General features: G+C 69.0%; 51 protein-coding genes and 1 tRNA gene (1 of these 52 running past the window's edge). 25 read left to right on the forward strand and 27 right to left on the reverse strand.

Going from position 1 to position 57,671, the window contains the following annotated elements:
• The 5 genes from SK854_RS47185 to SK854_RS47205 form a co-directional block, all read right to left on the reverse strand.
• Window positions 1–715: the 5' portion of a hypothetical protein gene (locus SK854_RS47185; protein ID WP_319981741.1), read on the reverse strand. Its footprint begins 23 nt before the window's first position; the window shows 715 of its 738 coding nt (coding positions 1–715); it begins with the start codon at window positions 713–715; the stop codon falls past the left edge of the window.
• A 57-nt stretch (window positions 716–772) separates the two neighbouring features.
• Window positions 773–1,975 carry a GNAT family N-acetyltransferase gene (locus SK854_RS47190; RefSeq protein WP_319981742.1) on the reverse strand — a complete coding sequence of 401 codons (1,203 nt, stop codon included), beginning with the start codon at window positions 1,973–1,975 and terminating at the stop codon, window positions 773–775.
• A gap of 41 nt (window positions 1,976–2,016) precedes the next feature.
• Window positions 2,017–3,369, reverse strand: coding sequence for an aldehyde dehydrogenase family protein (locus SK854_RS47195; protein ID WP_319981743.1), 1,353 nt, complete (start codon window positions 3,367–3,369; stop codon window positions 2,017–2,019).
• Between the two features lie 824 nt (window positions 3,370–4,193).
• The gene (locus tag SK854_RS47200) at window positions 4,194–5,033 is read right to left on the reverse strand and encodes a DNA-3-methyladenine glycosylase family protein (protein WP_319981744.1); all 840 of its coding nucleotides are present in this window, start codon (window positions 5,031–5,033) and stop codon (window positions 4,194–4,196) included.
• A 69-nt stretch (window positions 5,034–5,102) separates the two neighbouring features.
• Window positions 5,103–5,711, reverse strand: a complete 609-nt coding sequence (locus SK854_RS47205; protein ID WP_319981745.1) for a mycothiol-dependent nitroreductase Rv2466c family protein — start codon at window positions 5,709–5,711, stop codon at window positions 5,103–5,105.
• Window positions 5,712–5,874: 163 nt separating this feature from the next.
• On the opposite strand from SK854_RS47205, the gene pepN reads away from it, so the two are divergent.
• The 3 genes from pepN (at window position 5,875) to SK854_RS47220 (ending at window position 10,861) form a co-directional block, all read left to right on the forward strand.
• Window positions 5,875–8,436 (forward strand): aminopeptidase N, encoded by a 2,562-nt coding sequence (gene pepN, locus SK854_RS47210; protein WP_319981746.1) that lies wholly within the window; start codon window positions 5,875–5,877, stop codon window positions 8,434–8,436.
• A gap of 83 nt (window positions 8,437–8,519) precedes the next feature.
• Complete coding sequence (locus SK854_RS47215) at window positions 8,520–10,229, forward strand: GNAT family N-acetyltransferase (RefSeq protein ID WP_319981747.1); 1,710 nt, start codon at window positions 8,520–8,522, stop codon at window positions 10,227–10,229.
• Window positions 10,226–10,861 carry a GNAT family N-acetyltransferase gene (locus SK854_RS47220; protein ID WP_319981748.1) on the forward strand — a complete coding sequence of 212 codons (636 nt, stop codon included), beginning with the start codon at window positions 10,226–10,228 and terminating at the stop codon, window positions 10,859–10,861. The genes SK854_RS47215 and SK854_RS47220 overlap by 4 nt, the downstream gene beginning before the upstream one ends.
• A gap of 42 nt (window positions 10,862–10,903) precedes the next feature.
• On the opposite strand, the gene SK854_RS47225 is transcribed toward SK854_RS47220, so the two are convergent.
• The 3 genes from SK854_RS47225 to SK854_RS47235 are packed head-to-tail and all read right to left on the reverse strand — an operon-like array spanning window position 10,904 to window position 12,805.
• Window positions 10,904–11,383, reverse strand: a complete 480-nt coding sequence (locus SK854_RS47225) for a DUF5130 family protein (RefSeq protein ID WP_319981749.1) — start codon at window positions 11,381–11,383, stop codon at window positions 10,904–10,906.
• Window positions 11,370–11,615, reverse strand: a complete 246-nt coding sequence (ctaJ, locus tag SK854_RS47230) for an aa3-type cytochrome oxidase subunit CtaJ (protein WP_319981750.1) — start codon at window positions 11,613–11,615, stop codon at window positions 11,370–11,372. Before ctaJ ends, SK854_RS47225 begins: the two co-directional genes overlap by 14 nt.
• A gap of 20 nt (window positions 11,616–11,635) precedes the next feature.
• The gene (locus SK854_RS47235) at window positions 11,636–12,805 is read right to left on the reverse strand and encodes an MFS transporter (RefSeq protein WP_319981751.1); all 1,170 of its coding nucleotides are present in this window, start codon (window positions 12,803–12,805) and stop codon (window positions 11,636–11,638) included.
• 249 nt (window positions 12,806–13,054) lie between these two features.
• On the opposite strand from SK854_RS47235, the gene SK854_RS47240 reads away from it, so the two are divergent.
• On the forward strand, window positions 13,055–13,582 hold the full coding sequence (locus SK854_RS47240; RefSeq protein ID WP_319981752.1) for a DUF2345 domain-containing protein: 528 nt from the start codon (window positions 13,055–13,057) through the stop codon (window positions 13,580–13,582).
• Between the two features lie 15 nt (window positions 13,583–13,597).
• Here SK854_RS47240 and SK854_RS47245 read toward each other — a convergent pair whose 3' ends face one another.
• A complete protein-coding gene (locus tag SK854_RS47245; RefSeq protein WP_319981753.1) occupies window positions 13,598–14,170 on the reverse strand; it encodes an HNH endonuclease in 573 nt (190 codons plus the stop codon).
• A gap of 248 nt (window positions 14,171–14,418) precedes the next feature.
• Here SK854_RS47245 and SK854_RS47250 point away from each other — a divergent pair, with 248 nt between their 5' ends.
• The 4 genes from SK854_RS47250 (at window position 14,419) to SK854_RS47265 (ending at window position 19,590) form a co-directional block, all read left to right on the forward strand.
• A complete protein-coding gene (locus tag SK854_RS47250; RefSeq protein WP_319981754.1) occupies window positions 14,419–16,515 on the forward strand; it encodes a prolyl oligopeptidase family serine peptidase in 2,097 nt (698 codons plus the stop codon).
• Between the two features lie 95 nt (window positions 16,516–16,610).
• Window positions 16,611–17,438, forward strand: coding sequence for a mechanosensitive ion channel family protein (locus SK854_RS47255; RefSeq protein WP_319981862.1), 828 nt, complete (start codon window positions 16,611–16,613; stop codon window positions 17,436–17,438).
• Between the two features lie 118 nt (window positions 17,439–17,556).
• Window positions 17,557–17,940, forward strand: a complete 384-nt coding sequence (locus tag SK854_RS47260) for a globin (protein ID WP_319981755.1) — start codon at window positions 17,557–17,559, stop codon at window positions 17,938–17,940.
• Between the two features lie 57 nt (window positions 17,941–17,997).
• On the forward strand, window positions 17,998–19,590 hold the full coding sequence (locus tag SK854_RS47265; RefSeq protein ID WP_319981756.1) for a glycoside hydrolase family 13 protein: 1,593 nt from the start codon (window positions 17,998–18,000) through the stop codon (window positions 19,588–19,590).
• A 21-nt stretch (window positions 19,591–19,611) separates the two neighbouring features.
• Here SK854_RS47265 and SK854_RS47270 read toward each other — a convergent pair whose 3' ends face one another.
• The 3 genes from SK854_RS47270 to SK854_RS47280 form a co-directional block, all read right to left on the reverse strand.
• Window positions 19,612–20,724 (reverse strand): low temperature requirement protein A, encoded by a 1,113-nt coding sequence (locus SK854_RS47270; protein WP_319981757.1) that lies wholly within the window; start codon window positions 20,722–20,724, stop codon window positions 19,612–19,614.
• Window positions 20,725–20,799: 75 nt separating this feature from the next.
• Window positions 20,800–21,426, reverse strand: coding sequence for a hypothetical protein (locus SK854_RS47275; protein WP_319981758.1), 627 nt, complete (start codon window positions 21,424–21,426; stop codon window positions 20,800–20,802).
• On the reverse strand, window positions 21,419–21,850 hold the full coding sequence (locus SK854_RS47280) for an acyl-CoA thioesterase (RefSeq protein WP_319981759.1): 432 nt from the start codon (window positions 21,848–21,850) through the stop codon (window positions 21,419–21,421). The genes SK854_RS47275 and SK854_RS47280 overlap by 8 nt, the downstream gene beginning before the upstream one ends.
• An 85-nt stretch (window positions 21,851–21,935) precedes the next feature.
• Between SK854_RS47280 and SK854_RS47285 the strand changes: the two genes are divergently transcribed.
• The gene (locus SK854_RS47285; protein ID WP_319981760.1) at window positions 21,936–22,433 is read left to right on the forward strand and encodes a DUF2975 domain-containing protein; all 498 of its coding nucleotides are present in this window, start codon (window positions 21,936–21,938) and stop codon (window positions 22,431–22,433) included.
• A 60-nt stretch (window positions 22,434–22,493) separates the two neighbouring features.
• Here SK854_RS47285 and SK854_RS47290 read toward each other — a convergent pair whose 3' ends face one another.
• From SK854_RS47290 to SK854_RS47305, 4 genes are all read right to left on the reverse strand, one after another.
• Window positions 22,494–27,437 carry an NAD-glutamate dehydrogenase gene (locus SK854_RS47290; RefSeq protein ID WP_319981761.1) on the reverse strand — a complete coding sequence of 1,648 codons (4,944 nt, stop codon included), beginning with the start codon at window positions 27,435–27,437 and terminating at the stop codon, window positions 22,494–22,496.
• A gap of 381 nt (window positions 27,438–27,818) precedes the next feature.
• Window positions 27,819–32,366: a hypothetical protein gene (locus SK854_RS47295; protein ID WP_319981762.1), complete on the reverse strand. Its 4,548-nt coding sequence runs from the start codon at window positions 32,364–32,366 to the stop codon at window positions 27,819–27,821.
• A gap of 18 nt (window positions 32,367–32,384) precedes the next feature.
• Window positions 32,385–34,061, reverse strand: coding sequence for an energy-dependent translational throttle protein EttA (gene ettA, locus SK854_RS47300; protein ID WP_319968020.1), 1,677 nt, complete (start codon window positions 34,059–34,061; stop codon window positions 32,385–32,387).
• A gap of 261 nt (window positions 34,062–34,322) precedes the next feature.
• Window positions 34,323–34,715 carry a single-stranded DNA-binding protein gene (locus SK854_RS47305; protein ID WP_319981763.1) on the reverse strand — a complete coding sequence of 131 codons (393 nt, stop codon included), beginning with the start codon at window positions 34,713–34,715 and terminating at the stop codon, window positions 34,323–34,325.
• Window positions 34,716–34,966: 251 nt separating this feature from the next.
• On the opposite strand from SK854_RS47305, the gene SK854_RS47310 reads away from it, so the two are divergent.
• The 3 genes from SK854_RS47310 to SK854_RS47320 are packed head-to-tail and all read left to right on the forward strand — an operon-like array spanning window position 34,967 to window position 37,304.
• Window positions 34,967–35,581, forward strand: coding sequence for a TetR/AcrR family transcriptional regulator (locus SK854_RS47310; protein WP_319981764.1), 615 nt, complete (start codon window positions 34,967–34,969; stop codon window positions 35,579–35,581).
• The gene (locus tag SK854_RS47315; RefSeq protein WP_319981765.1) at window positions 35,574–36,497 is read left to right on the forward strand and encodes an ATP-binding cassette domain-containing protein; all 924 of its coding nucleotides are present in this window, start codon (window positions 35,574–35,576) and stop codon (window positions 36,495–36,497) included. Before SK854_RS47310 ends, SK854_RS47315 begins: the two co-directional genes overlap by 8 nt.
• 9 nt (window positions 36,498–36,506) lie before the next feature.
• Window positions 36,507–37,304, forward strand: a complete 798-nt coding sequence (locus tag SK854_RS47320) for an ABC transporter permease (RefSeq protein WP_319981766.1) — start codon at window positions 36,507–36,509, stop codon at window positions 37,302–37,304.
• Here SK854_RS47320 and SK854_RS47325 read toward each other — a convergent pair.
• Window positions 37,301–39,232, reverse strand: coding sequence for a cytochrome c oxidase assembly protein (locus tag SK854_RS47325; protein WP_319981767.1), 1,932 nt, complete (start codon window positions 39,230–39,232; stop codon window positions 37,301–37,303). The two genes, SK854_RS47320 and SK854_RS47325, sit on opposite strands and share 4 nt — an antisense overlap.
• 34 nt (window positions 39,233–39,266) lie before the next feature.
• On the opposite strand from SK854_RS47325, the gene SK854_RS47330 reads away from it, so the two are divergent.
• Complete coding sequence (locus SK854_RS47330; RefSeq protein WP_319981768.1) at window positions 39,267–39,791, forward strand: hypothetical protein; 525 nt, start codon at window positions 39,267–39,269, stop codon at window positions 39,789–39,791.
• Here SK854_RS47330 and SK854_RS47335 read toward each other — a convergent pair.
• Window positions 39,769–40,932, reverse strand: a complete 1,164-nt coding sequence (locus SK854_RS47335; protein ID WP_319981769.1) for an MFS transporter — start codon at window positions 40,930–40,932, stop codon at window positions 39,769–39,771. The genes SK854_RS47330 and SK854_RS47335 overlap by 23 nt on opposite strands.
• Before the next feature lie 72 nt (window positions 40,933–41,004).
• Here SK854_RS47335 and SK854_RS47340 point away from each other — a divergent pair, with 72 nt between their 5' ends.
• The 3 genes from SK854_RS47340 to SK854_RS47350 all read left to right on the forward strand — a co-directional run bounded on the left by SK854_RS47340 (window position 41,005) and on the right by SK854_RS47350 (window position 42,776).
• Window positions 41,005–42,084 carry a LacI family DNA-binding transcriptional regulator gene (locus SK854_RS47340; protein WP_319981770.1) on the forward strand — a complete coding sequence of 360 codons (1,080 nt, stop codon included), beginning with the start codon at window positions 41,005–41,007 and terminating at the stop codon, window positions 42,082–42,084.
• A 129-nt stretch (window positions 42,085–42,213) separates the two neighbouring features.
• Window positions 42,214–42,286: transfer RNA gene (locus SK854_RS47345), tRNA-Arg, on the forward strand.
• Window positions 42,287–42,392: 106 nt separating this feature from the next.
• Window positions 42,393–42,776 (forward strand): hypothetical protein, encoded by a 384-nt coding sequence (locus SK854_RS47350; protein ID WP_319981771.1) that lies wholly within the window; start codon window positions 42,393–42,395, stop codon window positions 42,774–42,776.
• On the opposite strand, the gene SK854_RS47355 is transcribed toward SK854_RS47350, so the two are convergent.
• Window positions 42,752–43,555: an NAD(P)H-binding protein gene (locus tag SK854_RS47355; RefSeq protein WP_319981772.1), complete on the reverse strand. Its 804-nt coding sequence runs from the start codon at window positions 43,553–43,555 to the stop codon at window positions 42,752–42,754. The two genes, SK854_RS47350 and SK854_RS47355, sit on opposite strands and share 25 nt — an antisense overlap.
• A gap of 88 nt (window positions 43,556–43,643) precedes the next feature.
• Here SK854_RS47355 and SK854_RS47360 point away from each other — a divergent pair, with 88 nt between their 5' ends.
• The gene (locus tag SK854_RS47360; protein WP_319981773.1) at window positions 43,644–44,405 is read left to right on the forward strand and encodes an AraC family transcriptional regulator; all 762 of its coding nucleotides are present in this window, start codon (window positions 43,644–43,646) and stop codon (window positions 44,403–44,405) included.
• On the opposite strand, the gene SK854_RS47365 is transcribed toward SK854_RS47360, so the two are convergent.
• Together SK854_RS47365 and SK854_RS47370 are read right to left on the reverse strand one after the other, a co-directional pair.
• Window positions 44,362–45,267, reverse strand: coding sequence for a LysR family transcriptional regulator (locus SK854_RS47365; protein WP_319981774.1), 906 nt, complete (start codon window positions 45,265–45,267; stop codon window positions 44,362–44,364). The genes SK854_RS47360 and SK854_RS47365 overlap by 44 nt on opposite strands.
• Before the next feature lie 43 nt (window positions 45,268–45,310).
• Window positions 45,311–46,102 (reverse strand): DUF3152 domain-containing protein, encoded by a 792-nt coding sequence (locus SK854_RS47370; RefSeq protein WP_319981775.1) that lies wholly within the window; start codon window positions 46,100–46,102, stop codon window positions 45,311–45,313.
• A gap of 80 nt (window positions 46,103–46,182) precedes the next feature.
• On the opposite strand from SK854_RS47370, the gene SK854_RS47375 reads away from it, so the two are divergent.
• Both SK854_RS47375 and SK854_RS47380 read left to right on the forward strand, forming a co-directional pair.
• Window positions 46,183–46,848: a response regulator transcription factor gene (locus tag SK854_RS47375; RefSeq protein ID WP_319981776.1), complete on the forward strand. Its 666-nt coding sequence runs from the start codon at window positions 46,183–46,185 to the stop codon at window positions 46,846–46,848.
• Window positions 46,845–48,566 (forward strand): sensor histidine kinase, encoded by a 1,722-nt coding sequence (locus SK854_RS47380; RefSeq protein WP_319981777.1) that lies wholly within the window; start codon window positions 46,845–46,847, stop codon window positions 48,564–48,566. The genes SK854_RS47375 and SK854_RS47380 overlap by 4 nt, the downstream gene beginning before the upstream one ends.
• Here the strand turns inward: SK854_RS47380 and SK854_RS47385 are convergent.
• On the reverse strand, window positions 48,547–49,362 hold the full coding sequence (locus SK854_RS47385; protein WP_319981778.1) for an NAD(P)/FAD-dependent oxidoreductase: 816 nt from the start codon (window positions 49,360–49,362) through the stop codon (window positions 48,547–48,549). The two genes, SK854_RS47380 and SK854_RS47385, sit on opposite strands and share 20 nt — an antisense overlap.
• A gap of 50 nt (window positions 49,363–49,412) precedes the next feature.
• Here SK854_RS47385 and SK854_RS47390 point away from each other — a divergent pair, with 50 nt between their 5' ends.
• Window positions 49,413–49,973, forward strand: coding sequence for a helix-turn-helix domain-containing protein (locus tag SK854_RS47390; RefSeq protein WP_319981779.1), 561 nt, complete (start codon window positions 49,413–49,415; stop codon window positions 49,971–49,973).
• Window positions 49,974–49,980: 7 nt separating this feature from the next.
• Window positions 49,981–50,250, forward strand: a complete 270-nt coding sequence (locus SK854_RS47395) for a DUF2277 domain-containing protein (protein ID WP_319981780.1) — start codon at window positions 49,981–49,983, stop codon at window positions 50,248–50,250.
• Here SK854_RS47395 and SK854_RS47400 read toward each other — a convergent pair.
• The gene (locus tag SK854_RS47400) at window positions 50,247–50,462 is read right to left on the reverse strand and encodes a hypothetical protein (protein WP_319981781.1); all 216 of its coding nucleotides are present in this window, start codon (window positions 50,460–50,462) and stop codon (window positions 50,247–50,249) included. The two genes, SK854_RS47395 and SK854_RS47400, sit on opposite strands and share 4 nt — an antisense overlap.
• A gap of 358 nt (window positions 50,463–50,820) precedes the next feature.
• Between SK854_RS47400 and SK854_RS47405 the strand changes: the two genes are divergently transcribed.
• Both SK854_RS47405 and SK854_RS47410 read left to right on the forward strand, forming a co-directional pair.
• Window positions 50,821–51,471, forward strand: coding sequence for a hypothetical protein (locus SK854_RS47405; RefSeq protein ID WP_319981782.1), 651 nt, complete (start codon window positions 50,821–50,823; stop codon window positions 51,469–51,471).
• 9 nt (window positions 51,472–51,480) lie between these two features.
• The gene (locus tag SK854_RS47410; protein WP_319981783.1) at window positions 51,481–51,945 is read left to right on the forward strand and encodes an SMI1/KNR4 family protein; all 465 of its coding nucleotides are present in this window, start codon (window positions 51,481–51,483) and stop codon (window positions 51,943–51,945) included.
• Here SK854_RS47410 and SK854_RS47415 read toward each other — a convergent pair.
• Window positions 51,942–52,583, reverse strand: a complete 642-nt coding sequence (locus SK854_RS47415) for an HNH endonuclease family protein (protein ID WP_319981784.1) — start codon at window positions 52,581–52,583, stop codon at window positions 51,942–51,944. The two genes, SK854_RS47410 and SK854_RS47415, sit on opposite strands and share 4 nt — an antisense overlap.
• A gap of 63 nt (window positions 52,584–52,646) precedes the next feature.
• Window positions 52,647–53,594, reverse strand: a complete 948-nt coding sequence (locus SK854_RS47420; protein ID WP_319981785.1) for a methionyl-tRNA formyltransferase — start codon at window positions 53,592–53,594, stop codon at window positions 52,647–52,649.
• A 93-nt stretch (window positions 53,595–53,687) separates the two neighbouring features.
• On the opposite strand from SK854_RS47420, the gene SK854_RS47425 reads away from it, so the two are divergent.
• The gene (locus SK854_RS47425) at window positions 53,688–54,938 is read left to right on the forward strand and encodes a lysine N(6)-hydroxylase/L-ornithine N(5)-oxygenase family protein (protein WP_319981786.1); all 1,251 of its coding nucleotides are present in this window, start codon (window positions 53,688–53,690) and stop codon (window positions 54,936–54,938) included.
• Window positions 54,935–56,470, forward strand: coding sequence for an amidohydrolase (locus SK854_RS47430; protein WP_319981787.1), 1,536 nt, complete (start codon window positions 54,935–54,937; stop codon window positions 56,468–56,470). The genes SK854_RS47425 and SK854_RS47430 overlap by 4 nt, the downstream gene beginning before the upstream one ends.
• Here the strand turns inward: SK854_RS47430 and SK854_RS47435 are convergent.
• Both SK854_RS47435 and SK854_RS47440 read right to left on the reverse strand, forming a co-directional pair.
• On the reverse strand, window positions 56,448–56,759 hold the full coding sequence (locus tag SK854_RS47435) for an ArsR/SmtB family transcription factor (protein ID WP_245822154.1): 312 nt from the start codon (window positions 56,757–56,759) through the stop codon (window positions 56,448–56,450). The two genes, SK854_RS47430 and SK854_RS47435, sit on opposite strands and share 23 nt — an antisense overlap.
• A gap of 39 nt (window positions 56,760–56,798) precedes the next feature.
• The gene (locus SK854_RS47440) at window positions 56,799–57,608 is read right to left on the reverse strand and encodes a hypothetical protein (RefSeq protein WP_319981788.1); all 810 of its coding nucleotides are present in this window, start codon (window positions 57,606–57,608) and stop codon (window positions 56,799–56,801) included.
• Window positions 57,609–57,671 lie beyond the last annotated feature (63 nt).

The raw sequence follows: 57,671 nt of genomic DNA on the forward strand, positions 1-57,671 counted from the left end.
CGCCGAAGTCGAACCCACCGGCGTCGCCCGCGTCGGCGACACCGCCCATGTCACCCATGTCTCCCATGCCGGCGTCGCCCATCCCCATGTCGCCCATGCCGTAGTCGCCGACTCCGTGCATGCCGGAGAACATGGCGTCCATCAGCAGGAACGTGCCCACGCCCCATGCGCCGGCCACGAGTGCGGGCTTCCACCACGGCTCGGAGTACCAGCCACGCGGCACCGGACGTCCGGCGACCATGCCACCGGGGTAGTAGTAGGGAGTGCCCGAACCGGACTGCGGCGACGCGGCGTACTGGTGTCCCTCGACGGCGACCTGACGGTCCTCGCTGACGGCACCCGCCTGCTTCTGACCCGCGCTCTCGGGCAGCGCGGGACCGGGGTCCATGCCCATGGCCTCACGCGCGGCGCGCACGTAGTGCAGGCCTTCCATCGCGGTCTCGGTGACCAGCCGTGCCTGCGGGATCGTGCGGGCCTGCTCCATCTGCGAGCCGGCCGCGGTGAAGCGCTCGGACGCGTCCGCCATCGCCTGCGTCGACGCGGCGTTGCTGCCGGTGAGGCTCATCACCTGCCCGCCCAGCCGCTCGACCCAGCGGCGTGCTTCCGCCTTGGCGTCGTCGAGCTCCCGCGCTTTGCGCGCGTTGCTCTGGCTGACCAGGTAGAACACCCCTGCGATCAGCAGTACCAGCACAACAATCCACACCACGGCGGCCACGGCTTTACCTCCCACACCAGGTGAACCGTCAACGAGCGACCGCGGCCGTGAGTTCCGTCAGAAGACCTCTGGGCAATGTGGCTCACGCGCGCCGAGGAACGCCATCGACAACGCGTCCACGTGGCCGGGCGTGTGCTCGACCACGCGGTGTGCGCGCTTGAGCACGGAAAGCCGTGCCCCACCGAGGAAAGCACTGCCGAGCGACGCGATGTCCAGTGACACGTCCGCCGGGTCCTCGGTGCGCGTGACGGCGGCTTCGCCATTTTTGACGGTCAGGCGCCAACGGCCGGAGTTCCACGGGCAGAACGAGTCCTCGACCTCCAGCACGCTGTCCACATCGGACGAATAGTGGCGCAGCGGGAGAGCCCGGTCGATGTCGACGATCCGCATCCACAACGCGTCGCCGGCCTCGCGGCGGACCATCCGCGGGTTGTCGACCATGTGCAGGATCGGGTCGTCCCAGGCGGTGTAGAAGGAGATCTCCCCCGCGAGGTCCATGTCCAGCAGGAACCGGTAGAGGTCGGCGTACGCCTGCTCGGTCTCGCAGACCAGCTCGCGCACGTGCAGTTCACTCGAACCGCTGTCCGCCTTGACCCGGAACACCACATATCCCTCGGGATGCAGGCAGTAGCGGTACGAGGAGAGTCCACCGCGATCGATCTCGCGATCGGCCAGTTGCACGTCCCAGGTGTGCTCGACCCGGCTCAGCCAGCCGACCCGCGTGGTACGCACCCGTTCGTGGATCTCGCGCATGACCGGCAGGGCTTCTTCTCGCGACACCTGACGGATCCGTGCGTCGCTGACGTGCACACCAGAGTGGAACGCCATCCGCGTCGGCATCTTCAGCATGGCGATGCTGGTCGCGTATTCGCCGTAGCCGTACCGGCGGTAGATGCCGCCCTCCGACGCCCACAGCATCGCGATCGGCTCACCGGTGTCGTGCAAGCCGTGCAACTGCGTCTTCATCATCAACGACGCCACGCCGCGACGCCGATGGCCGGGCTTCACCGACACGACGGTCACCGCGGCGGCCGGTGCCTGCCAGCCACCCGGAACGGTGATCTCGCGAGTGAGCATCGCGGCGGTGCCGATCAGCTCGTCACCGTCGAGGACAACGTGCGCCCGGTCCTTCTCCAGGACCTTGAGCCACTTGCTGTCCTCCCCCATCGTGTCGCTCAGAAACGCCCACGCCATCACCCGCTGGAACTCGGGGAGGTCGGAGTCGGTGATGGTCCTGATGCTCAGCGCCGGGTCAGCCATGGCAGCAGTGATACGCCGCCATGGCGTCATTCGCAGCCCAATTAGCGCTGGACCGACTTGACCTCGCAGAACTCGTCCAGCCCGAACCGGCCGAACTCACGCCCGTTGCCCGACTGCCGGTAACCACCGAACGGCGCGCTCGTGTTGAACGCGGCGGCGTTGATGTCGACCTGCCCCGTCCGCAGGCGCCGGGCAACCCGGAGCGCCCGGTCGGTGTCCGCGGAGAACACACCGCCCGCCAGCCCGTAGATGGTGGAGTTCGCGATCCGCACGGCATCGTCCTCGTCGGCGTACGGCATGACCGACAGCACCGGCCCGAAGATCTCCTCCTGCGCGATCGTCATCTCCGGCGTCACACCGCCGAACACCGTCGGCGCGACGTAGAAACCCTGCGGCAGCGGAGCTTCCGGCCCACCGGCGGCAAGCGTCGCGCCTTCCTCGACCCCCTTGCGGATGTAGCCGACAACCCTGTCGCGCTGCGCCTTCGACACCGCCGGCCCGATCCGGGTCGACGGCTCACTCGGGTCGGCCGAGGTGTACTTCTTCGCGGCCTGAGCGGCCAGTTCCACGGCCTCGTCGTGCCGGTCAGCGGGCACCAGCAACCGAGTCCAAGCGCTGCACGCCTGCCCGTTGTTCATGAACGAGTTCGCGACCGCGATCTTCACCGCCCGCCCGAGATCGGCGTCGTCGAGCACGATGCACGCCGACTTGCCCCCGAGTTCGAGCGCGACCCGCTTGACCGTCTCGGCGGCGACAGCGGACACCCGGCGACCAGCCTTCGTCGACCCGGTGAACGACACCATGTCCACGTCCGGATGCGCGGCCAATGCCTCACCCACAACGGGCCCGGTGCCGTGCACGAGCTGAAACACCCCTGCCGGAGTGACAGCCGTGATGATCTCGGCGAGCAGGTCGGCGGTCCCCGGCGCGAGCTCACTCGGCTTGAGCACCACGGTGTTCCCGGCGGCCAGCGCCGGCACCACCTTCGCGACCATCTGCTGCAACGGGAAGTTCCACGGCGTGATGGCCGCGACGACCCCGATCGGCTCGCGGAAGACCAGCGAGTTGCCGATCTCCTCGGGCTCGAAGTAGCCGCGCTCCAGCACGTCCGCGACCCCCTCCGCGATGGCGACGGGATTCGCGACCTGCACCTTCTGACTGAAGGTGAGGGGCGTGCCCATCTCCCGGGTCATGGTCGCCGCGAGCTCTCCGGCCCGCTCACGCAGACCGTCGATGATCGCCCGGACCACCTTCACCCGCTCGTCCACCGAGGTCTCCGCCCACGCCGGGAAGGCGGCCACCGCGGTGGCCACGGCCACGTCGACGTCGGCCGGCGTGCCCTCGGCGAGCGTGCCGATGACTTCCTCGGTGGCGGGGTTGACGACCTCGATCACGGGAGCCCTCCAGGCGGTTGTGACACTTGCGGCGCTGACAGCAGTCAGCCTGTCACATCCGTCGGCAACGGTCACGCCGGCTGGAGGGTGCCTGGCGAGCCCACGGGTGGCGGATGTCGGGTGGGCTGGAGTGTGGCGGGGCTGGAGAGCTCGGCCCGGTGAGCCGACGGATCGCGGCCGTCGGATGGGCCGGAGCGTGGCGGGGGCTGGGAGGGTGGCCTGGTGAGCCAACGGGTCGCGGCCGTCGGGTGAGCCGGAGGGCGGTGGCGGCCGGAGGGCGGCGGCAGCCCAAAGGCGGCGGCAGCCCAAAGGCGGCGGCAGCCAGAGGGCGGCCCAGTGAGCGAGGGCGGGCACTGCGGATGCCACGCCTAGCGAACCGCCTTCGGCGACCTCGGCTGACGAGCAAGGGCAGGCGCCGCCAGCAAGGCCGCCTACGACCTCGGCCTGTCGAGCAAGGGCAAGCGCCACGGCAACGTCGCCGACGACCTCGGCCAGTCGAGCAGGGCGGCCACCACAGGCTTCCGGTCCTCCGGCGACTGACATCGCCGACGTCCAGCACGGGTGCCCTGGCGAGCAAGACGACCGGCAACCAACCTCAGTGACCCCGCCCCAGACGAACAGAGCGGACACCACAAGCGCCATCCCCAGCGACTGACACCGGCGACGTCCCAGCGCAAAGTGCGCTCAGCGAACGAGGCACCCAGCAACCCGAGCCGACGACCTCGACCTGGTGAGCGAACACAGCCGTCGTCGGCATCGTCGCCGAAGACCAGCGTCGAAGACCTCTGGCTCGCGAACAAGGACAGCCACCGCGACCGGCACGCTCAGGCAGACGCCATCGCACCTCCCAGCCGCCGCTCACGCAGCACCCGCAGGTGCACCGAGGCCCAAGTCCGGTACGGCCGCCACGCCTCGGACACCTCGGCCAGCGGCCGCCCGTACCGCTCGGACACCTCGTCGGTGAGCCGGGACTCGTTGTGCGGCATGGCATCCGGAGCGTTCGCCCCGCGCAGCACGACCAACTCGGCCGCGAACGGCCCCAGCCCCTTGACCTGCTGCACCGCCAGCACAGCGGCCGCGGGCTTGAGAGAACGCAACGCCACCGCGTCCAAAACCCCGTCCAGCGCGGCCTCGGCCACCGCACGCAGGTACTCGGGCTTACGGCCTGGCAGGTCGAGGTCGAGACGCAGCAACTCCGCCGGAGCCGGGAACACGCCGTCCCGCAGCAGCGAAGCCTTCAACACTGCCGCCTGCGACACGCGGATCCGCTGTGAGAGCACCGACCACGCCGCTGCCTCGTACGGCGAGTAGAAGCCGCACGGCCGTAAGCCGGGTAAGGAAGCCTGTGCGGCAGCGATCACCGGATCGCGCAGACCGACGTCCGGCCACGCCCGCCCGTCGACGTCCAAGGACAGGAAGCGGCAGACCTGGGAAGCCGCCAGGTCGAGGTCGCCCTCGCCGGACAGCTCCAGAACGGCAGTGGCGCCGTGCTGGGTCACGGAGACCGAGGCACGGCGCCACTCACCTTCGACCAGGAACGTCGCCTGCAGCGCCTCTCCCGCACGCGCGGGCAACGCGGACGGCGTGAAGCCCTCCCAGAACTCCCTGGACGTCGCCAGCGACCAGGGGCCCTGAACTGCGACTTCGACGCGGTGGTGTGCCATGTCAGGAGACGCTAGTCAGCACCTCTGACAGAAAACTCAGCCGAAGCGCCCGGAAGGGCCCGGCAGGACTCAGCTGAAGTCCAGTTCACCCGTACGGGTCCGCTTGAGCTCGAAGAAGTACGGGAAGCCGGCGAGCAGCCGGGCGCCGTCGAAGATCGTGCCGGCGTCCTCGCCGCGCGGGATCTTCGTCAGCACCGGGCCGAAGAAGGCGACGCCGTCGATGTGGATGGTCGGCGTGCCGACGTCCATGCCGACCGGGTCCATGCCGCGGTGGTGCGACGCCCGCAGCGCCTCGTCGTACTCGGTCGAGTGCGCGGCCTCCGCGAGCTCGGCCGGCAGTTCGGCGTCGGCGAGAGCCAGCTTGATGATCTCGTCGAAGTCCTGGTTGCCCTCGTTGTGGATGCGCGTGCCCATCGCGGCGTACAGCTTCGGCAGCACCTCGTTGCCGAACTTCTGCTCGGCGGCGATGGCCACGCGAACCGGACCCCAGCCCTTCGTCATGAGCTCCTTGTACTGCTCGGGCAGGTCGCGGCCCTCGTTCAGCACGGCAAGGCTCATCACGTGGAAGCTCAGGTCGATGTCGCGGACCTTCTCCACCTCGAGGATCCACCGGGAGGAGATCCAGGCGAACGGGCAAAGAGGGTCGAAGTAGAAGTCGACCTTCGCCTTGTCGGTCATGCGTGCCCCTTTAGTGACGGTCGGTGGCGTTATCGCCCCATCAGCCCAACCAGATCACCCTGTCATCTCTTCCCGTACGCCGGTTCCGTGATTGGATGCGGGAGTCATAACCATTCCCGACGACGTCAGCGCGTAACCACACGCGCGGCAGACGAGGTGACCAGTGGCCGCGCCCAACCTCACCCGCGACCAGGCTCAGGACCGTGCTGAGCTGCTGGAAGTGGAGTCCTACCGGATCGAGCTGGACCTGACCGACGGCGGCGGAAAGCCGGGTTCGGACACGTTCCGCTCCACCACCACCGTGGTGTTCCGCAGCCGGACTCCGGGTGCTTCCTCGTGGATCGACATCGTGGCGGCGACCGTGCACCGCGCTGTGCTCAACGGCAGCGAGCTCGACGTCTCCGACTACCGCGAGGAGGACGGCGTCAAGCTGCCGGACCTCGCGGAGACCAACGAGCTCACCATCGAGGCCGACTGCCGGTACATGAACACCGGCGAGGGCCTGCACCGGTTCGTCGACCCGGTCGACGGCGGTGTCTACCTGTACTCGCAGTTCGAGACCGCGGACGCCAAGCGCATGTTCGCGTGCTTCGACCAGCCGGACCTCAAGTCCGTCTACTCCATGAAGGTGACGGCGCCGCACGACTGGAAGGTCATCTCGAACGGCGAGATCATCGCCACCGAGGACGGCGAGGGCGGTTCGGACGTGCACACGTTCGCCACCACCAAGCCGATGTCGACCTACATCGTGGCCCTGGTCGCCGGTCCCTACGCGGAGTGGCGTGACGAGTTCGTCGAGGGTGACTTCAAGATCCCGCTCGGCATCTACTGCCGCGCCTCGCTCGCTCCTCACATGGACCACGAGCGGTTGTTCACGGAGACCAAACAGGGCTTCGGGTTCTTCCACAAGGCGTTCGGCGTGCAGTACCCGTTCGGCAAGTACGACCAGTGCTTCGTGCCGGAGTTCAACGCGGGCGCGATGGAGAACGCCGGCTGCGTCACGTTCCTCGAGGACTACGTCTTCCGCAGCCGCGTCACCCGCTACCTCTACGAGCGCCGCGCCGAGACCGTGCTGCACGAGATGGCGCACATGTGGTTCGGCGACCTGGTCACCATGCGCTGGTGGGACGACCTGTGGCTGAACGAGTCGTTCGCCACCTGGGCGTCCGTGCTCGCGCAGGCGGAGGCCACCGAGTACCGCCAGGCCTGGACGACGTTCGCGAAGATCGAGAAGTCGTGGGCGTACCGGCAAGACCAGCTGCCCTCCACGCACCCCGTCGCCGCGGACATCTCCGACGTGCAGGCGGTCGAGGTCAACTTCGACGGCATCACCTACGCCAAGGGCGCCTCGGTGCTCAAGCAGCTCGTCGCGTACGTCGGGCTGGAGAACTTCCTGGCGGGCCTGCGGGTCTACTTCGGCAAGCACGCCTGGGGCAACGCCACGCTCGCGGACCTGCTGGGTGCGCTGGAGGAGGCGTCCGGCCGCGACCTGTCGTGGTGGAGCGCGCAGTGGCTGGAGACGACGGGCCTGAACCTGTTGCGCCCCAAGTTCACCGTTGACGCACAGGGCAAGTTCAAAGAGTTCGCCGTGCTGCAGGGCGGCGCGCGTCCGGGCGCAGGCGAACTGCGCACGCACCGCATCGCGATCGGCGTCTACGACGACGACGGCACGGGCAAGCTGGTTCGCACGCACCGCCACGAGCTGGACGTGACGGGCGACCGCACCGAGGTTCCCGAGCTGGTCGGCGTGCACCGCGGCAAGATCGTGCTGGTCAACGACGACGACCTCACGTACTGCACGATGCGCCTCGACCCGGACTCGCTGGCCGGGCTGATCGACCACATCTCCGACATCGCCGAGCCGCTGCCGCGCACGCTGTGCTGGTCGGCCGCGTGGGAGATGACCCGCGAGGCCGAGCTGAAGGCCCGCGACTTCGTGAACCTGGTGCTCGGCGGGCTGCACTCCGAGTCCGAGGTCGGTGTGGTGCAACGACTTCTGCTGCAGGCGCAGACCTCGCTGTCGTCCTACGCGGACGACTCGTGGCGGGCGGAGGGCTGGCGCCGGTTCGTGGCCAAGGCGATGGAACTGGCGCAGGCGGCCGAGCCTGGCTCCGATCACCAGCTGGCGTTCGTGAACGCGCTGACCTCGTCGGTGCTGGACGACTCCACTGTGGACGTTCTGCGTGGCTGGTACGACGGAACCGCCGTGCTGGAAGGCCTGGACGTCGACACGGACCTGCGCTGGCGTCTGCTGCAGGCGCTCGTCGCGCACGGCAAGGCGGACCTGCCGGAGATCAACGCCGAGGAGGAGCGCGACCCGACCTCCACCGGTCACCGCCGCGCGCAGTCGACCCGTGCGCTGCGCCCGACGGTCGCGGCCAAGGACGAGGCGTGGGACCGCGCCGTGAACGACGACGACCTGCCCAACGCGGTCAGCGAGGCGATCATCGCGGGCATCTCGCACCCCGGCCAGAAGGAGCTGCTCGCGCCGTACGTCGAGCGCTACTTCGGCGACGTGAAGGGCGTGTGGGACCGCCGCACCTCCGAGCGCGCGCAGTCGATGGTCGTGGGCATGTTCCCCGCGTGGTCGATCGCGAAGTCCACTGTGGAGGCCGCTGACGCGTGGCTGGCGGACGAGCACCCGCCCGCCCTGCGCCGTCTGGTGTCCGAGGGCCGCGCGGGCATCGTGCGCGCCCTTGCGGCACAGGAGTTCGACCGCTCGTAAGCTGTGCTGGGGAAGGCCCCGTAATGCGTTCGCGCGTTGCGGGGCCTTCCCATAGCGTCGAGCGGCTGTCCTGGGGAGGTCCGGTGAGAGTTCGCTACGAGGTCGTGCGCTGGTGGCTCGAGGACGGGGAGTTCGTCGACGAGGTCCTGGCACGGGTCGTGGACGTCGACGGGCTGTTCGCCGATCCCGTGCCGCCCGAGCGCGAACGGCTGGTGCTGCGCGGATGCACGGTTGCACCGGACGAGCTCACCGGCGACTTCCACCTCGGCGTCTCGGGCTCGCAGTGGTGGCTCCTGGGCGATCTGGTCGTGCACGCCGAACTGCCCGGCGGCGATCTCGTCGCCAGTGCCTGCGTGAGCCAGCTGATCGACGGCGGCGACTTCGGCACTCCCCCGGCGTACACCCTGTACAAGGACCTGCGGGAGACCGGCACATGTCGTGCCGTGGAAGGGTTTCCCCGCTCGTTCGAGAGCGTCTGGCCACCGGTGACGCTGATCGGCTGCGACAACCCCGGCCGCATCCGGCCCTCGGCGCCCGTCGACGAGCAGGGTCCGTGGGTGGGGTTGCGCGCCCTGGACCGCGGCGGCCGGATCGTGGCGCACGCCGGGATCGCGCTGGACGTCGCGTCGACGTCCCCGTCCGCTGCCGGTGAAGGACTTTTCGACGTCGTGCTCGACCAGTCCCGTTACGGCGAGGACTGGACGGTGGCCGAGCGTCCCACTCCTGCCGCCCGCGGTGCGTGGCGCGTATGGATGGAAGGCGTTCCTGCCGAACGGAACCTGTGGGCGCCGCTGTCTCCCGAGGGCCGCATGTGGTGGAACGAGATCGCCGCCAAAGCACCCCGCACGCGCCCCACGGCGGGCGTGCACCACGTCGACGGCAGACACGCGACGGACGAGTTCGGCCTGCACCTGGCGCTGAGCGAGGCGCTGGTCGGGCCGGGCCGGTTCCTGGGCAGCGTCTACGCCATCACCGGGATGTACGAGGAGTGGTGGTTCGTGCCGGGCATCACGCTCGTGTGGCACGAGCCCGGTGTGGCGTTCGAGGCGATGCCCGACTACTTCCTCGGACTGCTGAAGAACCTGCGGCGCAACGGGGTCGACGTCGTGCTGGAATCGTCCACGGAGGACCTGGCCGACCGGCTCGACCGGTGCGTGGAGCTCGGCGCGTTCGTCGACCGCTGGATCGCCGGCTGGGCCAGGGCGCAGGAGGTGGAGCCGCACGACCTGCTGGACAACTGGCACGTCTGGGCCGATCTGCCCGGCCGGGAGGAGGAACGGATCCTCGCGGGGGACGCGAACGTGATGCAGCACGCCGAAGACGTGGAGCTCCAGTCCGTGCCGACCTGGCTGACGGTGGCGACGGACTCGCCGGACGAGGTGACCCGCGTGGTCGAGCAGGCCGGACTGGTCGCCCGCACACCGGAGACGTTCATGCGGCGCGGCCTCTTCGACCACCCCGCGCCGAAACCTCCCGACGGCTACTCGGTGCGGGTGATGCCGGGAGACGTGATCGAGGTCGTGGTGACTTTCGACGGCGAGGAGGCGGCGAGCGGTCTCATCGCCGTGGTGGGTGAAGACGCTGTGCCCCACCGCATCGAGACGAAGCCGGCCCATCGGCGGCGCGGCCTCGGCAGCGTCGTGATGGGCGCCCTGGTCCAGGAGGCGGTCAGGGCCGGCGCGAGTGACGGGCTGCTGTTCGCGACCGAGGAAGGCCTGCACCTGTACCGGAAACTGGGCTGGGACACGATTTCCGACGTCGTGATCGCGGCGAACGACAAGGGGGAAGCATGATCGGTGAACTGGTGGAGCGCTGGCACCGCGGCTGGATCGCGGCCGACGGGCTGACGTCGGAGTACCGCGACCGCCACCTGGTCGTCCACGTGAACCGGTCGCACCGGGTGTTCGAGTGGATCGCCACGGACGACGCGGAAGCCGGTGCGCTGGCCGGAATCGTCGCCGCGACGGAGGAACCGAGCTGGCTGAGCGTCCCCACGCACTCGCCGGACGAGGTGATCGCGGAGATCGAGGCGGCCGGACTGGTCGTCGCACGCCCGGACGAGACGTTCATGCGGCGCACGCTGGCCGGCCACCCGTTCCCGGACCCGCCCGAGGGCTACACCGTCGAGGTGACCAGAGGCCCGGTGATCGGGGTTCAGGTGCTGGCGGACGGCGAGGTGGCCGCCGGCGGGTTGATGGCCGTGGTCGGGGAAGACGCTGTCGCGCACCGCATCGAGACGGCGGAGGCGCATCGGCGGCGTGGTCTCGGCAGCGTCGTGATGGGCGCGCTGGTGCGAGAGGCCGTGGCGGACGGGGCGACGACCGGGTTGCTGTTCTCGTCGACCACGGGCGTGCACCTCTACCGCAGCCTCGGCTGGGAGAAGATCTCCGACCTGGTGGTGGCCCGCAACGGCGCCGGCGCGTGAAAAACGCCCCCGGCGGCGTGCCGGGGGCGTTCGAGAACAAGATCAGGAACGCGGTGCGCTGCCCGCCTGGTCGGTCAGCATGCGCAGGCCCGACACGAGGCCGCCCGCGAGGTCGCCCTCCTTGAAGGACGCCACCATGCTCATCACCGCGAGCTTCGCACCGCGGTCGGCGAGACGGCGGTGGGACTCCTCGCCCGTCACGATCTCGACGACGCGCTCGCCCGGCGACACGGCCACGAGGACGTGGTGCGTCGGGCGCTCGGTGGAGGCGTGCAGCTCCTGCGCGCGCTCGTGAGCGTTCGAGCCGAGCTCGCCCAGGTACACGCTGAAGTCGAGGCCCGTGGAACGGCTGGAGAGCGTCAGCGCCTCGTCCAGCTGCGCGAGCTGGGCGGGCGTGAACGGCAGTTCCGGCGCGTGCGGCTCGTACATCTTCGCCGCGGACACCCGGCCGCTGTTCGTCACGACGGCACCGACGGGCAGCGTCGACGGGTCGACGGCCACGATCGCTTTACCAGTTGCCACGTGCGCCTCCCTTGGCGGTCGAGTCCGAGGCACCGGACTCGGCGGCGCCGTGGTGCTCGGCGCTCAACCCTGCCGGGTTCGCGCTCCACCACACCGGGGCGTAGCCCCACTCCTGGCCGGGCCGATACCGGGGAATCCGGGTGGCCTTTGGCCTCACCGTCAGCAGCGTGATCACGCCGTAGATCGCCAGCGGGATCAACGCGAAGACGAGAACGGTCTCCACGATGGTCACGGCGGGTACGGTAGCCGAACTCAGCCGCGCGCGAGCGGCCGGGCCAGCAAGATCGCGGTGAATCCCACGATCGAGCCCGCCACGACGTAGACGGTGCCCAGCGACGTCACCTCGGCGAGCGGTCCGGCGAGGCCCGCGCCCAGTGGCGACAGACCCCAGGCGACCACCCGATAAGCGCTGGTCACACGGCCCATCATCGGACCTGGCGTGAGCCGTTGCCGCCGGGTCGCGGACAGCACGTTCCAGCCCGCGGACCCCACGCCGAACAACACGCACGCGAGCACCGCCACCACCAGCCACGGCGTGAGGCCGAACAACGCGAACGCGGCGCCGAGCAACGCCAGGAACCCGACCATGACCCGTCCGGCGCCCCACCGAGCCGCGAGCCGCGGGGACAGCCGGACTCCTAGCAGAGCACCGGCCGCCATGCACACGACGAGAACAGGAACCACCGGTTCGGCGAGGCCGAGCACCTGGATGGAGTAGAGCGCCAGCATGGCGTTGATCGCGGCCGCGCAGGCAGCTGTGATTGCAACGGCAACTACCAGTGACCGCAGGCCAGGGGTCCGCACGAGGAGCCGCATGCCCTCGGCCAGCTGTCCGCGAAGATCAGTGCCCGATCGCTCGGGAGCGATGTCCGGCACGCGGGACACGAGCACCGCGGCGGCGACGAACGAGAGCGCGTCGAGCGCGAAACAGGCCGCCGGCGCCCACCAGAACAGCACCGCGGCGGCCAGCGGCCCCGCAAGATCCATGCCGATCGTCTCGACCGTCACGAACCGGCCGTTGGCCGCCTCCAGCTCGTCCTGGCTCACCAGCTCGACGAGCAACACCTGCGACGCCGCGTCCGCGAACGTCTCGGCGGAGGTCAGCACGAAAGCCGTGGCGCACAAGACGACGACCGTCGCGTGTCCGGTGTGGACTGCCAGCGCGAGCACTCCGGTCACCCCGGCGCGCAGCCAATGTGCCACCACGACAACGGTTCTCGGTCTCCAGCGGTCCACAAGGGCGCCCGCGGGCAGCGCGACGAGCAACCAGGGCAGGGTGAGGGCGACGGCCACAGCGGACACCGCGAGCGGACTGCGAGTGCTGGCGGCGGTGAACAGGGGCAGCGCGACGATGCGCACGCCGTCGCCCACGAGCGACACCGCCCAGGCACCGGTGAGCGCTCGGAAACCCCGTCCATGCACGCCTTTTGCGCTATGACGCACGTCACGTTCCATCGGATTGAACGCTACAGAGCGTGTCCATACCCGCCAGTAAGGGCAATGAGTGCTCTCGTGCGGCGCAGCGGTTACACCCGGTCAGGCCTCACCCGGTCGGCGGCGAACGGGTGCCGGTTTGGGGTCTTGTTCCCGGATCACCCAGCTCTTAGCTTTTCACCTATACGGGTCTTGCGCACCCGCCCCGAGCAAGCTGGAGGACACAAAATGTTCACGATGACCCGCCCCCAGGCCGTGACCTTCACTCTTCCGAGCTACAAGGACGATTCAGTGCGTATCACGGCCAGTGACTCCGTCCGGATCACGATGAACGACTCCGTTCGGATCACCGCGAGCGATTCGGTCAGGATCACGGCCCGCGACTCCGTGCGCATCACCATGGCGGACTCGGTGCGCATCACGGCGAGCGATTCGGTCAGGATCACGTGCGCCGACTCGGTCCGAATCACCGCTCAGCAGGATTCGGTGAGGATCACTGCGCGTGAGGACTCGGTCCGCATCACCATGGACGACTCGGTCCGCATCACGGCCCACGACGATTCCGTCCGCATCACCATGGACGACAGCGTCCGGATCACGGCCCACGACGACTCGGTGCGCATCACCGCTCAGCAGGACAGCGTCCGCATCACCGCACGCGAAGACTCCGTGCGCATCACCATGGACGACTCGGTCCGGATCACCGCGCTCGACGACTCCGTGCGCATCACGGCGCGCCAGAACGACTTCTCCCTCGCGGCCTGACTCGAACGACCAGCCTCAGGCAGCCGGTTCGCCCAGGTACGGCAACCACTGCGGATCAGCTTCGGCCACGCCGGCGAGCAGTCGCCAGTGCGGGCCACGTGGCGCCACGGGAACGACGCGCAGCCGCCAGCCCAGTTCGGACAGCATCTTGTCCGCCTTGCGGTGGTTGCACTTCGCGCAGCAGGCGACGCAGTTGGTCCAGGTGTGAGGTCCGCCACGCGAGCGCGGCACGACATGGTCGATCGTCTCGGCCCGCCCGCCGCAGTAGGCGCAGCGATAACGGTCGCGGTGCATGAGCCCGGCACGGGTCATCGGCACGCGACCGCGATAAGGCACGCGAACGTAGGAGCTCAGCCGGATCACGGACGGCACGAGCACCTCGGACTTCGACGAGTGCAGCACCAGCCCGGAGGCGTCTCCGTGCACGACTTCGGCTTTCCCGCACACCACCAGGACGACCGCGCGGCGCAGTGACAACGCCGTGAGCGGCTCGAACGTGGCGTTCAGCAGCAGGACCTTGCGTCTTCCCCAGGGGAAAACAGCCGGCGTCGGACCGGTACCTCCCCCATCTCGATCCCCATCCGGCACGGCCCGCAACTCGGGCGGTTTTCGGCATGGGGGGACCGTCGGCGCCGTCTCGCCAGGTAGCGAGGTGCCGATAGGGGTCGGTTGTCGGTCTGGCACGCGACCACCTCCACCGGTTCAGCCATAGGAGACCACACTTACCAGGAAAAAATCACGTGTGATAAGTGACGCGTCATGGATGTGTGATCAAACCTGGGGTGAACTCGCTCCCTATCGGAAGTCGTTTTCAAGAGCCCGCTACCCTTGACAAGGTGACAGAGGCTCCTTCCACTCCACTGCCTGCGACGATCACCTACCCGATCGCCGAGCGGCTGAACATCGCCGAGCAGATTCACGGGCGCGACGTCGCCGATCCGTACCGGTGGCTCGAAGACACCGCGGACCCCCGCACCGCGGAGTGGTCGCAGGCACAGGACGTTCTCGCACGTTCCTGGTTGGACGCGATGCCCGGCCGCGCACGCCTGGGCGAGCGCCTGAAGGAGCTGATGCGCACGGGTTCGGTGTCCACGCCGACCTGGCGCGCGGGCAGGGCGTTCTTCAGCCGCCGCGGTCCCGAGCAGGACCACCCCGTCGTCATGGTGCGCGAGACCGACGGCACCGAACGCGTGCTGCTCGACGTCAGCGCGCTCGACCCGTCCGGCCGGACCACCCTGGACGGCTGGTCCCCCAGCCTCGAAGGCACGCGCCTCGCGTACCAGGTGTCCGTCGGCGGCAACGAGCACTCGCTGCTGCACGTGATCGACGTCGAGTCGGGCGAGCTCATCGAGGGCCCCATCGACCGGTGCCGCTACTCCTCGATCGGCTGGCTGCCCGGCGGCGAGGAGTTCTTCTACGTCCGCCAGCTCGACCCGGCGCTGCTGCCCGAGGACGAGAAGCTGTTCCATCGCCGCGTGTGGCGTCACCGCGTGGGCACGGACCCGGCCACGGACGTCAACGTGCACGGCGACGGCCAGGCACACACCTTCTACTACTCACTCACCGTGTCGCAGGACGGCCGTTGGCTGGTCGTGAGCGGTGCGCCCAGCACGATGAAGCACGACTCCGTGTGGATCGCGGACCTGCACGGCGACGCCGCGCTCAAGCCCGTGATCCTGACCGAGGCCGGCGTCCAGTGCTCGGCGTTCGTCGCCCGCGACGGCAGGCTCTACCTGCACACCAACCACGGCGCGCCCCGGCAGCGCCTCTGCGTCGCCGACCCCGAGAACCCCACCGAGTGGACCGAGCTGATCAGCGAGGAACCGGACTCGGTGCTGGACGGCGTGCGCTGGCTCAACGGCGACCTCGTCGTCCTGCGCACCCGGCACGCGGTGTCCGAACTGCACCTGCACGACGCCGCGACCGGCGCGCACGTCCAGGAGATCCCGCTGCCCGGCACGGGTTCGTTGCACGGCATGTCCGTTGTGGATGCTCAGACGGCCCACGACCAGGACACGCTGTGGTTCGGGTGGACGGACTTCGTGACGCCGCAGTCGGTGTTCCGGTTCTCGAAGGCCACGGGTGAGACGGTGCTGCACGAGGCCGCGCCGGGTCGCGTCGAGCTGCCGACCGTGACGACGCAGCAGATCGCGTACACGTCCAAGGACGGCACGACGGTCCACATGTTCGTCGTCAGCGGCGAGCAGAAGCCCGACCTGCCCCGTCCCGCGCTGCTCACCGGCTACGGCGGCTTCGCGATCGGCCGCGGCCCCGGCTACAGCGCCACCACGCTGGCGTGGGTCGAGGCGGGCGGTGTGTGGGTGCACGTGTCGTTGCGCGGTGGCGACGAGGAAGGCGAGGACTGGCATCTCGCCGGCATGCGCGCCAACAAGCAGAACGTGTTCGACGACTTCCACGCCGCCGCAGAGCGTTTGGTGCGCGACGGCTGGACCACGCCGCAGCAGCTGTCGATCATGGGAGGCTCCAACGGCGGCCTGCTCGTGGGCGCCGCGCTGACCCAGCGCCCTGAGCTCTACGCGGCCGTGGTGTGCTCAGCGCCACTGCTCGACATGGTGCGCTACGAGAAGTTCCTGCTCGGACGGTTGTGGGCCGACGAGTACGGCAGCGCAAGCGTTTCCGAGGAGCTGGGCTGGCTGCTCTCCTACTCTCCTTATCACCGAGTGGTAACGGACGTTGAGTACCCTTCGGTCTTGTTCACGGTGTTCGAGTCGGATTCTCGTGTGGACCCCAACCACGCCAGGAAGATGTGCGCGGCACTGCAGCACGCTTCGTCCAGTGATCCGACCAAGCACCCAGTGCTGATCCGCCGCGAGACCGAGGTCGGTCACGCGGGCCGGTCCGTCAGCCGGACGGTGGCTCTCGCCGTGGACCAGCTGACGTTTCTCGCGAATGCCACTGGCATGGAGTTGTAGGAGGGCACGAGCACGTGTTGGCGACGAGTCCTGTGGATGACGCCGCGAACAAGACCGCCCAGGCGGTCGCGTTCTTCGAGAAGTACGGCCCCACGATCCTGGCGGGCGCGATCAAGATCGTCGTGATCCTGATCGCCGCCTTCATCCTCAGGGCCATGCTGCGCAAGGTCATCGACCGGATCACCACTCCCGGCAAGGAAGGCAAGAAGCCGGGCCTGCTCAAGCCGCTGCGGGAACGCGCTCCACAGGCGCTCGGAAACCTCATCTCCGAACGCCGTGAGCAGCGCGCCCGCACGATCGGCTCGGTGCTGAAGTCCATCGTCACGATCCTGATCTTCGGAATCGCGTTCCTCGAGATCATGATCGTGGTCGGGATGGACATCACCCCGGTGCTGACATCGGCGGGCATCCTGGGCGTCGCCATCGGTTTCGGCGCCCAGAACCTGGTGAAGGACTTCCTGGCCGGCATGTTCATGCTGCTGGAGGACCAGTACGGCGTCGGCGACGTCGTGGACCTCGGCCCGGCGACCGGCACCGTCGAGGCGGTCGCGCTGCGCACCACCACGATCCGGGACACGGGCGGCACGGTCTGGTACGTCCGCAACGGCGAGATCCTGCGCGTCGGCAACTCGTCGCAGGGCTTCGCGGTCGCGGTCGTCGACCTGCCGCTGAGCTACGGCGCGAACCTCGCCGAGGCCACCCAGGTGCTGGACCGCACGGCGCGCGAGGTGGCCGACAAGGACCCGCTCAAGTCGGACATCACGGCCAAGCCCGAGGTGCTGGGCGTGGAGAAGTTCACGCCGGAGGGCATCACGCTGCGGGTCACCGTGAAGACGCGCCCCGGCCGTCAGTGGGCGGTCCAGCGCAACCTGCGCGCGCAGCTCATGCCGGCGCTGGAAGAGGCGGGCTTCACCGCCAAGTGAGTTAGAACACCCATTCGAGACGATGATCAACCGGCGTCCTGCCAGTTCACACGCCTATGGCAGAGCCAACAGCCGGGGCGGCCTGCACGCGGTGGCTGTCGTGAGTCAGGATGGGTGTGTGGGAAACCCCGTGAGCTTCTTCGAACAGGTCGGTGGCGAGGAGACGTTCCACCGCATCGTCGCGCGCTTCTACAAAGAGGTGAAGGCCGACGAGGTCCTCCTCCCGCTGTACCCCGAAGAGGACCTCGGACCTGCGGAGGAGCGGCTGCGACTGTTCCTCATGCAGTACTGGGGCGGCCCCCACACCTACTCGGACAACCGGGGCCACCCGAGGCTGCGGATGCGCCACGTACCGTTCAAGATCGGACCGATCGAGCGGGACGCGTGGCTGCGCTGCATGAGGATCGCCGTCGACGAGGCCGGCCTGGACGAGGCTCACCGCAAGCAGCTCTGGGACTACATGGAGATGGCCGCGAACAGCTTGATGAACAGCTTTTCCTGAGCGCCCATCACCCGTTCGGGTCCTTTAGCAGCGAGACGAATGGCAGGATGACCCCCCGTGCGACGTTCCTCCGACCTCAGTCCCGAGATCGCCGAAGAGTCCGTCTGGTGGCGTGACGCCGTCTTCTACCAGATCTACGTGCGCTCCTTCGCCGACTCCAACGGCGACGGCGTCGGCGACCTCGACGGCATCCGGTCCCGCCTCGGCTACCTGGAGCTGCTCGGGGTCGACGCGCTGTGGCTCACCCCGTTCTACCGCTCGCCGATGGCCGACCACGGCTACGACGTCGCCGATCCGCGCGACGTGGATCCGATGTTCGGAGACCTGGCCGCGTTCGACCGGCTGGTCGCGGACGCGCACGAGCACAACATCCGCGTGACGGTCGACCTGGTCCCGAACCACACCAGCGACCTGCACGTGTGGTTCCAGGAGGCGCTGCAGGCCGGTCCCGGCAGCATGGAGCGCGCCCGCTACATCTTCCGCGAGGGCCGCGGCTTCGACGGCTCGCAGCCGCCGAACAACTGGACGTCCGTCTTCGGCGGTCCCGCGTGGACCCGTGTGCCGGACGGCCAGTGGTACCTGCACCTGTTCGCGCCGGAGCAGCCCGACCTCAACTGGGACCACCCGGAGGTCCGCGCCGACCTGGAGCAGACGCTGCGGTTCTGGCTGGACCGCGGGGTCGACGGCTTCCGCATCGACGTGGCGCACGGCATGGCCAAGCCCGACGGCCTGCCGGACATGGAGATCCGCGCGCAGGCCCCCGGCGTGCTGTCCGACGACGCGCACGACCCGCGCTTCGACAACGACGGCGTGCACGAGATCCACCGCATGATCCGCAAGGTCATGGACGGCTACCCCGGCACCATGGCCGTGGGCGAGATCTGGGTGAAGGACGACGAGCGCTTCGCCGCCTACGTCCGTCCCGACGAGCTGCACCTGGGCTTCAACTTCCGGCTGGTCGAGGCCGGTTTCGACGCCGACGCGGTCCGTTCGGCGATCGAGCACTCGCTCGGTGCCGTCGCGCTCACCGGCACGCCTGCGACCTGGACGCTCTCGAACCACGACGTGGTGCGCCACGTGACGCGGTACGGCGGCGGCGCGCTGGGCGAGCAGCGGGCCCGCGCGATGACGCTGGTCGAGCTGGCACTGCCGGGCGTGATCTACCTCTACAACGGCGAAGAGCTCGGCCTGCCGAACGTGGAGCTGCCGGACTGGGCCCTGCAGGACCCGACCTGGGAGCGTTCCGGGCACACCGAGCGCGGCCGCGACGGCTGCCGCGTGCCGATCCCGTGGGAGGGCACCAGCCCGCCGTTCGGGTTCTCCACGGCCGTGAACACCTGGCTGCCGCAGCCGAACGAGTGGGACCACCTCACGGCCGAGGCGCAGCTGGAAGACCCCGGCTCGATGCTCTCGCTCTACCGCGAGGCGCTGGAACACCGGAAGTCCAACGCGGGCTTCGCCGGTGAGGAACTGGAGTGGTACGGCGCCCCGGCCGGCTGCTTCGCGTTCCGGCGCAAGGGTGGCGGGCTGATCTGCGCCCTGAACACCTCGGGCGCCTCCGTGCCGCTGCCTCCCGGTCAGGTGCTGCTGTCGTCCGGTCCGATGGACGGCGACCAGCTGCCGCCCGACACCGCGGTCTGGCTCGCCTGAGGTTCGTCGCTGCGGGCGTGCTCACGCCCGCAGCTTGTCCTCCACGGCGAGCAACGCACCGAACACGAGCACGAGCGCGGCCACCTGAGCGATCGCGAGCCAGAGCCCGATCGGCACCGTCGCGAGCGCCAGCACCGCGGCGGAGATGCGCCACTTGTTCGTGCCGATGCCCATCCGGTGCCGGAAGAGCACCTCGCCGAACAGGAAGATCGCCGCTCCCCCGCCGAGTGAGAGGGCCCCGCTGAGGTAGAGGTGCTCGGCGGCGTGCCCGATGGTCTTCTTGATGCCGACGCACACGACGATGATGCCCAGCAGGATCGGTACGTGCGCCCAGCCGAACGCCGACAGCGCCGCGCGTGCCCGTTCGGACTGCGTCATGTCCGTCAGGCTGTGCTCGGCGCGGATGTCCTGCTCCCTGCCGAAGTGGCACCACCAGAGCTGGTAGGCGAGCGTGAGGCCGAGCAGCGCCGCCACGACGAGCTGCAGGTTGAGCGGCAGGCCGGCCGCCCCGATGCCGATCGCGATGATCGACTCGCCGATCGCGATGATGACCACGAGCCCGTGCCGTTCCACGAAGTGCACCGGCCTGATCCGGAACTCCCCGTGCCGCCGGTTCACGTACGGCGACACGACCATGAGCACCACGGCAGCGAACCAGGCGGCGGCTCGCCAGACGGGCGGCAGGAACCCGCCCGCCATCACCAGGCCCGCTGAGCCGAGGTTGAACGGCGCCAGCCGTGCCATCGCCGCAGCCGACCCCGGACCGCCCGCCGAGATGAAGAGTCCGGAGTGAACCAAGTTCACGATCAGATATCCGACCCCGAACGCGGGCCCAGCGGCGGCGAACCCGGAGGGAATCGCCAGCGCGATGATCAGGAACCCGCCCATGCCGCACATGAGCAGCACCCGCCGCAGCGTGGTGTTCGGCGGAACGGAGTTCGTGAGCCAGACGTACCCGAAGTACATCCACAGGATCACGAACAGCATGAGCAGGACCTGCCCGAACCCAGCCGGCGACATGTCATCGGCCAGCTTCTGGGTCAGCTGCGTGATGGTGAAGACGAAGACCAGGTCGAAGAAGAGTTCCAGGGTGGAGACCCGGTACTCGGTCTCCTGCTGCGGTTCGGCGGACACGCGCGACATCGTGCCACGCGCATCCTCTTGCCGCGTCACGAATTCAGCGGCGACGAACCTGGACCTAACTCCAGGTCAGACGAGCAGCGGCAGCATCGAGTGGCGGCGACGGACGACCGCGCCGTAGCGGGCGTCGATCCGCAGCCACGAGTCGGTCGCGGTCACCCGGACGTCGCCGTCCTCGCCGAGGAAACCCATGCCCGACAACGCGAACAGGACCCGCAGCGCGATCTTCACGTCCAGTCCGGACCCGCTGACCGTCAGCACCGTCTGGTCCAGCAACGAGGCCGGTGGCGTCCCCTGCGGCCCAGTGTTCTCCCTGGCCACCTCGACGCCCTCGTCCGCGATCTTCGCGACGACCTCGACCGGCAGCCGGTCGACCACCAGCCAGCCCTCCGCGGGCGGCAGGGCCGAGCGCCACATCAGGTCCTTGGCCGGGCCGGGGTCGATGCGTTCGTCACGCATGACCGCGAGGCCCGTCAGCAGCTCCGACCCGGACACCGTGACGTCCGCCGGAGTCGCTTGTCCCGCAACGGTTCGCGTGGCGAGCGTGTCGAACGGCGTGGCCACCCACGCGTCGAGCAGCTTCTCGTCGCGGTTGCGCAGCCGCACCACGGTCTGCGCGTCGAGCCGCACCGCCCGCGCGGCGAACGCCCCGAGGTCGTCTCTCTCGGCCGCGTCGGCCAACACCAGCTCAGGCACCGTTTCCCCCTGCCCGCCACCCGGCGAGAAAATCGCGCTCGGCCTCGGTCAGCCGGCGCGGTCGTGCTGTCGTCACGTTGTAGGGCGCCATCAGCGTCTCCGCCTTGACCACCACGGGGCTGTTCACGTCGCGGCTGCCGCGCACCACGTAGTCGAGCGTCAGCGACGCGGACTTCAGCTCCCGCACCGACATCTCCACCAGGACGTCCTCGCCGGTGAACACGATCGGCGCGAGGTACTCGACCACGAGCTTCGCCACGACCATGCCCTCGGCCAGTTCCTTGACCCCGTGGCGGGCCGCCTCGGTGAACAGCAGCTCGATGCGGGCCTCTTCGAGCAACGTCACCGTGTTCGCGTGGTTGACGTGGCCGAACGCATCCATGTCCGACCATCGCGGCCGCACACCAGTGACGAAGACACCCATGCAGGGACCCTACCGTCCACGAACCTTCACAGGACCTCCACACCAGCCGATTGAAAATCGATAGGCAGCTCTCGATACTCGATCTATGTCTCGCGTAGTGGTGTTCTTCCTGCAGACCCTGCTCGCCGTCGCGGTCCTCGGTGGCCTGTTCGCGCAGGTCGTGGTGATCCCCGGGACCGCGGAGGGCGAGGTCGAACTCTTCCCGCCCTACGAGTCCGTGCGGCTGCCGTTCGTGGTTTTCGCGATCGTCTTCATCGCGTGCCTTCAAGTCCTCGCGATGGCGTTGGGCGGAATGCTGCAGCGGGCGGGTGAGGGCACCGTGTTCGAGTCCGGCGCGCTCTTGTGGACGAACATCGCGATCGGCGCCATCGCCGGCGGTGGCGCCGTGCTCGCGTCGCTGTTCGTCTACGTCACGTTCGCGGACATCCCCTCGCCCGCCGACGGCATGGAGGTCCTCGGGCTGTGGATGGGTTCCGCCGTCGGCACGATCGCGGCGATCGGTGTCGCGTTGCTGGTCGTCATCGGACGGCAGTGGCTCGGCAGGGCGATCGCCCAGCGCGCGGAACTGGAGCAGGTCGTCTGAGAAACGCCGGGGCGCCGCGGAGGGGATTCCGCGACGCCCCGGTTCTCGTTCGTGCTCCTGCTAGCGGACCATGCTCCGCACCTGGCGGGCGGCGACGGACAGGGTCGCCAGGTCCAGCTGGTGGACCCGGTTGATCTCCTCCAGCGCACCGCGCGAACGCGCCAGGCGGGAAGCGTTGGCCTGCTCCCACTTGGCGATCTTCTCGGTCGCCGTGTCGCCCTCGTCGCTCGCCCTGAGCACGTCGACGGAGATGGCCCGCAGCGACGAGTAGAAGTCGTCGCGGAGAGCCAGCCGGGCCAGAGCGTGCCAGCGGTTGCCGCGCTCCAGGTTCGTCACCGAGTCCAGCATGTGGTCGATGTCGAGGTGGTCGGACAGCGAGAAGTACAGCTCGGCCGTCTCCCGGTGCGTGCGCTCCGGGCCCGCGCCACCGGTCGGGCCGAACTCGCGTTCGGCGAGCTCGGCGATCTCGGTGACGTCGAGCAGGCCGTACATGTAGAGCAGCGCCGCGACCTTGCGGGCGAGCTCGGCGGGGACGCCCTGTTCGACGTACCGGTCGGCCTTGCCCGCGACGACGTCCAGTTCCTTGCCCTGCAACAGGTCGAAGGCGTACGGGCTGAGCTCCTCGACCACGCCGCGGAAGCGGTTGATCGTCGATCCCACCGGCAGCGGCTGCGGGCGGTTGGAGAGCAGCCAGCGGGACGCGCGGTCCAGCAGGCGGCGGGTCTCCAGGACCATGCTGTCCTGGACCTCCGTCGGCACCACGTTGTCGAGCGCCTGGATCTCGCGCCAGATCGACGGCAGGTCGAAGACCTCGGTGACCACGGCGTAGGAGCGGACCGCGTCGGTCGCCGACGCGCTCATCTCCTCGGCCAGGCGGAAGGCGTAGGACACGCCGCCGCCGTCGACCACCTCGTTGACGACGACCGTGGTGATGATCTCCTTCGCCAGCGGGTGGTTCGGGATGGCCGCGCCGAAGCGTTCGCGCAACAAGGTCGGGAAGTAGTCCGGCAGCTTGTTCTTGAACGTGTCGATCGTCGGGATCTCGCTCGCCAGCAGCTCTTCCTTCAGCGTGAGCTTGGTGAAGGCGAGCAGCGTCGAGAGCTCCGGCGAGGTGAGGCCCTGGCCGTTCTTCTCCAGCGCCTTGAACTCCGCCGCGCTCGGCATCGCCTCCAGCTTGCGGTTGAGAGCGCCGCGAGCTTCGAGGTCGGCCGTGAGACGCGCGTGCACCGACAGCATCGGTGCGGCGTGCGCCCGGCTGACGCCGAGGACGTTGTTCTGCGAGTAGTTGTCCGCCAGCACGAGCTCGCCGACCTCGTCGGTCATCTCGCTGAGAACCTCGTTGCGCTGCAACTGTTCCAGCGACCCCTCCCGGACCAGGTGGTCCAGCAGGATCTTGATGTTGACCTCGTGGTCGGAGCAGTCGACGCCGGCGGAGTTGTCGAGCGCGTCGGTGTTGACCTTGCCGCCGGCGCGCGCGAACTCGATGCGGCCGCGCTGGGTCAGGCCCAGGTTGCCGCCCTCGCCGACGACCTTGACCCGCAGGTCGGCGCCGTCGACGCGGATCGCGTCGTTCGCCTTGTCGCCGACGTCGGCGTGCGACTCGGTCGACGCCTTGACGTACGTGCCGATGCCGCCGTTCCAGAGCAGGTCGACCGGCGAGAGCAGGATCGCCTTCTTGAGCTCCGGCGGCGACAGCTTGACCACGCCCTCCGGCAGGCCCAGCGCGACGCGGGCCTGCTCGGAGATCGGGATCGACTTGGCCGTGAGCGGGAAGATGCCGCCGCCCTCGCTGATCAGCGAGCGGTCGTAGTCGTCCCACGACGAGCGCGGCACGGTGAACAGCCGCACGCGCTCGGCGAACGACGTGTCCGCGACCGGGTTCGGGTCGATGAAGATGTGCCGGTGGTCGAACGCGGCCACGAGCCGGATGTGCTCGGACAGCATCATGCCGTTGCCGAACACGTCACCGGACATGTCGCCGATGCCGACGACGGTGAACTCCTCGGTCTGCGTGTCCACACCGAGTTCGCGGAACGAGCGCTTCACGCTCTCCCACGCGCCCTTGGCCGTGATGCCCATGGCCTTGTGGTCGTAGCCGATCGAGCCACCGGAGGCGAACGCGTCGCCGAGCCAGAAGCCGTAGCTCTGGCTCACGCCGTTCGCGATGTCGGAGAACGTCGCGGTGCCCTTGTCCGCGGCCACGACGAGGTACGTGTCGTCGCTGTCGTAGCGCACGACCTGCGGCGCGGGCACGACCTCGTTGTTGATCAGGTTGTCGGTGAGGTCGAGCAGGCCCGAGATGAACATCTTGTAGCAGGCGATGCCCTCGGACATGAAGTTCTCGCGGTCGATGCCGGGGTCGCCCGTCGGGGCGATCGGCTTCTTGACGACGAAGCCGCCCTTGGCGCCGACCGGCACGATCACCGCGTTCTTCACGGCCTGCGCCTTGACCAGGCCGAGCACCTCCGTGCGGAAGTCCTCGCGGCGGTCGGACCAGCGCAGGCCACCACGCGCGACGCTGCCGAAGCGCAGGTGCACGCCCTCGACCCGTGGCGAGTACACGAAGATCTCGAACTTGGGCCGCGGCGCCGGCAGGTCCGGGATGGCCTGCGGGTCGAGCTTGACCGACAGGTACGGCCGGGCGTTGCCGTCGGCGTCGCGGAAGAAGTAGTTCGTCCGCAGCGTGGCGTTGATCAGCGTGAGCAGGCTGCGCAGGATGCGGTCGGCGTCGAGGCTCGTCACGTCGTCGATCAGCTTGCCGGTCTCGACGACCATCGTCTCGGTGCGGTCGACGCGCGTGGAGTCGTCGAGCCGCGGGTCGAACCTGGCCTCGAACAACGCGACCAGCGCGATCGCCACGCTCGTGTGAGTGAGCACGGCGTCCTCGATGTAGTCCTGCGAGTACGGCGTGCCCGCCTGGCGCAGGTACTTCGCGTACGCGCGCAACATCGCGGCCTGCTGCCAGGTGAGCCCGGCCTGCAGCACCAGCGAGTTGAACCTGTCGACCTCGGCCTCACCACGCCAGACGGCGGCGAACGCGTCCTGGAACCGCACGCGCACCTGGTCGAGGTCGGACTCGGACAGCTGCGCGAGCGCGGCCTTGTCGATGCGCAGGCCGAAGTCGTAGATCCAGCACTGCACACCGTCTTCGCGGGCGATCTCGTACGGCCGCTCGTCGACCACGATGACGCCCATGCGCTGCAGCATCGGCAGCACGTCCGACAGGGTGATGCCCTCACCGGTCAGGAACAGCTTGAACCGCCGCTCACCCGGCTCGGCGTCCTCCGGCACGTAGAAGACCATGTCGAGGTCGCCCTCGACGAGCGCCTCGATGCGCCGGTAGTCCTCCAGGCCGATGGCGGCGTTGAAGTCCTCCTTGTAGGCCTCCGGGAAGACCGCGGCGAACCGCTGGCCCTGCTCCGTGGCCGACTCGGCACCGAGCTCGCCGCTGTCCCCCGTGACGGCCTCGACCATGCGGTCGTCCCAGCTGCGGATGGCCTCGGCCAGCTTGCCCTGGATCGCGTGGACGTCCGGCTCCAGCGTGCGCGAAGGCTCCGTGTGGACCATGAAGTGCACGCGGGCCAACGCGGACTCGCCGATGCGCGCGCTGTACTCGAGGTTCAGGCCACCGAGCTCGGCGAGCAGCACCTCCTGCATCGCGAGGCGGCTCGTCGTCGTGTAGCGGTCGCGCGGCAGGTAGACCAGGCAGGAGAAGAAGCGGCCGAACGGGTCGCGGCGCAGGAACAACCGCAGCCGGCGGCGTTCCGCGAGCGCGATGACGCCCGTCGTCGTCTGGTAGAGCGTGTCGGCGTCGACCGAGAACAGCTCGGTGCGCGGGTAGTTCTGGATCACCTCGAGCATCCGCTGGCCCGAGTACGACTGCAGCGGGAAGCCGGCGCGGTGGATGACCTCGCGCACGCGGCGTTCGATCACCGGGATGTCGAGGACGTCCTCGTGCAGCGCGGTGGTGCTGAGGATGCCCAGGAACCGGTGCTCGCCGGAGACGTTGCCCTCGGAGTCGAAGGTCTTCACGCCGACGTAGTAGGGGTAGACGCTGCGGTGCACGCTGCTCTGCGCGCTCGCCTGCGTCAGCACCAGCAGGTCGGGGCTCAGCGCCTGCGCGCCGTTGTCCGGCCCGGCGGTGAGGCTGCGCGCCGCGAGGCTGTCCTGGCGCAGCACGCCGAGCCCACTCGCGAGCACGGCCCGCAGCGCGGGTTCGCCGCCCTCCTGCACCAGCTCGTACTGCCGGTAGCCCATGAACGTGAAGTGCCCGTCCGCGAGCCACTTGAGCAGCTTCGAGCCGTCCGTGGTGGCCTCGGACGAGTCCTTCTCCAGCTCCTCTGCCAGCTGCAGCGCCGTCGTGACCATGCGGTCGGTGTCCTCGACGACCTCGCGGACGTCGGTCAGCACCGTCAGCAGGCGGGTCTCGAGCTCGCGGGCACGATCGGGGTCGGTGATGAGGTCGACCTCGACGTTCATCCACGACTCGGCCAGCGCGTCCGAGGGCGGATCGGCCGGATCGGCCGTCGGCAGCACCTCGATGCGCTCCCCGGTGACCGGATCACGCCGCACGACGACGATCGGGTGCACGACGCGCTGCACCTGCACACCACCACGCGTGAGCTCGGACGCGACCGAATCCACCAGGTACGGCATGTCGTCCGTGACGACCTGCACGACGGTGACGGGACACTGCCACCCGTCGGTCCCGCGGGTGGGGTTCAGAATGCGCACCGCGGCGCGTCCGGGAACGCGGCTCTCGGCGAGCTGGTAGTTCGACCGCACCGCTCCGACCAGGTCCACCGGGTCGTCGTCGTTGACTTCCTCGGCGGGCACGTGGCGGTAGAACAGGCGGATCAGATCAGCGAGTTCGGGGGCATTGGCGGCGGCCCGTTCGATCAGCTCGTCACGGACCTGCTCAGGACTGGCCGGTCGACTGTCATCGCCCGCGGCGGGGGCCGCGGAGACGTCGTCGGTTCGGGTCGGGGCTCCAGTCGAGGTCATCTTCAGGCGACTCCACGCTATCCGGCACCTCTGTGTGCCGGGTCCGACCCCACCCTAGATGGGGTGGCGGCCGTCACCGGCAACGGGAGGGGCACTGACGAACCACTGAATCGTGGGCTGAATCGAGTCACATCATCAGTGGCGACAAGGGTTTCCGCATCGTGCGACGCGCCGGGACACCAGTCGGCTCCGGCAACCTCCACCAGACCCGGCACCCGGCCGATCCACGGCATTCATCCGATCATGGGTGTGACCACGACCGAACCGCGGGAGATCACCGACCCGCTCACTCCAGGTCGCCGTCCCGACGCTCCCGCGACTTCTCCCCCGCCACCGGCCGGACGGGGTTGGGCAAGGCTTGAGGTGTGGTGCTGGCCACCATCACGCCCCGGGCAACGTCCAGCCCGCCGGCCCGTCCGGACGAACGCGGCGAATGGGACCGGTGGTCTCGCTGTCCGGCGCGGCACGCACCGGGGCGATCGGCCCGGTCTTCTCCTGCTCGGACTCCGCGGGCGGCTTGGAGAGGAAGTACGACTCCTGGTTCGGCTGGGGCGTGCCGAACGACGGCGTGGTGTCGAAGGCGAGGTCCGTGACCGACCGGCTTTCGGGCTCCGCCGGGGGCTGCGGGGAACCGAAGGGCCGGCTTGGCCTGAAGGAGGTGTCCGAGCCGGTCTGGGCTTCCGTCACCGACTGCGTGCCGAACGACCGGTTCGAGCCGAACAGCGCGTCCGAGGAAGCCTCGGCTCCCACCGCGCGATCCTGCTGGGAACCGAAGGACTGGCCAGGCCGGAACGACGCGTCCGAACCGGACGAGGTGTCCGCCGCCGAGTTCTGATGCGAACCGAACGACGAACCCGGTCGAAACGACGTGTCCGAACCGGACGGGAAGTCCGCCGCGGAGTCCTGCTGGGTGCCGAACGACAGACCAGTCCGAAACGGCGTCTCCGAACCGGATCCGGCTTCCACCTCAGGATCTTGCTGGGAGCCGTCCCGGCCATGCCGCGACGGTCCGTCCGAACCGGGCTGGGTTTCCGCCGCCGGATCCTGCTGCGCGCCGAACGACCGCCCCGGCCGGAACGACACTTCCGAACCAGACGCTGTGTCCGCTGTGGAGTCCTGCTGCGAACCGAACGACAGACCGGTCCGAAACGACGGCTCCGAACTGGACGAGGTGTCCGCCGCCACGTCGTGCTGGGAGCCGAACGACGAACCGGGCCGAAACGACGTTTCCGAACTGGACGAGGCTTCCGCCGCCGGGTCCTGCTGGGAGCCGAACCGGCCAGGCCGGAACAGTCCGTCCGAGCCGGGCTGGGGCTCTGCCGGTGACTCGTGCCGGCCACCGACCGACTCATCCCGCCGAAACAACGCATCCGAACCGGACGAGGTGTCCGCGGCGGCGTTCTGCCGATCACCGGGCGGGACATCCGCCGCCTGGTCGGGCTGCGCGCCGAAGGACGAGCCCGTCCGGAACAGCGCCTCCGAGCTGGGCTGGTCCGCGGCTGCGGGCTCCTGGGAACCGAAGGGCCGGCTCTGCTCGAAGAGCTCGTCCGAGGAGGGCCTGGCCTCTGCTGACCGCCCCAACTGCGGGCTGAAGGGGCTGCCCTGGCTGAAAGGAGTGTCCGAGCCGGATTGGGAGTTTGTCGTCGCGCCTTCTGCCGAGGGGCGTTGTTCGCCGAACGACTCTCCTGTCCCGAAGAGGGCGTCCGCAGTGGTGGACGGCTCGGGTTCGGTGGCGCGGTCGGGAGTGGCTGCCGGCTCTGGTTCGTCGGCTGACCAGTGCGGGGCGCTCAGGTCTGCCGCTTCTACTTGTTCCTCGTCGGAGCGGCGGCCCGTTTCGTAGGCGACCAGTGCTTCGGCCAGCAGGTCGGCGAGGCTCAGGTCGCTCGGCCTGCGGCGGCTGCTGGGACGGCCCGTCCGATCGCCGGGGGCGTTCGTGGTGGCCTGGTCGGGCTGGGCGACCGCGCGGAAACCTGTCTCGGTCGGTGCCTCGGAGCCCGCCGAGTCGAAGCCGGCCGACTGGGTCGCGAGGTCTGGCTGTGCGGCCGCTTCGGATGACGTTGCCTGGTCGGGCGACGCGGGCTGCGTGCTGTAGCCGGCACCGGAGCCAAAACCCGGCTGGGTGCCGAAAGCCTGGCTGCCGAAAGTGGATTGCGTGCCGAAGCTGGTTTGGGTGCCGAACGTCGGCCGGGGCTGCTCGTCCGCCGACTGCACCCGTACCGGGGTCGTGGGGACGTCCGAGGTGTCGTCGTCCATGTCCGCCGAGCTCAGGAACGTGGTCGACATCAGGTCCGGTTCCGGGGCCTGCGGGATCTCGGCCGGGGTCGGCACGGACGGGATCGGGTCCGGGATGGACGGGAGCGGCTTGCGTTCGGGCTCCGGGTCCTCGTCCGGGTGTTCCGCGGGAGCGGGCGGGATGGGAATGGAGATGGCGGGCTTCGGCTTCGGGGTGCTGAAGTCGAGGCCGCTGAAGTCCAGGTCGGGGAGTTTGCGCTCGTCCGGGTCCGCGGTGGCGGTCGGGAAGCCTCCTGCCGGGGTGTGCAGCGGGTAGGCCGGCTCGTCGAGGTGCGGACCGAAGTCCGGGGCCGCCGGTGCACGGGAGAACGCCGCGGACAGGCCTGAGCGGGTCGGGCCGTCCGGGGTGTCCTGGTCCGAGAGGTAGTCCGGCCGGGCCGGGCCGGGCGAGTCCGCGAAGAAGTTCCGCGGCTGCACGGGTTCTGCCGCCGCGTCGGTCTGGCGCAGGCCCGATGGGGGTTCCACGCGCCACGACGGGGTGTCGGACTGGGGTTCGGCGTCGCGGGCCCGGCGGCGGCCTCCTGCTCGCAGGCCCTGGGCCTTGAGCATGTCCAGCACGCTTTCCGACTGGGAGCTCGACGCCTCGTCGCGCGCGGCGGCCTCGGCGCGGGCCGTTTCCTCGCGGGCGGCGGCTTCTCTGGCCGCCTCCTCGCGTTCCACGGCCAGGCGGGCGACTTCCTGGTGCGCCGCTTCCTGACGGGCGACGTCCCGGCGGACCGCTTCCTGGCGGGCCGCCTCGCGGCGGGCCTCCTCCTGGCGCACGGCCTCCTGGCGGGCCGCCTCCTGCCGGGCCAGTTCCTGGCGCGCCGCTTCTTGGCGGACGGCTTCCTGCCTGGCGGCTTCCTGGCGCGCGGCCTCTTCGCGGGCCGCTTCCTGACGCGCTGCCTCCTGGCGGGCCGCCTCTTCGCGAGCGGCCTCCTGGCGCGCGGCTTCCTCGGCGGCCTGGGCTTCGCGTTCGGCCTGAGCACGCTGTTCGGCGCGGGCCTGGCGTTCCGCCTCGATCTGGCGGCGGGCCTCGCGCTGCAACTCCATGAGCTGCTGCTCGACCTTGCGCTTGCGTTCCTGCTCGACGGTGAGCTGCGGCTGCGGCTCGGGCTCTGGAAGTGCTGGTGTGATGGGGATTTCGGCGATCGTGGTGGGCCGGTCGTCGTCGATCTCGCCGGCGGCCACGCGAGCGGCGCGGCGGCGGCCGCTCACCATGGCTCCCGCGGACGCGATCAGGCCGGAGGCGGGGACGGTGCGGTCAGAGGAGGGGGAATCAGATGACGGCAGGGATTCGGGTGGCAGTTCCACTGGTTCCGGGGTCTTGTCATCGGGCTCGCCGAACGGCTGGACCATGCGCCACCGGTCGGCGGCGTGTTGTCGGGCCGCGGACAAACCTTCCACGGTCATGTCTTCGGCAGCGCGCCGGACGCGCTTGACCTTCAGCCCATCGCCCTTGCGGACCTGGACCTGGCGCCACTGCCGAAGTTGTTGCTTCAGTGCGGCGGTCAGCACGCCGTCGGTGACCACCTGCATGCCCTCGATCGGGCGGAGCACGCTCGCCAGCTGCTGGTGCAGGTCGGCCGGCTGGCGGTGGACACCGGCGAACTCGGCGGCGAGCCGGGCGCGCACCGCGTAGACGGCGCGGGCACGGCGGCGTTCGGCGGCGTGGGCTGAGCGCAGGTTCTTCAGCGCGTCGGCCAGTTCTCCGGACACCTCGTGCACGTGGGCCAGCGCGAGCAGGCTTTCGGCGAGCAACGTGTCTAGCTGGTGGCGTTCGGCGCTCGCCGCGGCTTCGCGCAGCATCTCGCGGGCCAGCGCGACCCTGCCGGCGGGCAGGTGCACGCGCGTGGCCAGAGCCAGGCGCAACCACCCCGTCGTGGACGCCGACGGCGCGCGCACCGGGAGATCGAGCATCGGGGTGCCCACGTCGCTCGCGTCGAGCAGGCGGTTCGCGTCCATCAGCGAGAGCACCAGTTCCAGCGTGAGCCGGCCGGCTGCCTGGCCGCTGTCCGCGCACGGATCGGAGAACCTGTTCAGCAGGTCGAGGCCTTCGCGTGCGGCACCGATGGCGGCGGCGAGATCGCCCCACCGCCGGTGCTGCGCGGCCTGCACCGCGCGGATCAGACCGCGCAGCAGCAGACGCGTGTCGTCGTCGAGCGTCGTGTCGGCGACGTAGAGCTGGTCCGCCTCGGCGAGAGCCCGCGTGGGCTCGTCGCCGCGGCCGACCGTCACAAGGCATTCGCTGGCCTGCACCAAAGCTGAGGCCCGCAGTTCCGCGGGCACGTCCGGCGCTTCGAGCACCGGCGTGACCGCGGCGAACCCCGTCAGCGGGGCTCCCACGGACCGCGCGCACGCCGCGAGTTCGACCCGCAGCAGCCACGCGGTCTCGTGTTCACCGGCGGCCTCGGCCGCCTTCAGCGCGTCGATCGCCCTGTCGGCGATGCGGACGCCGCGGCCCACGCGATTGCTCGCGAAGACCACCAGCGACTCCGCCCGCAGGCGGTCGGCTTCGTCGCGGCGGGTGGCAGCGAGCGCGAGTGCGCGCTCACCGAGCACCAGAGCGAGCTCCGGTGCCCGCCAACGCAGCATCCAGGCGGGCACGACCAGCGTGCTCACCTCGACGTTCGCCTGCGCCTCGCCCCTCGCCGCCACGACGTCGCCGTTGCCCTCTCAGTCCCGTGTCAGCTTGCGGTACGTGACACGGTGCGGCCTCGCGGCGTCGGCACCCAGGCGCTCGAGCTTGTTCTTCTCGTAGCCCTCGAAGTTGCCCTCGAACCAGTACCACTTCGACGGGTCTTCGTCCGTGCCCTCCCACGCGAGGATGTGCGTGGCGACGCGGTCGAGGAACCACCGGTCGTGGGAGATGACCACGGCGCAGCCGGGGAACTGCTCGAGAGCGTTCTCCAGCGAACCGAGGGTCTCGACGTCCAGGTCGTTGGTCGGCTCGTCCAGCAGGATCAGGTTGCCGCCGAGCTTGAGCGTGAGCGCGAGGTTGAGGCGGTTGCGCTCACCACCGGACAGCACGCCGGCGGGCTTCTGCTGGTCCGGGCCCTTGAAGCCGAACGCGCTGACGTACGCGCGCGACGGCATCTCGACGTTGCCGACGTGGATGTAGTCGAGTCCGCCGGACACGACCTCCCACACGTTCTTCTTCGGGTCGATGCCGCCGCGGTTCTGGTCGACGTAGGACAGCAGGACCGTCTCGCCGACCTTCACGTTGCCGGCGTCCGGCTCCTCCAGGCCGACGATGGTCTTGAACAGCGTCGTCTTGCCCACGCCGTTCGGACCGATGACGCCGACGATGCCGTTGCGCGGCAACGTGAACGACAGGTTGTCGATCAGAACCCGGTCGCCGAAGCCCTTCTTCAGCTTGTCGGCCTCGACCACGACGTTGCCCAGACGCGGGCCCGGCGGGATCTGGATCTCCTCGAAGTCGAGCTTGCGGGTCTTCTCCGCCTCGGCCGCCATCTCCTCGTAGCGGTCGAGACGCGCCTTGGACTTCGCCTGGCGTGCCTTGGCGCCGGAGCGCACCCACTCGAGCTCGTCCTTCAGCCGCTTCTGCAGCTTCTGGTCCTTCTTGCCCGAGATCGCGAGACGCTCGGCCTTCTTCTCCAGGTACGTGGAGTAGTTGCCCTCGTAGGGGTGGGTCTTGCCGCGGTCGATCTCGAGGATCCACTCGGCGAGGTTGTCCAGGAAGTACCGGTCGTGGGTGACGGCGAGCACGGCGCCGGTGTACTGCGCGAGGTGCTGTTCCAGCCACAGGACGCTCTCCGCGTCCAGGTGGTTGGTGGGCTCGTCGAGCAGCAGCAGGTCGGGCTTGCTCAGCAGCAGCTTGCACAGCGCGACACGACGGCGCTCACCACCGGAGAGCTTGGTGACGTCGGCGTCCGGCGGCGGGCAGCGCAGTGCGTCCATCGCCTGGTCGAGCTGCGAGTCGATGTCCCACGCGTTCGCGTGGTCGAGCTCCTCCTGGAGCTTGCCCATCTCCTCCATCAGCTCGTCGCTGTAGTCGGTCGCCATCAGCTCGGCGATCTCGTTGAAGCGGTCCAGCTTCACCTTGATCTCGCCCAGGCCCTCCTGGACGTTGCCGAGGACGGTCTTCTCCTCGTTGAGCGGCGGCTCCTGCTGCAGGATGCCCACCGTGTAACCGGGGGCAAGGTAGGCCTCGCCGTTGCCGGGTGTGTCCAGCCCCGCCATGATCTTGAGCACGCTCGACTTGCCGGCGCCGTTGGGACCGACCACACCGATCTTCGCGCCGGGGTAGAACATGATCGTGACGTCATCGAGGATGACCTTGTCACCGTGCGCCTTGCGCACCTTTTTCATGGTGTAGATGAACTCGGCCATGGTCGCGATCGTAGAGCGGTGCTCAGAGGCTCCTGACCTCGGTCGCCGACAAGCGGCCGCCCACCCCCGGATCGAGCGTCACGCGACTCGGTGACCAGCCCGTTCCGTTCGAACGTGAACGACTCTCGGCGATCGGTCCTCAGCGGCCCCGATCTACGAGCTTCCCTCCTTCTTCGTGGATCGCAGTACGTACATCTTCTCCGGCGCCGCCGCCGGATCGGGCGGGTTCCCGAAGTCCGGGCACGGGTTGCCCCGAACGGCTCAGAACGGAACGGGTTCCTCGGCGAGATCTCCGGCTCGCGGTTCAACGAGCGGGGCGGAGCCCAGTGACTGCACCCGGCTCAAGTCCAGCCCGACGTGCAACGCGTCCAGGCTGAACGCCTGCCGCTTCACGTCGTCCTTCTCGTAATGACGGATGCGCAGCTTGCCCTGGACGATCACGGGATCACCCTTGGACAGGGTCGTCTTCACGCTGTCGGCGAGCTTGCGCCAGCACGAGACGCCCAGCCACAACGTCTCGCCGTCCTCCCAGTCGCCGAGTGCCGTGTTGTACCGGCGCTCGGTCGAGTTGATGCGGAAGAACGCGTTCGTCCTGCCGTCCTCACCGTGCTTGTACGTGATCTCGCTGACGACAGTTCCAACAACGGTGATCACGGTGGAATTCCAGGACATCGGGCTGCCTCCAGGTCGCGGGGTTCTGGTCCAGGTTGCTCCGGAGGCGGGTGGTGCGGGCGGGGTGGCGACGGATCTGTGGACAACTCGCGGGGTGTGGACAGGTCGAGATCTTGAAGAGCCTCGGACCGCGGAATTGTCGGGGGTGCGTGCTAGTGCGGCGCTGGAGCCAAGCGAGTGAGTGAGCGCCCACTCATTGACATGAGTGAGGACTCACTCATACAGTTGCGGACGTGTCAGAGGAACCACGCCGCCGCCGCGCCCCCGCGATGAGCCCGGAAGATCGCCGCGAAGCGATCGTCCAGGCCACGCTGCCGCTCGTCGTGAAGGCCGGCGCGAACGTCACCACCAGCCAGATCGCCGCCGCCGCCGGCATCGCGGAGGGCACGGTGTTCCGCGTCTTCAAGGACAAGGCCGAGCTGCTCGACGCCGTCATCCAGCGGGCCCTGCTCTCCGACGAGGAAGTGGCCCGCATCAAGGCGGTGCCCGCGAACCTGTCCATCGAGAAGCGGCTCGTGGAGGCGACCAGCACGGTCAGCGGCTATCTGGACCGCATGTGGAGCGTCATGGGCGCGCTGCGCGAGTCCGGCTACCAGCCGAGCCAGGAGGACCACGAGAAGCACAAGGGTCCGCAGGCGGGCATGCAGCGCGTCTCGAACGCGATCGCGGAGCTGTTCAGCGACGCGGACCTGCGCACCAGCCCTGAGCACGCCGCCCGCCTGCTGCTCGGTTTCGTCTTCACCAACCGCTTGCAGGGCAAGGGCTTCGGCGAGACCACGGTCGATCCGGAGCAGCTCGTGGAGCTGTTCCTGCACGGAGCACTCAAACCAGGGGGAGCAAATGACTGAGCTCATGATCGAAGCCCACGAGGTGAGCAAGAAGTTCGGTGACGTGACCGCTCTCGACGGCGTGAGCGTCACCGCGAAGAAGGGCTCCGTGCTCGGCCTGCTCGGCCACAACGGCGCCGGCAAGACCACGCTGGTCAACCTCCTCACCACGATGCTGCCGCCGTCCAGCGGCAGCGCGAAGGTCGCGGGGTTCGACGTCGTCAAGCAGAGCCACGAGGTCCGCAGCCGCATCGGTCTGACCGGCCAGTTCGCCGCCGTCGACGAGCAGCTCAGCGGCCACGACAACCTCGTGCTGATCGCCCGCCTGCTCGGTGCCAGCCGCAGGCAGGCCCACCAGCGCGCGGACGACCTGCTGGAGCAGTTCGACCTCACCGACGCCGCCAAGCGCAACGCCAAGACCTACTCCGGCGGCATGCGGCGGCGCCTCGACCTGGCCGCTTCGCTGGTCGGCAACCCCGAGGTGCTGTTCCTGGACGAGCCGACCACCGGCCTCGACCCGGCCAGCCGCCTCGCGATGTGGGAGATCGTCGAGAAGCTCGTCGCGGACGGCACGACGGTGCTGCTCACGACCCAGTACCTCGACGAGGCCGACCGGCTCGCCGACTCGATCACCGTGCTGTCCCACGGCAAGGTCGTCGCGTCCGGCACGAGCTCCGAGCTCAAGGCCCAGGTCGGCCAGCGCACGGTGACCGTCGCGCTCGACTCGGTGTCCGAAGTGGACATCGCGCTGACGGCCATCAACTCCGTCGGACTCCACCCCGTCGCCGAAGGCCTCACGCTCACGACTCCCGTCAGCGGGTCACGCGACCTTGCGACGGTCGTGCGCGCGTTGGACGACAACGGCTTGGAGGCGCACGAAATCGGCCTCAAGGAGCCCACGTTGGACGACGTCTACCTCACTCTCGCCGCGAACTAGGGGGAAATCATGGCGACCTTGACCTGGCACGGCAGCAGTTACCCGACGCAAGTCCTCGTGCTGACCGGCCGTTCACTGCGTGCACTGCTGCGCACGCCCGCACTCGTCTTCTTCAGCATCCTGCAGCCGTTGATCATGCTGACGTTGTTCAGCCAGATCTTCGGCAGCATCACGTCCACGGCGAACTTCCCGCCGGGCATGAGTTACATCAACTACCTGCTGCCCGCGATCCTCGTGAACACCGCGATGCAGTCCTCTCTCGCGTCCGGCATCGGGCTCGTGCAGGACATGTCGAACGGTGTGCTCGCACGGTTCCGTTCGCTGCCGATCCGTCCGAGCACGGTTCTGCTGGCACGCAACCTGTCCGACGCCGTCCGCACCGCCTTCCAGCTGGTGCTGATGATCCTGTTCGGCGTGCTGGTGTTCGGCTTCCGCCCGGACGGCGGCATGCTCGGCACCTTCGCCGCACTGGGACTCGCGTTGGTCGTCGGATGGGCGCTGAGCTGGGTGTTCATCGCGATCGCCGCGTGGGTGCGCAAGGCGGAGCTCATGCAGACCGTGGGCTTCCTGGCGATGTTCCCGCTGATGTTCGCGTCCAGCGCGTTCGTGCCGGTCAACGGCCTGCCGGGCTGGCTGCAGGCGATCGCGAAGGTCAACCCGCTGACCTACGCGGTCGACGCCGCCCGCAGCCTGGCGCTCGCCCACCCAGTCACGGGCGTGCTCGGCGCACTGGTCACGAGCGGCGCGATCGCGATGATCGGCGCGTTCTTCGCGGTCCGCGGATTCCGCCGCCCGCTGTCCGTCTAGTCCTTGCCGGCCATCTTCTTCAGCATCGCGTTGTAGGCCTCGAGGTCGGCGTCCCCATCGGCGTCGGCCTTGCGGTCGTACCGCTTCGCGTCCCGGCCGTCCTGCCGCGCCCACTGCGTGAGCAGGGCGACCATGACCACCAGCAACGGGATCTCCCCCGCCGCCCACGCGATGCCGCCGCCGAGTCGCTGGTCCTCCAGCAGGTTCTGCACCCACGGCAACGCCAGGCCGCGGTAGAACTGCTCGCCGATGACGGTCGCGGAGCTCATCAGCACGACACCGAAGAACGCGTGGAACGGGATCGACGCGAACAACAGCCCCAGCCGACCGAGCGGCGGCAGCTTGTTCGGAGACGGATCCACACCGATCACGGGCCAGTAGAAGACGTAGCCGGCGAGGATGAAGTGCGCGTTCATCGCGAGGTGCGCCCAGTGGAACGGCAGCGCGGCCTCGAAGAGCCCCGAGAAGTACAGCGCGTAGAAGGACCCGACGAACAAACCCAGTGCCACGAAGGGGTTCGTCAGCAACCGTGCGACCGGTGAGTGCACGAAGGCCAGCACCCACTCTCGCGGACCCGGCACCTCCTTGTTGACCGGCAACGCGCGCAACGCCAGCGTGACCGGTCCACCCAGGACGAACAGGATCGGCGTCAGCATGGACAGCACCATGTGCGCTTCCATGTGCACGCTGAACATCGCCGGCGAGTACCGGCCCATGCCCGACGACGTCGCGAACAGCAGCGAGAAACACCCGCACAGCCACGCGACCGTGCGTCCCACCGGCCACTTGTCGCCGCGCTTGGTCAGCCTGCGCACGCCCAGCACGTAGAACAGGGCGAGGGCCAGCGCCGCGGTTCCGAAGATCAGGTCGAAGCGCCAGTCGAACAGGATGGCCGCGAGCGTCGGCGGTCCGTCGAGGTCGTAGCCGATCGCGATCTCCGTGCGGCTGGGCAGTTCGGTGCTGCCGCCGGGCGGAGGCGTGCGGGCCAGCGCCACGGCCAGGCCGATCGTGAACATCATCAGCAGGACTTCGAGGCCGGCGAGCTTGAGCAGCGCGTGCGGCTTGCCGTCGACCACGCCCTTGACGCCGCGTTCGCGCTGGAAGTAGCCGAACACGCCGAGCAGCAGCAGGCACGCCAGTTTGCCGAGCGTCAGCCAGCCGTAGGTGGACGTCACGAGGTCGACCGGCGTGATGCGCACGAGCGCGTTCACCACACCCGAGACGGCCATGACGATCCAGCAGACCAGCGCGATCTTCGAGAACCTCGTCGCGGCGAGGGGAAGGTGCGCACCGCCACGCCTGCCGTGCGCGAGCAACGCGATCAAGCCGCCCACCCACAGCACGGCGGCGACGAGGTGGAACAACAGGCTGTTCGTCGCCATGTCGTGCGACCCGCCCGACGACGAGTGACCCGTGACGGCGACCGGCACCAACGCGAAGATCGCCCCGAACAGCAGGACCGTCGTCCATCCCCACGACAGCACCAGACGGCAGCCGAGTGCGAGCAACGCCACGATGATCGCCGTGAACAGCCACGCCTTCGACTGCTCCAGCAGCATCGCCGTCGCGATCATCTGACTGAAGGTGAACGAGCTCACCGGCCGGTCGATCGCGGCCGCCGTGGTGAACGGCACCGACAGCAGAGCACCGACGAGCCACACCAGCGCGAACCAACCGGCGGTGCGCATCGCGGCGTACCCGTCCGCTGCGAGAGTGCCGGACTTCTGCGGTGGCACGAGGAACGCCGCCAACAACAACGAGCCGATGGTCACCACCGCACCCGTCTCGGTCAGCACGCGCACGATCTGCACCCCTACTGGAGGGTTGCTCTCGATCGAGCTGAGCGCGACGGCGGCGAGGGAAGCCACCGCGAAGCCGATGACGACGAGGGGCACCAAACCCGTCTTGGTGGAGCGTTCGATTGGCACGCCTGGAGCCTACGACGCTCTAGTGTTGCGCCGTGTGAGACGTTCTCTCCGCCTCCTGCCAGTGCTGCTCGCGCTGACCGGCTGCGCGTACTCGATCCAGGGCGAACCCGTCGCCGCGCCGCTGCCGCCTCTCGCCATCGCGACGCCACGCAAGACCGCGGGCGTGGACCCGTGCACCTTGGTGACGGAGAAGGACCTCAAGCCGCTCGGCACGCTCAAGTTCCAGCCCGTGCCCCGCGCCGAACTGGCGAACTCATGCCTCTTCGCGCTCAACGAAGGCCCATACGTGCTGGTGGCGGTCCCCTACCGGTCGTTCGACGAGTCGAAGAAGTCGCAGGCGGCAGGCCGTGAGATCGACACCGCCAAGCACGCCACCTGGCTCAGCTGCACCCGGCCGGCCGCGGACAAGGACATGGTGTGCACGGCCACCATCGCCGTGACGCGCGACGAGTCGTTGATGGTCGCCATCGGCATGGGCAGTGGCTCCGCCGAGAGCAAGGTGACCTCCGCGCTGGAGCCGATCAGGCAGGAAGCGCTCAAACGGATGCCGCCTGCCTAGCGGCCCTCCTGGCCAGCCACGTCGCCGGGATGATCAGCGCCGTGACGAGCGCCACGAACCCGAGCGACAGCACGAGGGAACTGACGTGCGCGAGACCACCCACGATCGGCGGTCCGGCGAGGAAGCCCGTGTAGGCGATCGTCGTGACGAGGCCGAGTTGACGTTCGCCGCCGCTGCCGTCCGCGCGTTTGCCGGTCTCGCTCGCCAGATCCATGACCACCGGGAACGAGAACGCGAGCCCCAGCCCGGCCAGGCCGAACCCGACGTACCCGGCCACCGGCAACGGGACCACGGCCGCGAGCGCCAGACCCGTTGCGGCGAGGCCACCACCCGCGGCGAGGAGGCGGTGCGGGCCGAGGCGGCGTTGGATCGGTTCGCCGAACCACCGTGCGAGCGCCATCGCGACGGAGAAGCCCGCATAGGCGTAGGCACCTGCCGCGTCGCCCATCCCTCGCTCACGCACCATGAACAACGCAGACCAGTCCGCCGCCGCCCCTTCCGCGATGGCACTGCACAGCGCGACGCTCGCCAACAGCCAGAGGACCGGGCTCTTGAGCACGTTGGCGCGTTCGGCGACTTCTTCCCTATGACGCTCCCCTACTCCTCCGGGGATGGTCTTCGCGATGACCGCTGTCACGACAAGACCCACGCACGCGGCCACGAGGAAGTGCTTCATGGGCGTCCAGTGCGCCTGAGCGGCGGCGGCGCTGCCCAACGAGCCGATGAGGCCACCGACGCTGAACCCCGCGTGGAACTGCGGCATCAACGGGCGTTGCAGAGCGCGAACGACGACGACCGCGGCGATGTTCATCGACACGTCCATCATGGCGATGCTGGCGCCCAGAGCGACCAACGTCAGTCCGAACTGCAGCGGTGACTGCGACAAGGCGAGCACGGGCAGAAGCAGCGGACTGAGGAGGCTGCTCGCTATCAGGACTCCACGCGACCCGTAGAGCGCGCAGATCCGTGCCGCCAACGGCGCCGTGAGCGCCAGGCCGGCACTCGCCCCGAGCAGCGCCAGGCCGAGGCTGCCCACGTCCGCCCCGATCTGCCCGGCTAGCGCGGGCACGCGGGAGGCCCAGGTGCCGAACACAGCGCCGTTCAACAGGAAGACGACGAACGTGGCAAAGCGCGGAGACATGCGATCCAGCATGACTGAAGCGCTTCAGCAGCGCTACCGATCGGGGTGCGATCTCTCGCATACGATGCGTCCGTGGACTCCGACCGCCGACGCAGGCCGACGCTGGACACCGTCGCCGCGGCCGTAGGGGTCTCCAGGGCAACGGTGTCGAACGCGTACAACCGGCCGGACCAGCTGTCGTCGTCGTTGCGCGAACGCATCCTCGAAACGGCGCGGTCTCTCGGCTACGCGGGCCCCGACCCGGTCGCCCGCTCGCTGGCGACCCGTTCGTCCGCGGCCGTGGGTTTCATGCTGCCGCAGGGCCTGTCCGGCGCGTTCTCGGATCCGGCCCTGTCGATCGTGCTCGACGGCCTGGCCCAGACGGTCGACGGCCACGACCACAGCCTCGTGCTGATGCCCGGCGACTCCACCGGCGGCCCGCGCCCCTCGATCGTGTCGCGCGCACAGGCGGACGTGATGGTCGCCTACTCACTGCCGGACTCGGCACCGGCCCTGGACGCCGTCGCCGCCCGCGGACTGCCGCTCGTGGTGATCGACCAGCCGGTGCTGCCGGGCTCGGCGCGAGTCGAGGTGCAGGACTACACCGGCACCTCCGCGGCCGCGGAACACCTGCTGGCGCTGGGACACCTGAGGTTCGGCGTGCTGACCTTCGCGCTGCACCCGGACGGAGTATCCGGACCGGTCTCGCACGAGCGCCGTTCGGCCGTGCCGTTCCGCGTGAGCCGCGACCGCCTGGGCGGCTACCTCGACACTTTGGCAAAAGCCGGGGTGGAACCGGACAATGTTCCGGTGTGGGAGGCGCGCGGCAGTGATCGCGAACTCGGACGTCTCGGCGCGCGGTGGTTGCTCACCCGCACGCCGCGCCCGAGCGCTTTGCTGTGCACGTCGGACCAACTGGCGTTCGGAGCCCTCCAAGCGGCCCGCGATCTGACGTTGACCGTCCCGGGAGACATTTCGGTCGTCGGCTTCGACGACGTCCCCGAAGCGGCCTACAGCGACCCGCCACTGACTACTGTGCGTCAACCCCTGGCCGACAAGGGCCGCCGCGCCGGCGAACTGGCGCTGAAATTACTGGCCGGCGGGAGACCGCCACGGCCGACGAGACTCGACGTTTCCCTCGTGGAGAGAGCCTCAACGGCCCCACGGACGTGATCCGCGTCACGTTTAGACAGTTTTCGTCACCCGTTTGGACGTAGGGCGGAAACAGTCGATCGACTCCGGACGATGTGTCCGGTGGGGGCACCGGTGGCCACGCGTCGTGGTCACTTTCGCACCCCTCCAGCCTCTGTAGCTCAGTGGAGAGAGCGAGGGACTTCTAATCCCGAGGTCGCAGGTTCGAATCCTGCCAGGGGCGCCTCATCAAGTGGCCTCTGACCTGTGCGAACAGGTCAGAGGCCTTCTTCGTTCCCGATCACGGGCCCACGCCGTGGAGCCACGCGCGCAGCTGAATAATCGGGGCCGTGGACAAGACGCGGTTGGGCATTGGGCTGGTCGTCGGTGTGCTCGTGGTGCAAACGGTGGCAAGCCTGCTGTGGAACCCCGACGCGACGCTGACCGGCATCGCCCTCGCCTTCAACGCCGTGGCCGCTGTGTCGGCGTTTCTCTTCACGCGACGCGGCGGGCAGGCCGCCTGGGTGGTGGCCGGGTGGTGTGCCGGGTTCTTCGGGTGGCACGTGCTGGGGCTCGGTGAGCTGGCCGGCTGGTGGACGACCGGGCTGGACGCGGCGTTCCTCGTCGGGGGCGGGTACCAGGTGTCGGTCGTCTACCAGGCGGTGATGGCCACGGCTGCCGGGTTTGCCGTGCACCTGTTGTTGCCTCGTCAGCGCCAGGTTTCGGAGACGTAGGTCTCGAAGCTGGTGGCCGGGCGGTTCAGGAGGCGGGCCACGTCGTTCGTCGGGGTGGCCAGGTGTCCGGCGCGCATGGACTCGAACATGCCGTTCAGCTCGGTGGCCACCTCTTCTGGGGCTCCTTGGGCGAGCAGGGCTTCGCGGTATTCGGCCGGGGTCAGTTTCACGAGGTCGATGGGGCGGCCGGTGGCTGCGGCGATCTGGGACACGGCGGCGGTGAAGGTGACTCCTTCCGGGCCGGTCAGGTCGTAGGTCTGGCCCTGGTGGTCGTCGGTGGTGAGGGCCAGGGCGGCTACCTCGGCGATGTCCTGGACGTCGACGAACGGTTCCGGGGTGTCGTCCACGGGGAGGGAGAGGCGGCCCGCCTCGATTTCGGGCTGCCAGATCTCCTCGGAGAAGTTCTGGTTGAAGTTGTTGGCTCGCAGGACGGTCCAGGCGAGGTCGCTCGCGCGGACGGCTTTCTCGGCGGCGTGCATGCCCTGGAAGACGTCCGGTGGGGTCTTGTCGAGGCCGCGGCCGGAGAGCAGGACGAGGCGGCGGACGCCGGCGGTTGCTGCCTGCTCGACGAACGGGGCCGCGGCGGACGGGTCTTCCGGGGCGATCAGGTAGGTGGCGGTGGCGCCGTGCAGGAACGGTTTCCAGGTGGACGGGTCGTTCCAGTCGAAGCCGGTGGCGCGGGAGGCCTTGCGGGGCTTCAGACCGGCGGCTTCGAGGGTGCGGACCACGCGGCGGCCCGTCTTGCCGGTCGCGCCCAGGACCAGGATCTCTTCAGTCATGTTCTCAGCCAACCCGCGTGGGCCGGGAGAGGACATGGGTGAGAGTTCATCGATCATGTTCGATCGTTCGGGCCGTATCGTGGACGACATGGAGCCGTTCGACGAACTGCTGCGCGGGGTGCGCGCGGATGGCGCTGGGGTGCGCCGGACCGAGATCGACGGAACGCGGGTGTTGCCGGGGCTCACGTTGTACGCGGTGGCGTCCGGTGAGATCAGCGTGCGCGGGCAGACCGCCAAGGCCGGGGACATCCTCGTGGTGCAGGAGTCCGTTGCGGCGCAGGGGCGTGCGTCGGTGGTGAGCGGGACGTACGAGGTCAGCACGGCCGTGGCTCGGCGGCTCACGTCGGTGTTGCCGGACGCGTTGGTGGCGCCGGGCGAGGACGGGTGCGCGGAGTTCTACGCCGGTATCGGCGCCGATGGCCCGAGTGTGGTGGCGGATCGGTTGCTGGACTGGCTGATGGTGTGCGCGCTCAAGGAGTGGTTCGACCGCGAGCACGGCGACGGGTGGCTGGGGGCCCAGGCCGACGTGGTGGTCGGGCCCGTCCTCGCGGCGATGCACGCGAATCCCGAACGGGCCTGGACGCTCGCCTTGCTGGCCAAGGAGGCCGGGGTGGCGCGGACGACGCTGGCGAGCAGGTTCGCGAAGCTGGTCGGGGTGCCGCCGCTGACGTACCTCACCGAGTGGCGGATGGCGCTGGCCGCGGATCTGCTGGCCGAGTCGTCGGCGACGGTGGCGTCGGTGGCGCGCAAGGTCGGGTACGCGGACGCGTTCGGGTTCAGCGCCGCGTTCAAGCGCGTGCACGGGTTCAGCCCGAGCGAGTGCCGCAGCCGGTGCGCCGCGAGCGCGTGACGTCGAGGCAGCAGCGGACGAAGTCGGTGGCCGCCTCACCGGGGTCCGGCAGCCACGCCACGGCCACCTCGCTGGGGCTCACGCCCCTCACGGGCACGTAGACGATGTCCGGCCGCGAGTAGAAGTGGGACGTGGACGCCGGAACCAGCGCCACGCCGCAGCCGCCGGCGATCGCGCCGAGGAACTCGTCGGGGTGGTCCGTCACGGCACCGACGCGGACCTCGCGACCGTCCCTTTCGGACAAGGCCAGCCAGTGCTCGCGCCAGGTTCCCTTCAGGGCGGGAGCGACGACGACCGGGTCGTCCCACAACTCGGGGAAGTCGATCGAGGAACGGCCGGCCAGCGGGTGCGCGGAAGTCATTGCCACGCAACGGGATTCACTGAACAACGTCCGCACGCCGAACGTCTCCTCGCCGGGGAAGGGCAATCGCAGCAACGCGACGGGCACCTCCGCATCGGCGAGGCCCGCCGTCGGATCCGACCAGGGTGCCTGTCTCAGGTCGACCCGCCAGCCCGGCCGGAGCCTTCCGAACGCCTTGACGATGGCCTGCGTCGCGTCGTTCGCCGCGCTGGCCAGGAAACCGACGCGCAGCACGCGGGCGGCGCTCCTGGTCTCGCTCACCGCCGCGTCCCAGCCCGCGAGCACTGGCGGGACGCGCGCGGCGAGCGCGCGGCCGGCGTCCGTCAGCCTCATCCCGGTGCTGGACCGCGTGAACAGCCGCACACCCAGTTGCGACTCCAGATGCTTGAGTTGTTTCGTCAGCGATGGTTGTGACACGAAGAGACGGTGCGCCGCGCGCGTGAGGTTGCCCTCCTCGGCTATGGCGGCGAAATATCTCAGCAGCCTCGTGTCCACGTCCATCCCGTCAGGTTATGGAGACGGACATCAACCACAAGTGAGCAGCTCACGGAAAAGGCCACCCGTTCGGCGCGCACACCTTCCCGTCCTGCGGAATCACCGCGCCCTGCGGCACGCCGTTGGTGATGCGGACGATCTCGTCGTTGGACACGCTGAACGTCTGCTGCATCATCACCGGCGCCGGGCCGCCGGCGACGCCACAAGGCTGGTGACCTTGCCCGAACGCGTGCCCGACCTCGTGGTTGACCATGTACGTGCGGTAGGCGGTCAGGTCCGGCAGGAACGCGACGGCGCCACGGATCCAGCGGGCGGCGCTGAGGAACACGAAGTTGCCGTCGCGGCATGAGACGTCGACCGGGATCTCAAAGCCGCAGACATTCCGAGCGGTCTGTTGGGACGTCAGCCGCACACGCACCGAAGCGGCACCGGAGACGCGCTGCACCGAGCGCGCGCCACGAGCAGTCCAGCCACGCGGGTCGCCGAGGGTGGCGTCCACGAACGCCGCGAAGGCCTGTTCGTCGACGGTGATGCCGTTCTCGATCTCGACGGCGTAGGTCCGCAACGGGCCCGTGCCGACGACCGGGCCGTTTCCCGGAACGACGTGGAACGTGCCCGCGCCGGACACCGGGAACTCGGGGCCGTCGGGCAGGTCCGAACTGGACGCGTAGACGCGGGGCGGCGGTGGCGGAGGCGGGGCGGGCGAGGAGGCGACCTCGACGGGCGTGACGGTCGACGGCGTGGTGGGAGCGGCCGCGGGGGACGTCTCTCCTGCCAGCTGCGTCGTCGTCAGCAGGATCGCGGTCAGCGCGACCGCCGCCAGAGCCAGGTGCACCTTCATGACGGCAACGCTCGCCGGAACTGATGAAGAACCTGTTTACGTCCCGCTTGACTGTCGTGAAGGCCTGCATACTTCGCACTGTGTGTGCCCACATTCTCGTCGCCGAGGACAACGTTCACCAGGCTGAACTCGTCCGCCGGTACCTGGAGCACGACGGGCATTCCGTGGTGGTCGTGCACGACGGACGGGCGGCGATCGACGAGACGCGGCGCCGCAACCCCGACCTGCTCGTGCTGGACGTGATGATGCCGCTGGTCGACGGCATCGACGTGATGCGCGCGATCCGGGCCGAGTCGGACGTGCCGATCGTGCTGCTCACCGCACGATCCACTGAGGACGACGTGCTGCTCGGCTTCGACCTGGGCGCGGACGACTACATCACCAAACCGTTCCGGCCACGGCAGATGGTCGCGCGAGTGCGGACGATCCTGCGGCGCACCGGCCGTGCGCGCGAGACGAGCGCCACGGTGCTCAAGGTAGGCGATCTGACCGTCGACCCGATCCGGCACGAGGTCCGCGTCAAGGACGAACTGGTGAGCCTCACGCCCGCCGAGTTCCGGTTGCTGGCCAGGATGGCCGCGCAGCCGCAACGGGTGTTCACGCGTGAGCAGCTCCTCGAAGACGGGTTCATCACCGCGCGCACGGTCGACGTGCACATGATGAAGTTGCGCCGCAAGATCGAGCACGACTCGCGCCGGCCGGAACGACTTCTCACCGTCTACGGCATCGGATACAAGCTGGTATGAAAAGCCTCCTCGTCCGGTTCTTCCTGTTCTCCCTGGTGATCGCGGCCTGTTCGATCGCCGTCACGGCGTGGCTCGCGTCGCAGGCGACGACCGGTGCGATCCGCCAGGAGCAGGGCGACGCGCTCGAGACCGACGCGCAGATCTTCGACGAGCTGGTGCGCTACGCGGCCACGCACAAGGACTGGGCCGGCGCGAAGTCCGATGTGGACGGAATCGCGCAGAAGTACGGCCGCCGCATCGCGCTGACAGACGGCAACGGCACGACGCTGGTCGACACCGGAGGCAAGAACTCGCCGCAACTGCCCATCACCCCCAAGGCACTGGTCGACCCGTTGAACGTCAACGGGAAGATCGATCCCAGGGCGGTCGGGCCGTTCAAGCTCGACGACGAGGAGTACCGCACGCTGCACGCCTACGCCGACCAGCTCCTCCAGTGCACCAACAACAGGATCACGTTGATGGAAGCACCGAACGGCCGGCCGCGGCTGTCCAACCTCGGGCCCGGTGAGCTCTCGACCTGGGACGACTGCTTGGTCGGCTACAGCCTCTACACGCTCACGGTGACGGAGAAGGCCGCGTACGGGCAACTCCAGGCCCTGTTCTCGAAGTGCCTCGACCAACGCGGCCCGTACGGCAGGAACTACGACAAACCACCCGGTCCTGGTCCCGACAACTTCGACTGGGAGATCACGACCGTCAACGGCGCGCCACCGGAGGCGGTGGCGTGCATGGACACCTCGCGCCGCGAACAGCTCAGGCCGTACGTCGCCGCGCCGGCCCAGCTGTTCCTCACCTCACCGACCGGCGAAGAGCCGATGGCGATCGACCTCTCGACGACCGGCGCCACCCGGATCACGTTGGTGGCGCTGGGAATCCTCGCGATCGCCGGTTTCGCGTCGTGGGTCACGGCGACGCAGCTCGTGCGGCCGATCCGCGCGCTCACCGCCGCCACCAAACGCACCGCCGAAGGCGACCGCACGGCACGGGTGGCCGGCGGCGCGGGCGAGATCGGTGAGCTCGCGCGGTCGTTCAACTCCATGTCGGAGAAGCTCGCCGAGACCGAACGCCAGCGGCAAGCCATGGTCAGCGACGTGGCGCACGAGCTGCGCACGCCGTTGGGCAACATCACCGGCTGGCTGGAGGCGACGCAGGACGGACTGGCCGAACCGGACCCGCACCTGATCGCCATGCTGCTGGAGGAATCCCTTCTCCTGCAACGACTCGTGGACGACCTGCACGACCTCGCCCAGGCCGACGCGGGCACGCTCAGGCTCCACCCCGAACCGATCGCGCTCGACGACGTCGTGGACCAGGTCGTCAACGCGCAGCAGAACCGCGAGATCCTGCTGCGCGCGGAGACCACGCCGGTGCACATCAGCGCGGATCCGGTGCGGCTGCGGCAGGCGCTCGGCAACCTCGTCGCGAACGCCGTGCGCTACACCCCGCCGGGTGGCGAGGTGGTCGTGAAGCTGTTCCAGTGGCAGGACAGGGCGGTCCTGGAGGTCACGGACACCGGCACCGGGATCGCGTCCGAGGACTTGCCGCACGTGTTCGACAGGTTCTGGCGCGCGGACAAGTCCCGCAGCCGCCGCACGGGTGGCAGCGGGCTCGGGCTCGCGATCACGCGGCACCTGGTGGAGGCGCACGGCGGCACGGTGTCGGTGACGAGCACTCTCGGCGAGGGCTCGACGTTCCGGATCAGCCTCCCGCGGGCATGAGGCCCAGCAGGTCCACGTTGATCATTCCGGCCGCTTGGGCTCCCTGAGCCGCGGCGACGATCACGATCGCCGTTGGGTCCGTGACGTTGCCAGCCGCGTAGACGCCGGGCACGCTCGTGCGGCCCTTCGCGTCCGTGCGCACGAACGGACCTGCCATGGTCTCTTCGGTTTCGGCGCCCAACGCGAGCAGGAACTCGTCGCGCGGTTTGACCGGTGCGGAGTACACGAGCGCGTCGGCCGGGATGCGTTCCGAACCGGAGATCACCGCGACCAGCCGATCGTCCTCGACCTCGATGCCGTCGACCGTCGGCACGTGGGTGACGTCGTCCGACCACTGCCGGACCAGCTTCACCTTCATCTCCTCGCCGAACACCACGAGCTTCTGGTCGCGGACCTCGTAGCCGTGGCAGTACGGGCAGCCGAAGACGTCTCGGCCCCAGCGTTCACGCAGGTTGTCCGGCACCTCGTCGACCAGGCCGGTCGCGAACAGCAGACGCTGGGCGTGCACTGTGCGCTCACTGAGCTCGACCGCGAACCCGTCGTCGGTCTTGCTCACGCCTCGCACGTCGTCGTTGACGATCTCTCCGCCGTAGCCCTCGACCTCGGCCCGTCCGTGCTTGAGCAGGTCCAACGGCGAGAGGCCGTCGCGAGAGAGGTAGTTGTGCATGTGCGCGGCCGGCGCGTTGCGCGGCTCGGCACCGTCGACCACGAGCACGCTGCGGCGCGCCCTGGTCAGCATCAGAGCGGCGCTCAGTCCGGCCGCTCCCCCACCAATGATCACCACTTCGTAGGTCATGTCTCCACAGTGCGGTCGACAGTCCAGTTTTGGCAAAGTAAGTTGCCGTTATGGCAACAACCGTGGGGCAACGGCTCGCCGCGCTGCGGGCCGAGCACGAACTGACGCTGGCGTCGCTGTCCGAGATGACGGGCATCTCGAAGTCGACGCTGTCGCGTCTGGAGACCGATCAACGCAAGCCGACACTGGAGCTGCTGCTGCCGTTGTCGCGGACCTACCAGGTGACCCTGGACGATCTGGTCGGCGCGCCGGAGGTGGGCGATCCACGCGTGCAGATGAAGCCGCGCGAGCTCGACCACGGCCGCGTCGGCATCCCGCTGACCAGGTCGATCGGGCCGTTGCAGGCGTGGAAGATGATCCTCTCCGACGCCGAGTTGCACGAACCGCGTGTGCACGAGGGCTACGAGTGGTTCTACGTGCTGAGCGGGCAGGTCCGCCTGCGGATCGGCGACAAGGAGGTCGTGCTGCGGGCGGGCGAGGTGGCCGAGTTCGACTGCCGCCAGCCGCACGCGCTGAGCAGCGCCGACGGACGGCCCGCCGAGATCATCAGCCTATTCGGCAAGCAGGGGGAACGCATCCACACCCGCGCGGCGCCGCCCAACAGGTCATAGTGGAGTCATGTGCCGAAACATCCGGGTGCTCCACAACTTCGAACCGCCAGCCACGTCCGACGAGGTGCAGGCCGCCGCGCTGCAGTACGTGCGGAAGGTGGGCGGTGCGGCCAAACCGTCCGCGGCGAACCAGGCCGCGTACGACAGGGCGGTCGCGGCCGTGGCGGCGGCGACGCAGGAACTGCTCGACGCGCTGGTGACGACCGCGCCGCCCAAGGACCGCGAGGTCGAGGCAGCCAAGGCGAAGGCCAGGTCAGCGGAGCGCTACGGGAGTTAGTTGCGCACGCGGGTGTCGAGGTACATGCAGATCAGCTTGGCCGCGACGCCCGCGGAGCCGACGATGAAGGCCTGGTCAGGGCCGAGCGTGACGGCGATGGCCCACAGCAGAAGAGCGATCAGCACGAGGATGACCGTCACCTGAGCCGCGTGCGGCCAGGTGCCGGGGTGGGTCAGCCACCTCGCAGACAGCCGCGGCTGCGGAATCTCCACGTCACCCGCTCTATCGGGTGAACGCTCCGCCTTTACCGCCATCGTGCTCCCTCGCCGTGATTCCTCCTGACGAACCCCATTCTCCCGAGTTGATCTTCTACGGAGTGTTACTTCCGCGGTTCATGCGGTGAGCGTTGGGTGAGCGTCGGCGAACGGCAGACGAACGGTCATCGGTGTGATCGGTTGCCGGTCCGTCACCGTCCGTTTACCGATTGCGATCTAGGTCGCAACTCTGCGTGTCACCTACTCGGGTGACTGCTCGACACAAAGTGACCATTGCGCCGTTCGGAGCAGCGCCGTTTTTGTCAGACCCCTCGGATAACGTCAGGTGAAGCTCGCGGTACGAGGGGAGAAAACGTTGCCGGACAACAACGTCAGCGTCACCGCACTGTCGTTCACCGAGTACGTCATGAGCGGTCAGCGTGGACGCATCAACATCGTGTCGGAACAGCGGGGGATGTACCTGGCCTCCGATACCAGGGTGTGCGGGTTCTACAACCCGATCCGCGACGCCATGCGACGAGCGGTCAACTCGACGGAACCGGAGATCGAGCTCAAGAAGGCGATCATGAACGCCAACCGCACGGGCCAGCCGCGGGCGTTCGAGGAGATCGCCGACGGCTTCCTGCCCTGGCTGACGGCCTTCAAGGCGACCGGGGTGCCGGTGGAGGGCGCCACCTACCGCGCCGGTGAGCTGACCTTGAAGGTGCGGCCGCACCTGGGGCTGCGCAAGAAGGACGGCACGACCTACGCGGTGCTCGTGCACGCCAAGGAGCTGCCGCTGACCAGGGAGGCGGCGAACGTCGGGCTGCGGATCCTGCAGCACACGGTCGCGGACACGCTGCCCGGTGCCATCCCGCTGGTGCTCGACGTGCGGCGCGGCAAGGCGTACCAGATGCCGGCGCGCACGAACCTCGGGAAGCTCGACGTGCTGATCGCGGCCGAGGCCATGGGGTACGTGACGCACTGGAAGCTGTCCGGACTGTTCGAGTCCGTTCAGGTCGGCTAGGGGGAAGAGGTGCCGAGAAGCGCGGACCTCGTCAGGTTGCTCAGGTGGGAGCCGAAGCGTGAGCCCGAACTGTCCTGGGGCGACGCCGAGGAGCACGTGGGGTTCGCGTTTCCCGGCGACTACAAGGAACTGCTGTCGGCCTTCGGCAGCGGCGTCTTCGACCACGTCGTCGAGGTGACGTCGCCGATCGAGGACGAGGAATCGCTCGACGTCTTCTTCAGCGACATCTACGAGTCCAAGGAGTTCGACGGCCTCGTCCAGTGGGGCAAGGCCGGGCGCTGCACGCTGTTCTGGCGCACCGGCACGGACGACCCGGACCGGTGGACGATCACCTGGTGCGACGCCGAGTTCTCCGAGTGGGACAGCTACGAAGGGCCGACGACCGCGTTCCTCTTCGACCTGCTCACCGGGAAGATCACGAGCAGGCTCCTCGAGCTCACGCCGACCCGGAACCCCGGGTTCTGGCCTGCCTAACAGGTCTTGAGCAGCACGGCCAGCGCGTCGTGCTCCGGCTGGTCGACGGTCAGCTTGTAGGCGATCTTCACCGAGATCCAGTGCTGCGCGTACGTGCACCCGTACGCCGCGACCGGCGGCTTCCACTTCGCCGGGTCCTGGTCGCCCTTGGAGCGATTGGACTTCGCGGTCACGGCGAGGAGCTGGATGCCGCCGAGGTCGTTGGCGAACGCCTTGCGCTCGTCGTCGGTCCACTTGTCGGCGCCGGACCGCCAGGCTTCCGCGAGGGGGATGGTGTGATCGATGTCGACCTCGCCGGCTTCCTTGATCACCACGCCGTCGTAGGCGCTGTTCCAGGTGCCGGAGACCGCCTTGCAGTCCTTGTCCGTCTTCACGTCCGTGCCCTGCTTCTGCAGCACGATCTCCCTGGTGTCACAGGAGTTCCCCTGCGAGGCCCAGTGCGGGAAGCGGTCGCGGCTGTAGCCGGCCATCTTGCCCTCGGGCGCGATCTTCAGGGCGGCGAGGTCCGACGAACCGGTCGGAACGGGCGCGGGAGTGTTGGGCGGATTCTCCTGGGACGACTGGAGATTCGTGAGGTACCAACCCACTGCCACGAGCAGCACGAAGACCACCAGTGACGTCACCGCCGCACGATTCATGCGGCAATGATCGACCATGCCGATCACGGACCGGTCACCCGGCCCGTGATCCGCGTGTCGGCGCTACGGGCGGGAGGTGAGGTAACCGCCCATGTGCTTGAAGTACTCGTGCGCCTTGAGCTCGGTGCCATCGGCGGTACGAACCTTCTTGACCAGCAACGCCTTGCTCTTTCCGCGCCTCGCCTCGGCGCCGGCGACGATCGTCACGCCGTCGCCCTCGCGGTAGAAGATCCGGCCGGGAGTTCCGCCGTAGACCTCGGCGGACACGTCGGCCTCGATGATCTCCAGGCGCTGGCCGCGGTGGAAGCAGTACGCGCTCGGGTACGGCGCACACTGCGCGCGCACCAGGCGATCCAGCTCCTCGGCGGTCCAGGTGAAGTCGATCCGGAGGTCTTCCTCGGCGCGCTTGTGGAAGAACGAGGCCTGCGAACGGTCCTGCTTCACGAACTCGGTGCGGCCGGACGCGATCTCCGCGAGGCCGTCGACCGTGATCGGGCCGAACAGCTCCAGCGTCTTCTCGAAGAGCACCGCGGTCGTGTCGCGCGGGCCGACCGGAACCGAGCGCTGCAACACGATGTCGCCGGCGTCGAGCGTGTCGTCCATCATGTGCGCCGTCACGCCGACCTCCTTCTCGTCGTTGAGAAGCGCCCAGATCAACGGCGAGAAGCCCGCGTACTTCGGCAGCAACGAGTCGTGCACGTTCAACGTGCCGTGCTTGGGCAGCGCGAAGACCTGCGGCGGGATCCAGGTCCGCCAGTTGCAGGCGACGATCACGTCCGGCTCCGCGGCCTTGAGCGCGTCGAGCAGCTCCTGGTCCTCCGGGCGTTCGCGGACGAGGACCTCGACGCCGTGCTCGCGGGCCAGCTCCTCGACCGAATCGCTCCAGACCTTCTCGTACGCGCCTTCACCCTTGGGGTGGGTCACCACCAGAACGACCTCGTGCTCGGACGCCAAAAGTGCCTGCAGGGTGCGATGACCCCAGGTCTGGAACCCGAACATGACGACCCTCATGGGGGTGTCCTCCTTCACTTAGGTGCGATACGGTCAGGCTAACCTAACTGACGGCTTGCGCAGATAGCTTAGGCTGCCCTAAGTTCGGTGCTCATGCATCCGATCTACGACATCGTCGGTATCGGGTTCGGTCCCTCGAACCTGGCGCTCGCCATCGCTCTGACCGAGCACAACGAGCAGGCCGAAACCCCTGTCACCGCGGTGTTCCTGGAACGCCAGCAGGCGTTCGGCTGGCATCGGGGCATGCTCCTGGACGACGCCACCATGCAGGTCTCGTTCCTCAAGGACCTGGTCACCATGCGGAACCCGACCAGCCGTTTCTCGTTCCTGTGCTACCTCCAGGACCGCGGCAGGCTGATCGACTTCGTCAACCACAAGAACCTGTTCCCGTTGCGCGTCGAGTTCCACGACTACTTCGAGTGGGCCGCGGCCCAGGTCGACGACATGGTCGCGTACAGCACCGAAGCCGTTGGCGTGGAAGCGATTCAGGACGACCTCTTCGAGGTGACAACGGCCACGGGTGACGTGTACCACGCCCGCAACCTCGTCTTCGCGACCGGACTGCGCCCGGCCGTGCCCGAGGGCATCACGCTGTCGGATCGCGTGTGGCACAACAGCGAGTTCCTGCACCGCGTCGGCGAGCTGACGGACCCGAAGCGCTGCGTCGTCGTGGGCGCCGGGCAGAGCGCCGCGGAGGCCGTGGCGTACCTGCACCGCGAGTTCCCCGGCGCCGAGGTGTGCTCGGTGTTCTCCCGCTACGGCTACAGCCCCGCGGACGACAGCTCGTTCGCGAACCGGATCTTCGACCCCGAGGCCGTCGACCACTACTACGACGCCCCGGACGCCGTGAAGCAGCGGTTGATGGACTACCACCGCAACACCAACTACTCCGTGGTCGACATCGACCTCATCGCGCAGCTCTACCGCACCACGTACCAGGAGAAGGTGCTGGGCACCGAGCGGCTGAAGATGATGAAGATGACCCGGCTCGTCGCGGTCGAGGAGTCGCCGGACGGCGCGCGTGCGGTGATCCAGTCGCTGGTCACCGGCGAGCAGGAGTTCGTCGACACCGACCTCGTGCTGCTCGCGACCGGCTACGCCGAGGCCGCGCCGGTCCTCGGCGGACTCGAGGAGCACTGCACCCGAGACGAGACGTCTCGTCTCGTCGTAGGCCGCGACTACCGCCTTCAGACGTCGCTCAGGGGCGGCATCTACCTGCAGGGCGGCACCGAGCACTCGCACGGCATCACGTCGTCGCTCCTGTCCAACGTCGCGGTGCGCTCGGGTGAGATCCTGACGTCTGTGCTGACGAACACCCCAGTGCCGGTCCTCGCGACCGCGTGAAACTCGATCTCAAGCTGACGGGCTGCCGGGCCATCACGATGGATCCGGCACGCCCCGCCGCGCACACGATCGGCATCTGGCAGGGCCGCGTCGCCGGGCTGGACGAGCAGGTCGAGGACCTGCCCGCCACCGAGACCGTCGATCTCGGCAACGCCGTGGTGCTGCCGGGTTTCATCGACGCCCACACGCACCTGGCGTGGAACGGCCGCCGCACCATCGACATCACGGGCCTGACCGCGGTGACGCAGATCCTCGACCGCCTCGCCGACGCACCCGGCACGGGCTGGATCGAGGCGTCCGGTTACGACCGCCGGATCATGGACCGCCCTCTCACCGCCCTGGACCTCGACCGGATCAGCGACGGCAGGCCGGTGTACGTCGCCGACCTGTCCGGGCACGCGTGCGTTGTGAACTCCTTGGTGCTCAAGCAACTTCCGGAGATCACGAGCGACGGCTGGCTGACCGAGAACGAGCAACTGGCCGCGCGGACGCTGCGGCTGCCGTACTCCCTCGACGAGATCACCGCCGAACTGCACACGAGTGCGCGGCAGGTGCTGTCCGAGGGCGTCACGATGTGCGCGGAGGCGGGCATCGGCGCGGGCCTGATCGCCAGCAGCCCGCTCGAAGCGGCCGCGTACCAACGCGCTCAGCTGCCGATCCGCGTGCAGCTCATGGTGTCCGCCCACGTCCTGCACGACGTCGCCGCCGACCCGTCGGACGGCATCCCACGCGCGATCGACCTGGGCCTGCACACCGGTTTCGGCAGCGACGTGCTGTCGATCGGCGCGCTGAAACTGTGGACGGACGGCGGCATGATGGCCCGCACGGCCGCGCTGTCCGAGCCGTACCTCGGCAGCGACAACGCGGGCCGGCTCGCCGAGTCCGAGGAGTTCCTGCGGGCGGCGATCATCGACGGCCACCACGCGGGCTGGCAGCTGGCCGTCCACGCCATCGGCGACCGCGCGATCGACGTCACGCTGGACGCGGTCCAAGAAGCACAACGCCAACGCCCCCGCACGGACGCAAGGCACCGCATCGAACACTGCGGCCTGGTCCGCCCAGAACAACTCGACCGCATCGCCACTCTCGGCATGGTCCCCGTGATCCAACCGACGTTCCTCTACTCCTACGGCGACGACTACAGCGAGATCATGGGCGAAACGCGGGCGCCGTGGATGTACCGCGGCCGCTCGTTCCTGGACCACGGCATCACCGTCGCGGGCAGCTCGGACCGCCCGGTCGCGGACGGAGCCCCGTTGCGCGCCATCGAGTTCATGGTGCGCCGACAGTCATCCAGCGGCCGCGCAGTCGGACCGGCCGAGGCGATCACCGTCGAGGAGGCGATCCACGCGTACACGCTCGGCAGCGCCTACGCGTGCCGCAAGGAGCACGTGCTGGGCAGCCTCACGCCGGGCAAGCTCGCGGACCTCGTGGTGCTGGGCGACGACCCGCGCACGAGCGACGCGATCGCGGAGATCCCGGTACTCGCGACCATGGTCGGCGGCTCGTTCAGCTTTCAGCGAGCTTCTTGATCGCGGCCAGTCGCTGGTCCCACTGAGAGGCGAGCGAGGACATCCACGTGGCGGTGGCGTCGAGCGCGCCGGACCGGACGGAGAAGTTGTTCTCCCGGCCGGCGCGAACGGACGCCACCAGCTCGGCCTTCTCCAGCACGACCAGGTGCTTCACGATCGCCTGACGACTCACCGGCAGCTCACCGGCGAGCGTCGACGCCGAGACGGGCCCCTTGGCCGCCACGAGGTCGAGCACCCGCCGTCGCATCGGATCCGCGAGCGCGGCCAGCACGTCGTCGACCTGACTCACTCGCACACCCCTTCTGCAACCCGTCGGTTGCAGAACAGGCTACTGCAGGTGGAAGGTCGCGGCCAACGTCGTCAGGCGGTCGATGATGTCCGCGTAGACGTTCGTGCGGCGAACCCAGTTCTCGCTCCCGGACGCGGCGGACGGCGGCGGCCCGAGCGGCGTGACCGCGTCCGTGACGCCGTACTCCAGCCGGTACGCGAGGACCGCGATCGCCGACTCGAGCCAGAACGACGGGTCCGGCGTCGGAATCTCGCCCAGCCCGACCCGGAACCAGACGGGCATGCGCGCGTACTGCCCGAGCGCCTCGGAGATGCGCCGCGCGGCCGCGTCCTTGATCTCGCCGCGAGCCTTGTCCCCGGCCAGCACGGCCTCGGTGCGCCACTCCTCCCCCACGGCGTCCTCGTCGGCCTCCAGCCGCTCGGCGGCCCGCTGCGCACTGGCCTCGTTCGCGTTGATCAGCCATTCCATCTGGCGAACCTCGTGCGACAGCGCGTCCCGCTCGAACCGGGGCACCCGCCCACCGTCCAGTTTGGACCTGGCCTCGTCGCGGCGAGCCTTGAGCCCGTCGAACTCCAGCACCTCGGCCTTGAGATCGACCCGCGCCGGATCAGCGAGGATCTCCTGCTCTGCGTCCCACGCCTTGCGCAGCGCCTCGACCAGCGGCTCGACCTCGCCGGACACCGCGTCGAGGTCGGCGAGCGGCCCGTCACCGGCACCGGACAACCGCCGTTCCAGCACCGTCAGCCGAGCCGTGACGCGCTCCAGTTCCGCGGACAGCTGACCGACATGACTGATCAACGTGGCGACCTGCGGCTCGACCACGTCAAGCCGTTCCTTCTCCGTGGGCACGCGACCAGCGAACCGGACAGCAGGGACGTGCAAAAGCGGGTACCCGACGAATGCACGCATTCG

Source organism: Lentzea sokolovensis (assembly GCF_033949975.1).
Lineage (GTDB): Bacteria > Actinomycetota > Actinomycetes > Mycobacteriales > Pseudonocardiaceae > Lentzea > Lentzea sokolovensis.

Coding starts and splice junctions, on each gene's coding strand:
- SK854_RS47190 (WP_319981742.1), bottom strand. CDS start 1,975: ATGGCTGACCCGGCGCTGAGCATCAGGACCATCACCGACTCCGACCTC.
- SK854_RS47200 (WP_319981744.1), bottom strand. CDS start 5,033: ATGGCACACCACCGCGTCGAAGTCGCAGTTCAGGGCCCCTGGTCGCTG.
- SK854_RS47205 (WP_319981745.1), bottom strand. CDS start 5,711: ATGACCGACAAGGCGAAGGTCGACTTCTACTTCGACCCTCTTTGCCCG.
- SK854_RS47220 (WP_319981748.1), top strand. CDS start 10,226: ATGATCGGTGAACTGGTGGAGCGCTGGCACCGCGGCTGGATCGCGGCC.
- SK854_RS47240 (WP_319981752.1), top strand. CDS start 13,055: ATGACCCGCCCCCAGGCCGTGACCTTCACTCTTCCGAGCTACAAGGAC.
- SK854_RS47280 (WP_319981759.1), bottom strand. CDS start 21,850: ATGGGTGTCTTCGTCACTGGTGTGCGGCCGCGATGGTCGGACATGGAT.
- SK854_RS47285 (WP_319981760.1), top strand. CDS start 21,936: ATGTCTCGCGTAGTGGTGTTCTTCCTGCAGACCCTGCTCGCCGTCGCG.
- SK854_RS47290 (WP_319981761.1), bottom strand. CDS start 27,437: ATGACCTCGACTGGAGCCCCGACCCGAACCGACGACGTCTCCGCGGCC.
- ettA (WP_319968020.1), bottom strand. CDS start 34,061: ATGGCCGAGTTCATCTACACCATGAAAAAGGTGCGCAAGGCGCACGGT.
- SK854_RS47315 (WP_319981765.1), top strand. CDS start 35,574: ATGACTGAGCTCATGATCGAAGCCCACGAGGTGAGCAAGAAGTTCGGT.
- SK854_RS47320 (WP_319981766.1), top strand. CDS start 36,507: ATGGCGACCTTGACCTGGCACGGCAGCAGTTACCCGACGCAAGTCCTC.
- SK854_RS47335 (WP_319981769.1), bottom strand. CDS start 40,932: ATGTCTCCGCGCTTTGCCACGTTCGTCGTCTTCCTGTTGAACGGCGCT.
- SK854_RS47355 (WP_319981772.1), bottom strand. CDS start 43,555: ATGACTGAAGAGATCCTGGTCCTGGGCGCGACCGGCAAGACGGGCCGC.
- SK854_RS47360 (WP_319981773.1), top strand. CDS start 43,644: ATGGAGCCGTTCGACGAACTGCTGCGCGGGGTGCGCGCGGATGGCGCT.
- SK854_RS47365 (WP_319981774.1), bottom strand. CDS start 45,267: ATGGACGTGGACACGAGGCTGCTGAGATATTTCGCCGCCATAGCCGAG.
- SK854_RS47370 (WP_319981775.1), bottom strand. CDS start 46,102: ATGAAGGTGCACCTGGCTCTGGCGGCGGTCGCGCTGACCGCGATCCTG.
- SK854_RS47380 (WP_319981777.1), top strand. CDS start 46,845: ATGAAAAGCCTCCTCGTCCGGTTCTTCCTGTTCTCCCTGGTGATCGCG.
- SK854_RS47385 (WP_319981778.1), bottom strand. CDS start 49,362: ATGACCTACGAAGTGGTGATCATTGGTGGGGGAGCGGCCGGACTGAGC.
- SK854_RS47390 (WP_319981779.1), top strand. CDS start 49,413: ATGGCAACAACCGTGGGGCAACGGCTCGCCGCGCTGCGGGCCGAGCAC.
- SK854_RS47395 (WP_319981780.1), top strand. CDS start 49,981: ATGTGCCGAAACATCCGGGTGCTCCACAACTTCGAACCGCCAGCCACG.
- SK854_RS47415 (WP_319981784.1), bottom strand. CDS start 52,583: ATGAATCGTGCGGCGGTGACGTCACTGGTGGTCTTCGTGCTGCTCGTG.
- SK854_RS47420 (WP_319981785.1), bottom strand. CDS start 53,594: ATGAGGGTCGTCATGTTCGGGTTCCAGACCTGGGGTCATCGCACCCTG.
- SK854_RS47425 (WP_319981786.1), top strand. CDS start 53,688: ATGCATCCGATCTACGACATCGTCGGTATCGGGTTCGGTCCCTCGAAC.